At 63.7% G+C, this 53905-nt stretch carries 57 protein-coding genes, 1 tRNA gene and 2 pseudogenes (2 of these 60 running past the window's edge); 47 read left to right on the plus strand and 13 right to left on the minus strand.

The genetic code is table 11. The features are described from left to right. Positions 1-85: the beginning of a response regulator gene (locus VDQ28_RS07345; RefSeq protein ID WP_323035310.1), read on the minus strand. It extends 731 nt beyond the left edge of the window; 85 of the gene's 816 nt are visible here — the first part of the coding sequence; it begins with the start codon at positions 83-85; its stop codon lies beyond the left edge, outside the window. A gap of 118 nt (positions 86-203) precedes the next feature. On the opposite strand from VDQ28_RS07345, the gene VDQ28_RS07350 reads away from it, so the two are divergent. From VDQ28_RS07350 to VDQ28_RS07365, 4 genes are all read left to right on the plus strand, one after another. Beyond that, on the plus strand, positions 204-359 hold the full coding sequence (locus tag VDQ28_RS07350) for a NepR family anti-sigma factor (protein WP_323035311.1): 156 nt from the start codon (positions 204-206) through the stop codon (positions 357-359). Further along, positions 349-924: an RNA polymerase sigma factor gene (locus VDQ28_RS07355; RefSeq protein ID WP_323035312.1), complete on the plus strand. Its 576-nt coding sequence runs from the start codon at positions 349-351 to the stop codon at positions 922-924. The genes VDQ28_RS07350 and VDQ28_RS07355 overlap by 11 nt, the downstream gene beginning before the upstream one ends. Next, on the plus strand, positions 908-2482 hold the full coding sequence (locus VDQ28_RS07360) for a phospholipase D family protein (RefSeq protein ID WP_323035313.1): 1575 nt from the start codon (positions 908-910) through the stop codon (positions 2480-2482). The genes VDQ28_RS07355 and VDQ28_RS07360 overlap by 17 nt, the downstream gene beginning before the upstream one ends. 89 nt (positions 2483-2571) lie before the next feature. After that, positions 2572-2745, plus strand: a complete 174-nt coding sequence (locus VDQ28_RS07365; RefSeq protein WP_323035314.1) for a DUF1328 domain-containing protein — start codon at positions 2572-2574, stop codon at positions 2743-2745. Between the two features lie 67 nt (positions 2746-2812). Here VDQ28_RS07365 and VDQ28_RS07370 read toward each other — a convergent pair whose 3' ends face one another. Beyond that, positions 2813-4528: a sensor histidine kinase gene (locus tag VDQ28_RS07370; RefSeq protein ID WP_323035315.1), complete on the minus strand. Its 1716-nt coding sequence runs from the start codon at positions 4526-4528 to the stop codon at positions 2813-2815. Positions 4529-4694: 166 nt separating this feature from the next. Between VDQ28_RS07370 and VDQ28_RS07375 the strand changes: the two genes are divergently transcribed. Together VDQ28_RS07375 and VDQ28_RS07380 are read left to right on the plus strand one after the other, a co-directional pair. Beyond that, a complete protein-coding gene (locus VDQ28_RS07375; protein WP_323035316.1) occupies positions 4695-5756 on the plus strand; it encodes an AI-2E family transporter in 1062 nt (353 codons plus the stop codon). Positions 5757-5841: 85 nt separating this feature from the next. Continuing rightward, positions 5842-6045: an orotidine 5'-phosphate decarboxylase gene (locus VDQ28_RS07380; protein ID WP_323035317.1), complete on the plus strand. Its 204-nt coding sequence runs from the start codon at positions 5842-5844 to the stop codon at positions 6043-6045. A gap of 171 nt (positions 6046-6216) precedes the next feature. Here the strand turns inward: VDQ28_RS07380 and VDQ28_RS07385 are convergent, their stop codons facing one another. The 3 genes from VDQ28_RS07385 to VDQ28_RS07395 form a co-directional block, all read right to left on the minus strand. Continuing rightward, positions 6217-7899, minus strand: coding sequence for an aconitase family protein (locus VDQ28_RS07385; protein WP_323035318.1), 1683 nt, complete (start codon positions 7897-7899; stop codon positions 6217-6219). 75 nt (positions 7900-7974) lie between these two features. Beyond that, complete coding sequence (locus VDQ28_RS07390; protein ID WP_323035319.1) at positions 7975-9258, minus strand: MFS transporter; 1284 nt, start codon at positions 9256-9258, stop codon at positions 7975-7977. A gap of 17 nt (positions 9259-9275) precedes the next feature. Then, positions 9276-10097 (minus strand): IclR family transcriptional regulator, encoded by an 822-nt coding sequence (locus VDQ28_RS07395; RefSeq protein WP_323035320.1) that lies wholly within the window; start codon positions 10095-10097, stop codon positions 9276-9278. 210 nt (positions 10098-10307) lie between these two features. Between VDQ28_RS07395 and VDQ28_RS07400 the strand changes: the two genes are divergently transcribed. The 20 genes and pseudogenes from VDQ28_RS07400 (at position 10308) to VDQ28_RS07490 (ending at position 26653) form a co-directional block, all read left to right on the plus strand. Continuing rightward, positions 10308-10610, plus strand: coding sequence for a recombinase-like helix-turn-helix domain-containing protein (locus VDQ28_RS07400; RefSeq protein WP_323035321.1), 303 nt, complete (start codon positions 10308-10310; stop codon positions 10608-10610). Then, positions 10600-10902, plus strand: a pseudogene (locus tag VDQ28_RS22570) (ATP-binding cassette domain-containing protein); the annotation flags it as partial. The gene VDQ28_RS07400 and the pseudogene VDQ28_RS22570, both read left to right, overlap by 11 nt. After that, the gene (locus VDQ28_RS07405) at positions 10829-11371 is read left to right on the plus strand and encodes an ABC transporter ATP-binding protein (protein WP_323035322.1); all 543 of its coding nucleotides are present in this window, start codon (positions 10829-10831) and stop codon (positions 11369-11371) included. The pseudogene VDQ28_RS22570 and the gene VDQ28_RS07405, both read left to right, overlap by 74 nt. Before the next feature lie 22 nt (positions 11372-11393). Next, positions 11394-12368 (plus strand): ABC transporter substrate-binding protein, encoded by a 975-nt coding sequence (locus VDQ28_RS07410; protein WP_323035323.1) that lies wholly within the window; start codon positions 11394-11396, stop codon positions 12366-12368. Positions 12369-12455: 87 nt separating this feature from the next. Next, positions 12456-13223 carry an ABC transporter permease gene (locus tag VDQ28_RS07415; RefSeq protein WP_323035324.1) on the plus strand — a complete coding sequence of 256 codons (768 nt, stop codon included), beginning with the start codon at positions 12456-12458 and terminating at the stop codon, positions 13221-13223. Between the two features lie 65 nt (positions 13224-13288). Next, on the plus strand, positions 13289-13846 hold the full coding sequence (locus VDQ28_RS07420) for a cupin domain-containing protein (RefSeq protein WP_323035325.1): 558 nt from the start codon (positions 13289-13291) through the stop codon (positions 13844-13846). A 53-nt stretch (positions 13847-13899) separates the two neighbouring features. Further along, complete coding sequence (locus VDQ28_RS07425) at positions 13900-14940, plus strand: aromatic ring-hydroxylating dioxygenase subunit alpha (RefSeq protein ID WP_323035326.1); 1041 nt, start codon at positions 13900-13902, stop codon at positions 14938-14940. Beyond that, positions 14937-15677, plus strand: coding sequence for an SDR family oxidoreductase (locus VDQ28_RS07430; protein ID WP_323035327.1), 741 nt, complete (start codon positions 14937-14939; stop codon positions 15675-15677). The genes VDQ28_RS07425 and VDQ28_RS07430 overlap by 4 nt, the downstream gene beginning before the upstream one ends. Next, a complete protein-coding gene (locus VDQ28_RS07435; RefSeq protein ID WP_323035328.1) occupies positions 15674-16480 on the plus strand; it encodes an alpha/beta hydrolase in 807 nt (268 codons plus the stop codon). Before VDQ28_RS07430 ends, VDQ28_RS07435 begins: the two co-directional genes overlap by 4 nt. Further along, the gene (locus VDQ28_RS07440; RefSeq protein WP_323035329.1) at positions 16477-17394 is read left to right on the plus strand and encodes a VOC family protein; all 918 of its coding nucleotides are present in this window, start codon (positions 16477-16479) and stop codon (positions 17392-17394) included. The genes VDQ28_RS07435 and VDQ28_RS07440 overlap by 4 nt, the downstream gene beginning before the upstream one ends. Next, positions 17394-18182 carry an SDR family oxidoreductase gene (locus tag VDQ28_RS07445; protein WP_323035330.1) on the plus strand — a complete coding sequence of 263 codons (789 nt, stop codon included), beginning with the start codon at positions 17394-17396 and terminating at the stop codon, positions 18180-18182. The genes VDQ28_RS07440 and VDQ28_RS07445 overlap by 1 nt, the downstream gene beginning before the upstream one ends. Positions 18183-18200: 18 nt before the next feature. Then, positions 18201-19874 (plus strand): thiamine pyrophosphate-binding protein, encoded by a 1674-nt coding sequence (locus tag VDQ28_RS07450; RefSeq protein ID WP_323035331.1) that lies wholly within the window; start codon positions 18201-18203, stop codon positions 19872-19874. A gap of 4 nt (positions 19875-19878) precedes the next feature. After that, entirely contained in the window at positions 19879-20688 is an 810-nt protein-coding gene (locus VDQ28_RS07455) for an aspartate dehydrogenase (RefSeq protein WP_323035332.1), read from the plus strand. Continuing rightward, entirely contained in the window at positions 20685-22172 is a 1488-nt protein-coding gene (locus VDQ28_RS07460) for an aldehyde dehydrogenase (protein WP_323035333.1), read from the plus strand. Before VDQ28_RS07455 ends, VDQ28_RS07460 begins: the two co-directional genes overlap by 4 nt. Before the next feature lies 1 nt (position 22173). Further along, the gene (locus tag VDQ28_RS07465; protein ID WP_323035334.1) at positions 22174-23370 is read left to right on the plus strand and encodes an FAD-dependent oxidoreductase; all 1197 of its coding nucleotides are present in this window, start codon (positions 22174-22176) and stop codon (positions 23368-23370) included. Then, the gene (locus VDQ28_RS07470) at positions 23370-23816 is read left to right on the plus strand and encodes a flavodoxin domain-containing protein (protein ID WP_323035335.1); all 447 of its coding nucleotides are present in this window, start codon (positions 23370-23372) and stop codon (positions 23814-23816) included. Before VDQ28_RS07465 ends, VDQ28_RS07470 begins: the two co-directional genes overlap by 1 nt. Continuing rightward, complete coding sequence (locus tag VDQ28_RS07475) at positions 23813-24415, plus strand: pentapeptide repeat-containing protein (protein ID WP_323035336.1); 603 nt, start codon at positions 23813-23815, stop codon at positions 24413-24415. The genes VDQ28_RS07470 and VDQ28_RS07475 overlap by 4 nt, the downstream gene beginning before the upstream one ends. A 365-nt stretch (positions 24416-24780) precedes the next feature. Then, the gene (locus VDQ28_RS07480; RefSeq protein WP_323035337.1) at positions 24781-25485 is read left to right on the plus strand and encodes a hypothetical protein; all 705 of its coding nucleotides are present in this window, start codon (positions 24781-24783) and stop codon (positions 25483-25485) included. 171 nt (positions 25486-25656) lie between these two features. Continuing rightward, on the plus strand, positions 25657-26202 hold the full coding sequence (locus VDQ28_RS07485; protein ID WP_323035338.1) for a YaeQ family protein: 546 nt from the start codon (positions 25657-25659) through the stop codon (positions 26200-26202). 100 nt (positions 26203-26302) lie between these two features. Beyond that, entirely contained in the window at positions 26303-26653 is a 351-nt protein-coding gene (locus VDQ28_RS07490; RefSeq protein ID WP_323035339.1) for an arsenate reductase family protein, read from the plus strand. A 64-nt stretch (positions 26654-26717) separates the two neighbouring features. Here VDQ28_RS07490 and VDQ28_RS07495 read toward each other — a convergent pair whose 3' ends face one another. Beyond that, positions 26718-27473 (minus strand): GntR family transcriptional regulator, encoded by a 756-nt coding sequence (locus VDQ28_RS07495; RefSeq protein WP_323035340.1) that lies wholly within the window; start codon positions 27471-27473, stop codon positions 26718-26720. Positions 27474-27726: 253 nt separating this feature from the next. Between VDQ28_RS07495 and VDQ28_RS07500 the strand changes: the two genes are divergently transcribed. From VDQ28_RS07500 to VDQ28_RS07515, 4 genes are all read left to right on the plus strand, one after another. Continuing rightward, the gene (locus tag VDQ28_RS07500) at positions 27727-28983 is read left to right on the plus strand and encodes a M24 family metallopeptidase (RefSeq protein WP_323035341.1); all 1257 of its coding nucleotides are present in this window, start codon (positions 27727-27729) and stop codon (positions 28981-28983) included. A gap of 56 nt (positions 28984-29039) precedes the next feature. Continuing rightward, complete coding sequence (locus VDQ28_RS07505; protein ID WP_323035342.1) at positions 29040-30086, plus strand: ABC transporter substrate-binding protein; 1047 nt, start codon at positions 29040-29042, stop codon at positions 30084-30086. A gap of 67 nt (positions 30087-30153) precedes the next feature. Beyond that, positions 30154-31875, plus strand: coding sequence for an ABC transporter permease (locus VDQ28_RS07510; protein ID WP_323035343.1), 1722 nt, complete (start codon positions 30154-30156; stop codon positions 31873-31875). A gap of 15 nt (positions 31876-31890) precedes the next feature. Continuing rightward, positions 31891-32991, plus strand: coding sequence for an ABC transporter ATP-binding protein (locus VDQ28_RS07515; RefSeq protein WP_323035344.1), 1101 nt, complete (start codon positions 31891-31893; stop codon positions 32989-32991). Positions 32992-33540: 549 nt separating this feature from the next. Here VDQ28_RS07515 and VDQ28_RS07520 read toward each other — a convergent pair. Continuing rightward, positions 33541-33615 (minus strand) — tRNA-Phe (locus VDQ28_RS07520). A 141-nt stretch (positions 33616-33756) separates the two neighbouring features. Here VDQ28_RS07520 and VDQ28_RS07525 point away from each other — a divergent pair. The 7 genes from VDQ28_RS07525 to VDQ28_RS07555 all read left to right on the plus strand — a co-directional run bounded on the left by VDQ28_RS07525 (position 33757) and on the right by VDQ28_RS07555 (position 40139). After that, positions 33757-34674: a DMT family transporter gene (locus tag VDQ28_RS07525; RefSeq protein ID WP_323035345.1), complete on the plus strand. Its 918-nt coding sequence runs from the start codon at positions 33757-33759 to the stop codon at positions 34672-34674. A 228-nt stretch (positions 34675-34902) separates the two neighbouring features. Continuing rightward, entirely contained in the window at positions 34903-36297 is a 1395-nt protein-coding gene (gene cysG, locus VDQ28_RS07530; RefSeq protein ID WP_323035346.1) for a siroheme synthase CysG, read from the plus strand. Continuing rightward, positions 36297-36608, plus strand: a complete 312-nt coding sequence (locus VDQ28_RS07535) for a DUF2849 domain-containing protein (protein ID WP_323035347.1) — start codon at positions 36297-36299, stop codon at positions 36606-36608. Before cysG ends, VDQ28_RS07535 begins: the two co-directional genes overlap by 1 nt. A gap of 10 nt (positions 36609-36618) precedes the next feature. Next, positions 36619-38286 (plus strand): nitrite/sulfite reductase, encoded by a 1668-nt coding sequence (locus tag VDQ28_RS07540; RefSeq protein WP_323035348.1) that lies wholly within the window; start codon positions 36619-36621, stop codon positions 38284-38286. Next, entirely contained in the window at positions 38276-38983 is a 708-nt protein-coding gene (locus tag VDQ28_RS07545) for a phosphoadenylyl-sulfate reductase (protein WP_323035349.1), read from the plus strand. Before VDQ28_RS07540 ends, VDQ28_RS07545 begins: the two co-directional genes overlap by 11 nt. Beyond that, a complete protein-coding gene (locus tag VDQ28_RS07550; protein WP_323035350.1) occupies positions 38980-39357 on the plus strand; it encodes a DUF934 domain-containing protein in 378 nt (125 codons plus the stop codon). The genes VDQ28_RS07545 and VDQ28_RS07550 overlap by 4 nt, the downstream gene beginning before the upstream one ends. Then, the gene (locus VDQ28_RS07555) at positions 39354-40139 is read left to right on the plus strand and encodes a ferredoxin--NADP reductase (protein ID WP_323035351.1); all 786 of its coding nucleotides are present in this window, start codon (positions 39354-39356) and stop codon (positions 40137-40139) included. Before VDQ28_RS07550 ends, VDQ28_RS07555 begins: the two co-directional genes overlap by 4 nt. Positions 40140-40220: 81 nt before the next feature. Here the strand turns inward: VDQ28_RS07555 and VDQ28_RS07560 are convergent, their stop codons facing one another. Both VDQ28_RS07560 and VDQ28_RS07565 read right to left on the minus strand, forming a co-directional pair. Further along, the gene (locus VDQ28_RS07560; RefSeq protein WP_323035352.1) at positions 40221-41480 is read right to left on the minus strand and encodes an aminotransferase class V-fold PLP-dependent enzyme; all 1260 of its coding nucleotides are present in this window, start codon (positions 41478-41480) and stop codon (positions 40221-40223) included. Between the two features lie 132 nt (positions 41481-41612). After that, entirely contained in the window at positions 41613-43847 is a 2235-nt protein-coding gene (locus tag VDQ28_RS07565) for a hypothetical protein (RefSeq protein WP_323035353.1), read from the minus strand. Positions 43848-44033: 186 nt separating this feature from the next. On the opposite strand from VDQ28_RS07565, the gene VDQ28_RS07570 reads away from it, so the two are divergent. The 4 genes from VDQ28_RS07570 (at position 44034) to VDQ28_RS07585 (ending at position 47446) form a co-directional block, all read left to right on the plus strand. Beyond that, positions 44034-44657: a queuosine precursor transporter gene (locus VDQ28_RS07570; RefSeq protein ID WP_323035354.1), complete on the plus strand. Its 624-nt coding sequence runs from the start codon at positions 44034-44036 to the stop codon at positions 44655-44657. 259 nt (positions 44658-44916) lie between these two features. Continuing rightward, positions 44917-45342: an alternative ribosome rescue aminoacyl-tRNA hydrolase ArfB gene (arfB, locus tag VDQ28_RS07575; RefSeq protein ID WP_323035355.1), complete on the plus strand. Its 426-nt coding sequence runs from the start codon at positions 44917-44919 to the stop codon at positions 45340-45342. A gap of 90 nt (positions 45343-45432) precedes the next feature. Next, positions 45433-45888: an NUDIX hydrolase gene (locus tag VDQ28_RS07580; protein WP_323035356.1), complete on the plus strand. Its 456-nt coding sequence runs from the start codon at positions 45433-45435 to the stop codon at positions 45886-45888. 76 nt (positions 45889-45964) lie between these two features. Beyond that, positions 45965-47446 carry an inorganic phosphate transporter gene (locus VDQ28_RS07585; RefSeq protein WP_323035357.1) on the plus strand — a complete coding sequence of 494 codons (1482 nt, stop codon included), beginning with the start codon at positions 45965-45967 and terminating at the stop codon, positions 47444-47446. 105 nt (positions 47447-47551) lie between these two features. Here VDQ28_RS07585 and VDQ28_RS07590 read toward each other — a convergent pair whose 3' ends face one another. The 4 genes and pseudogenes from VDQ28_RS07590 to VDQ28_RS07605 form a co-directional block, all read right to left on the minus strand. After that, complete coding sequence (locus VDQ28_RS07590; protein ID WP_323035358.1) at positions 47552-48205, minus strand: 5-formyltetrahydrofolate cyclo-ligase; 654 nt, start codon at positions 48203-48205, stop codon at positions 47552-47554. A 102-nt stretch (positions 48206-48307) separates the two neighbouring features. Next, positions 48308-49210, minus strand: coding sequence for a rhodanese-related sulfurtransferase (locus VDQ28_RS07595; protein WP_323035359.1), 903 nt, complete (start codon positions 49208-49210; stop codon positions 48308-48310). Positions 49211-49246: 36 nt separating this feature from the next. Further along, positions 49247-49414 (minus strand): hypothetical protein, encoded by a 168-nt coding sequence (locus VDQ28_RS07600; RefSeq protein ID WP_323035360.1) that lies wholly within the window; start codon positions 49412-49414, stop codon positions 49247-49249. Positions 49415-49592: 178 nt separating this feature from the next. Beyond that, a pseudogene (locus VDQ28_RS07605) lies at positions 49593-50060 on the minus strand (rhomboid family intramembrane serine protease); the annotation flags it as partial. 299 nt (positions 50061-50359) lie between these two features. Between VDQ28_RS07605 and ffh the strand changes: the two are divergent. From ffh to rimM, 6 genes are all read left to right on the plus strand, one after another. Next, entirely contained in the window at positions 50360-51865 is a 1506-nt protein-coding gene (gene ffh / locus VDQ28_RS07610; RefSeq protein WP_323035362.1) for a signal recognition particle protein, read from the plus strand. Next, positions 51862-52431, plus strand: coding sequence for a GNAT family N-acetyltransferase (locus VDQ28_RS07615; RefSeq protein WP_323035363.1), 570 nt, complete (start codon positions 51862-51864; stop codon positions 52429-52431). The genes ffh and VDQ28_RS07615 overlap by 4 nt, the downstream gene beginning before the upstream one ends. 25 nt (positions 52432-52456) lie before the next feature. Continuing rightward, complete coding sequence (locus VDQ28_RS07620) at positions 52457-52756, plus strand: chorismate mutase (protein ID WP_323035364.1); 300 nt, start codon at positions 52457-52459, stop codon at positions 52754-52756. A gap of 59 nt (positions 52757-52815) precedes the next feature. Further along, positions 52816-53175: a 30S ribosomal protein S16 gene (gene rpsP, locus VDQ28_RS07625; protein ID WP_323035365.1), complete on the plus strand. Its 360-nt coding sequence runs from the start codon at positions 52816-52818 to the stop codon at positions 53173-53175. 127 nt (positions 53176-53302) lie between these two features. Beyond that, a complete protein-coding gene (locus VDQ28_RS07630; RefSeq protein ID WP_323035366.1) occupies positions 53303-53458 on the plus strand; it encodes a hypothetical protein in 156 nt (51 codons plus the stop codon). A 37-nt stretch (positions 53459-53495) separates the two neighbouring features. Further along, on the plus strand, positions 53496-53905 hold the 5' portion of the coding sequence (gene rimM / locus VDQ28_RS07635) for a ribosome maturation factor RimM (protein ID WP_323035367.1). It continues 94 nt past the right edge of the window; 410 of the gene's 504 nt are visible here — the first part of the coding sequence; its start codon is at positions 53496-53498; its stop codon lies off the right edge, out of view.

Below are 53905 nucleotides of genomic sequence, written 5' to 3' on the forward strand. Positions count from 1 at the left end.
TCAGCGCCCGGGCGTAGCGACGCAAAAACGGCAGAAGATCAGCGACGACGCGCGCAAGCGGTTGATCCGTAGCAGTGTGTGTCATGTGAAGTCCTTCTGATTTCTTTGGAACCAAACCGCCATTGCCGAGTTTGGTTCCATTATGCGTGTATATTTTTTCCAGTACACGCGATTTATGGCCAAGCTTGGAGAGCAGACAGCGCATGAATACCAATAAAGAGCAGGAGACGCCGCACAAGGGGCTGATCCGGGAACAGTTGCGGCGTTCCTTCGAGGACAAGGCGTCCGAAGAACTGCCCGCAGACCTGATGGCCCTGATCGAGAAATTGAAGGAGCAAGATAGCCGGAATGGGAAATGATATCGCCGCGCAGATAGATCCGCGTGACGAATTGGTCACACATCTGGGTGTCTTGCGGGCCTTTGCCCTCAGCCTGTGTCGCAATGGCACGCTTGCCGATGACCTGGTGCAAGAAACCGTCATGAAAGCGTGGAAATCCATCGACTCGTTCGAGGTCGGCAGCAACATGCGAGCGTGGTTGTTCAAGATCCTGCGGAACACCTATTACACAAGCTATGCCAAGGCCCGCCGCGAGGTGGCGGATGTGGATGGCGTCATGGGCGAGAATGTGGCCGTGAAGCCCGATCACGATGGACGCCTGGCCTATGCGGATTTCCTCAAAGCCTTCGAGCAACTGCCGGACGATCAGCGTGAGGCCTTGACCTTGGTCGGCGCGTCGGGGTTTGCCTATCACGAGGCCGCCGAAATGTGCGGCGTGGCCACCGGCACGATCAAAAGCCGCGTCAACCGGGCGCGCCAGCGGTTGATTGAACTTCTGGATCTTTCGCCTGACGATTCACTGGAATTGACAGATCGGGGGACGATGGCGGTTGTCGTCGCAGGGCAAAGTGTCCGGCGGGGCTGACCCGGGCGAGGCTGCACAATCGGGCGGTGATCGGTTGGAAATACTGCTCACCGCGCATCAGGCCTATCCGCGTCTGGAGGCGTTGTTCCTGAGCGCGCAGCGTGACATCCGGCTGGGGTTTCGCCTGTTCGATCCGCGCACAAAGCTGCTGTCCGAAGCGGCGCGCGCGGTCGGCGAGACCTGGGTGGATCTGTTGCTGCATACCGTGAACCGGGGAATCCCCATTGACATGACGGTGTCGGATTTTGACCCGGTCATGGCGTTCGAGATGCACCGGCGGGCGTGGAAATTTGTCTCCATTGCCGTGGCGCTGAACGAAATCTCGGAACCCGGCGCGGCGCGGCTGACCGTGCGTTGTGTGCTGCATCCGGCCAGTGGCGGCCTCGTGCCCCGGTTGATGTTTGCGCCGAAAACACGCGCCAAGCTGCGGCAGATCGCCGATGCCATGAACAAAGCGCCGGACCCGCAGGACCAGTTGTGCCATGCACCCCGGCTGCACGCGGTGCTGAAATACGATGGCACGCGGGTAAGGATGCGGCGGCGCGCCTTGCCCCGGCTCAACCCCGTCACGCTGCATCACAAGATGGCGGTGATTGACGCGGCGGTGACCTATCTCGGCGGGTTGGACCTGAACAACCGTCGCATTGATGACACCGACCATGATCAGGCAGCGCAGCAAACCTGGCATGACCTGCAACTCATTTCGCACGACCCGAAGGTTGCCGCCGACGCCACGGATTTCCTGCAACGGCTCCCCGATATCATTGACCGCAAAGGGCATTTGCGCAGAGCATCCTCGGCGTTTCGCACCACGGTTTCCAGACGGCGCGCGCGCAATGTGATCCATCTTGCGCCCGAGTCCGTCGATGAATCGCTGCTGCATGACCACCTCGCGCAGATCGCCGCGGCGCGACAGTTCATATACCTCGAAACCCAGTATTTCCGGGATCGGCGCCTTGTGTCGGCCTTGCGCAAGGCGGCGCGACGAAACCCGCGCTTGCGGCTGGTTGTGTTGCTGCCCGGCGCGCCGGACGATGTTGCGTTTCACAAGACGCCGGAGTTGGACGGGCGGTTTGGCGAGTATCTGCAAGCCCGCGCCATTCGCCGGGTGCGCCGCCGGTTCGGCGCGCGGTTTCTGGCGGTCAGCCCGGTGCAGCCGCGCGAACCCGAGCGCCGCGACACCAGCGCGCCTCGGGCGACATTGGCTGGCGCGCCGATTGTCTATGTGCATTCCAAGGTCGCGATTTTTGATGATCGGGCGGCGATTGTGTCCTCGGCCAATCTCAACGGTCGCAGCATGCGCTGGGACGCTGAGGCCGGTCTCTTGCTGACCGAACCCGCGCAGGTTTCAGACCTCACCCGGGCCGTTTTTGGCACCTGGTTGGCCACGGAGTCGGCGTTTGATCCTGAGACGGTTTTCGATCTGTGGGCAGAGCGCGCCCGCACCAATGCGCACTGCGCACCCGAGCAGCGCAAGGGGTTTATCGTGCCCTATGATGTTGAGCCCGCCTCGAAGATCGGCGTGCCAATTCCCGGCGCACCCACGGACATGGTCTGAGCCAATTGTGAAAACAAAGGAACCAATTTCAGCGATCCCGGTTCTCTTTGCATATCGACCTGAATGAAAATAGCGAAAGGATACACATCATGCTTGGCTGGGCTCTGACGTTTCTCGTGGTTGCCTTGATTGCCGCCGCACTGGGTTTTGGCGGCATTGCAGGCGCCTCGGCAGGGATTGCGCAAACGCTGTTTGTGATCTTCCTGATCTTGTTCGTCGTGATGATGGTTGTGCGCGTCGTGCGCGGCAAGCCACCCGTCTGACATGCGGCACAAATCCCGAAAAAGGCCTCGCATCACGCGGGGCCTTTTTTCTGTGTCGCGGCGCTTCTTACGGGTCTGGCCCCAGCGCATCGACCGGAAAGCTCAAGGTCACGGTGTACAACCCGTTCTCGGTGTTGACGGTGAAATCCCCCGAGAGTTGCAGCGCAAAGGCCTCCATCAATTCAGACCCCAAACCGGATGAGTGTTCGATATCAGGCGCGGCATCATGGGACGGCCGCGAGTTTTCGATGACCACGACGGCGGTGTCGTCTCCACCCGCTTCCATCGCCATCGACACCCGGACATTCGGCACAAATCCAGCCGCGCTGCCGATATATTTCAGCGCATTCGTCATGGCTTCGGTCACAAACAGGGACAGCGGAACGGCTTGATCCGGGTTCAGCCGGATGGGTGCAAAATCGGTTTCAACCTTGATATCCGCCGAACGCGTGGCGGCCATTTTGACGATCTGGCGCACGATGGTTTCCAGTTGTTCATCCATCCGGATGTCGGCCTGCCCTGTGGTCAGGTAGAGTTTGCGATGAATGTTCGCCAGACTGTTCACCCGGTCGTGCAGCCCGCTCATCAACTGCCGCACCTCTTTCGATGTCGATTGGCGCATCTGCATGCTCATGATCGACGCGATCAATTGCAGGTTGTTTTTCACCCTATGGTGAACTTCGCGCAGCAAGATCTCTTTCTGGCGCAGCGAATCCTCGATCTCGGCCTCATCGCGCAGGATCGTGTCGGTCAAGCTGAAGAACGTGTCGGCGACGTCGCGCAATTCGCGCGGGGCGTTCGAGAAATCTTCATCGCGCGGCGTGCGGCGGGTCTTGGCGAACCCCTGCATGGCACTGCGCAGCCGCATGATATGGCGGGTTACAAATATGGTGGCGGCAAACCACGCAACCGCCAGACTGGCCAACCACATCAGCGCCGGGACGAAGGCGGGGTTGTACAGGTAGAAAACGCGACGGGTCACGGTGCCCTGCGACCATGTCGCCAGCGCATAGAGCTCACCGCTGACCACAGGCACCAGCGCGTATTGGCGTTCATTTCCATCCGCGCCCAGAGCACTGAAGCTCGACGGTTGATCGGTGAAATCCTCTGCGGTCAACAGGGGCAACAGCCGCTCGGCGTCTTCCAGACTTCCCGGGGCGGTCAGGATCGTCCCCGAGGGCGTGAGGGTCAGAAAGGTCGCGTCGCCGGCGGTATGCTCGCGCTGCTCCAACTGATTGTGCGGCACCGAAACCGCCGTATACCCCATCAAATCGCCATCCCAGTCGAACACCGGATACGAGGCGTAGATCACCGAGGTGCCCGAAGCCGGTGCGTTCGCGTTGACATGCAGCAGCGGGCGCGGGTTGGCGTTTTGTGCCGCCAGTTCCGCCGAGACGCCAAAGCTGAACGGCGCGGGCGCGCTGGAGCAGGGCACGTCGCCGTTAGGGTAATAGAACCCGGCAAATGAAAAGACCGTATCCTCCACCTTGTCGTGCATCAGCTGATTGCACAGCTCAAGATTGTTCAACACGATCGGGACCGAGCGACTGAGCGTCTGCGCCACCGCCTTGGCCCCTTCAATGACGATGATCTCGCGCTGGACGGCGCGCAGCGTCTCGCCCACCAGCGCGGCGCGTGACCGTTCAGCGGCCTCGTTCAGCACGCTTTGCGAACGCACGATCGAGACGATCATCAGCGGCAGCAAGGCCACGCCAAAAACGATCGCCAAGCGCAAGCTCAGGCGATCAAACCCTTTGCGCGGCAACTTGAGTAGGCGCTTCATGACAGTTTTCCCTTCGGCGTCTCGCAAGGGATATAACCGCAAAACAGCCCCGATAGCCAAGGTCGCAATGTCAAATACCAGTTTATCGGAACGAATGGCATGGGTGTGGGTTACTCTGTTGCCGGGCTGAGTCCATCATGGGCCAGCCAACCGGGGAAATCATGCCATGGATGACTTGCGAACAATCAAACACCTCTTGTTTTTCTTGGCCGCGCTCATGGCGTTTGCTGTTCTTTATGTAGCGCGCGATCTGTTCTTGCCCATCATGATCGGCCTGATCATTGCACTGACCCTCAGCCCGGTGGTGCGCAGCATGGCGCGCATCGGCATTCCCGAGCCGGTCTCGGCCGTTCTGCTGATCGTCGGGGCCGGGGCTGCCTTTGGGTTTGGCAGCTATCTGCTCAGTGGTCCGCTGTCAGAGTTGCTGGGCCAAGCACCCGCGATGGGTTTCGAGTTGCGGCGGAAATTGCAGGGGTTGATCGCCTCGCTTCAGCAGCTTTCGGACGCCAGCGATCAAGTCGAGGAGATGGCGAGCGGCGGTGACAGCACACCGCAAGTTTCGGTCCAGCAGCCCGGATTGCTGGCCTTCGCGGCGGGCAGCGTCGCCAATTTCACGGGGCTGGTGGGGGTTGGTCTGGTTCTGGCCATGTTCATCCTGGCCTCGGGCGATCTGTTCTATGTCAAGCTGGTGCAATCCTTTCCGAATTTTTCGGACAAGCGCCGCGCCGTGAACACCGCGCGCGACGTCGAGCGCCAGATTTCGCATTATTTCCTGACGATCATGGTGATCAACGCCGGTCTGGGCCTGTGCATCGGCGTTGCCATGTATCTCACCGGACTGCCGAACCCGGTTCTTTGGGGGTTCATCGGGTTTGCGTTGAATTTCATGCCCTTTGTCGGCGCGATTGCCGGCGCGTTGCTGGTCGCGGGCTTTGGTATCCTCAGTTTTGACACGCTGGGCGCCGGGCTTGTTCCGGCGGCGATCTATTTTTCGCTGACCCTCGTCGAGGGGCAGGCGATCACGCCAACCGTTTTGGGCCGACGGCTGGAGATGAACACGGTTTCCGTGTTCCTGACGGTCATCGTCTGGAGCTGGCTCTGGAGCATTCCCGGCGCGCTGATGGCGGTGCCGTTTCTCGTTTTGCTGAAAGTTGTTTGCGACAATGTGCCGGGCCTGAAAGTACTTGGCAACTTTTTGGGGCTCAGAGTGACAAACGGGGCGGCCTGAACAAAGGCAATCCCAAAGGGGAACCAATCCGCGATTCGCCGGTTCTGTTGGTGACACATGATACAAAACGCATCGAGGTGGAGACATGGAGATCAAGACACTCAAATATGACGCCGCCGCAGGTGCCTTTGAGGCGCGCGTGGATATTGAGCGTGACGGCCGAACCTTTCGCTATCCGTGTCTTGTGCGCGGGCCGCAGACGATGGACCCACGCATGGTGCGTGAAAGCGTCCTGTTTCAGGTCGGCAAGATGTCGGGCCTGACGTCCAATTCGGCGGTTGGCCTCTGATCGGCGCGTGACGTTGACAATACCCGGATGTGAGAGAGACGACGCCTGTCCCTCGTCAGTTTTCATCTCTCATCATCCGATCCCTGACCCGGTGCTTCGGCATCGGGTCTTTTTTGCGCCCACTGTCCGCAACCAGCGCGCCGCGCAGTAGGAGGCACCATTGAGTGCGGCTCAGGGTTCCCGCAACCATGCTGGCAACGCACGCTGCGCGGTGCCGGTTTCAGCCGCGTCGGCGCATTGTGCAAGGCTTCCAAACCGAACCCGACGGCCCGACAAACCCGGTGCGTAATGCGCGTATTTTCCCGAATTCGTCATCAGGGTCTCGGCCTCGGGCGGGAAAACGGGTTCGGTGATCGAGCACCAGCACAGATCCGACACAAAGCGAACGCCAGCCCCTTCAAGCTGCGCCACCAGCCCCTCGGATTGCGCCGCGGCTCTGGATTCCCGGCCCATCGTGATGATCACCGGCGTGCGCGGATGGCGCAGCCGACCCTTCATCAGACCCGCAAACACCCGTGTTTCGGCAAGCGAGAAATGCGGGCTGCCCAAGGCCACAAGATCAATCTTGTCAGAGCCGGTGTTGAACTCTTGCCACGCCCGCACCAGATCCGCGCGCGTCAACGTCAGGCGTTTCGCGTCCGGGGCAGGGGCAAGGCCGCCTTCGGGCGTGACGCCTGCGACGTGCAGCATCGGGGCTGCGGAGGTGGTGCCAAACGCGGCGCAGAGCGCGCGCAGGTCATCGGGGCTTGGGGCCGACGCGTCAAGCCCGGTCAAAAGCGGGATGCAATCGGGGGCCATCTGCCCGGCGAGCCAGCCCAGCATCGGCCACAGCGCCTCGTCATGGGTTGGCGGCAGGTCCACGTCGATCACCAACTGCGCCACGCGGTTCTGCGGCCGATAGACGCCCGACAAGGGCGCGCGTCCGGTGAGCGCGATAAAGAGATCCAGAAAATCCGGGTGTTTTTCACTGCGCGCGCCCAACACGCTGTTGGCATAGACAACCGCATTCGATTCCGACCAGCCGATGGCCTCGCCCAGCGTCGGCGCGTCCTCGGCCTGATACGGCGCGCAGGTGAAATTGGGCGTGGCCCCCATCTGCACATAGGCATCCGCCAACTGGCTTGCCGGGGTGCCAAAGACGGGCGGCACGCCTTGGCGCTGCCAATTCTCGCGGTCGACCGAGATCGCGTTCATCGTCGTCGGAATGCGGACCCTGGCCCCCATCGCCTGCATTTTCTGTGCGAAAACAAGGTTGGCCGGCCCGGCATAGATGCAGCCGTCGATATGCGCGCGCGTGACATCAATGAGCTTTTCCGCCCCTTGCACCGCCGCCATCGTGCACAGCATCTCGAACGCCAATTTAACCGCCGGACCCTGCGCGCCGCGCAGATCGCGGGTGTCCTGGTCGGAAAGCTGAAGCGCTTCGGCCGTCACCGCGTTGAGCCCGAGCGACAGGCCCTCTGCGGTGAGCCGTCGGTCATCAAGCCGCGCGGATGCTTTCGAGGCGAGCCGATCATAATCTGCGACGGGCAGCCGCAAGACGGCGACGGGGCAGCCGAACATGCGCGTCGCGATCAAGGCCCCGAGCGTCAGGATATCCTCATGCTTGTGAAAGACCAGCGCGGCCGGGGCCTTGCCGTTCATCGCCAGTTCCAACAGCACGCCGCTGCCGGAACAGGACCCGCGACTGGTCGGCATCATCACGATTTTTCCAGCCAGCGACTGGCCCTGCAGCGGGTGATGCGCGTCGATCACGACCCCGGTTTTCGCATCGACTCCGCCCCAGAAACTGAGCCCCTCAGGGCTGACCACAAGGGGGCCTTCAGCAGGCGCGGAGACGATCAGACGTGGCATGGTGCGGTGTTCCCTGGGTGTTCAAATGTCGTGGCGCAAACCCGGATCAAGTGTTGTGCGCAAAGCGAAACGCGATCAGGCGGCGTAATCCTCCAACCCGCGCGTGACCCAAGCCGCCGCAAGGGACATCGCCGCGAAGATCAGCAGCGTCACATTGGCCCCCGCCAGCGAGGCCAGCGCGCCAAAAAGGCCCGACCCCAGCAGCAGAACGCCGATTACGGTATTGGAAACCGCCGTATAGGCTGCGCGCCGATCCTTGGGGGCCATGTCGATCAGATAGATCGACCGCCCCTGCCGCACGCCATGATAGGCGATCATCAGCACAAACAGCACCAGCGGCAGCGCCCAGATCGTGCCCGAGGCGCCGATGACATCCAGCATCACCGCCGCCAGCAAGGCCGCCGCCCCCGAGAGGCCGGACAGCATCAGCACCTTGCGGCTGGACCTGTCTGCCATGCGGCCCCAGATCCATGAACTCACCAACGATGCGATGGACGACGCCAGGACCAGCGCGCCCAGACGGTCGAACGTGCCTTGGCCTGCCTGTGCGCCCAACAGCACGATATAGGGCGGGGCCAGCGCGGTGGCCGTCAGCAGGCCGCGCGCGGCGATAAAGCGGCGCAACTGCGGATCCTCGCGCAGCAATTTCAACTGCCCCAAGGTCGCCGCGCCCGGCTTTCCCGGCGCGGGTTCTTCGTGCAACCTTGAAAAAAGGAACCCGGCCGCCAGCCACAACATCGCCGCCAGGGCAATCGCCACAACCACCAGGCTCGCGCGCTCTACCAGCCCGGACATCAACACCAGCGCAAAGATCACAACCGCGCCCGCACCCAGCGAACTGGCCAGCCCGGTTGCCGCCCCCCGGCGTGAACTGCCCACCGTCTTGCCCAGAATATCGCTGTAGCTGACCGAACAGATCGACCGGGACACCGCCAGCACCGCCAGCAGCGCGCAGATCACCGCGCCAGCCATCGCGCCGGTCATCGTCAGCGCGGCCAGAACGATCCCCGCCGCGGCGACACCCTGCCCGAGACTGCCCGCAACCCAGGCCCATTTTCGCCGTGCCATCGCCTGCACGCGGGGCGCGGTGAACAATTGCGGCAACAGCGCGCCAGCCTCGCGGATTGGCACCAGCAGGCCGATGAACACCGAGGACGCGCCCAGATGGGACAGCAGCCAGGACAGCACCAGTTTCGGGTCGATCAATCCGTCGGCGACCTTGCTCATCGACAGCGATGCGGCATGGCGCAGAAAATTCGCGGGCTCATGGCGCGCTTGTGCGTCAGACAAGCCCCCCGTGCCGCTGGTATCATCCACCAGGGCCTCGAACATCGTTTCTGCAAAGCTGGTCGTGGTCATCAGGTCACCCGTCTGTTTCAGGCGCCGGAATACCCCAGCGCTGCCGAGATTTCTGCCGCGGCCGCTTTCACGGCGATCTCGATGCGCGCGGCCTGTGGTGTGTCGAGCGTGAAATTGGCCTCGGGTCCGGTCACGTTGACGGCGGCGATGGTGCGCCCTTGGTGATCGAAGATCGGTGCCGCGCAAGACCCGATGCCGCGCTCGAAATTCCCGGCGCTCCAGGCAAACCCTTGCGCCCGGTCCGTGGCGATCTGCGCGCGCAATGTGTCCAGTGTCGTCGAGGTCTTTTCCGTGGCCTTGGCCAGCGGCACATCGGCATAAAGCCGCTCCAACGCGTCGGGCAATTGATACCCCAGCAGAACGCGTCCGACGGTGGTGGCGTGGGCGGGCAGGCGCGACCCCTCGCGCACATTCGAGACCAGATGCGAGTTTGGCGTTTCGCGCAACAAATAGATGATTTCGCGCCCGTCCAGCACACCAAGATGCGACGACAGGCCAAGCTCGTGTGTCAGCCGCGCCATGACGGGCCGCGCCACGCGCACCACGTCGCGCGACTTCAACGCATCGGCGGCGAGCACGATCATCCCCGGCCCCAACTGCCAACTCAGGCCATCATCGTCGGATTCGATCATGCGCTCGGCTTCAAGTGTATGCAAAAGCCGGATCAGGGTGGTGCGGTTGATGCTTAGATCGCGCGCCGTTGCCGATGCGTTGCGACAGCGCCCGCCCGAGGCGATATGGCGCAACAGCGTGAAGGCCCGGTGGACGGGTGGCACTGAATAGGTGTTTCCGCCTTCGGAATCGGGTGTATCGGTCGCCGGCACAGCAGAATCCTTCATATTTGAACACTTCTTCTTACGATTGTCTTCGCCGCTCTGCAATCTTTGCGCCACAGAAAAGCCGTGCAATGGTGCGCAACGGGTCAGGCATTGCTCTAAGATTCTTCTTGACCGAATCTTTCATCTCGTCAATACTGAACGTGTTGTTTATATTTGAACAGCCCTCACCGTGCCGACCCACGCCCCTTCCGACCCGAACAGGAGCCAGTCATGGATGCTTTCAAGGATCGCCTGTCACAGCGCGCGCGCGACACAACGCGTCCGGCGTTGGCCCATCAATCTTTGGGCCGCCCGTTGACAGATGCCGAAAACGCGCTTGCCGCCGCAATGATGGACATCATGGGAACCGGGCAGCACGACTTTGCCAAGATTGCCGCGGAATTGGCGGCGCGGGGTGTCGTGGCGCCGATTTCCGGTCGTACGGATTGGGACGTGGATCTGTTCGCATCGGAACTGAGCGCGATCAACGCGGATCTCGATGCGGCCTATGCGGAACATGGCTATGGCGCTTGAGTTTCGCCACGTTACCAAGACCTTTGGCACGGATGGCGAAAAAGTCGTAACCGCGGTCGAAGACATCACCTTCAAGGTCAACAAAGGCGAGTTTGTCTCGGTCGTCGGCCCGTCGGGCTGCGGCAAAAGCACGATTCTGAGCATGACCGCGGGGTTGTATCAGCCCACCTCGGGCGAAGTACTGGTGTCCGGCGAATTGGTCACAAAGCCCAACCCGCATGTCGGGTTCATGTTGCAAAAAGACTTGCTGCTGCCGTGGCGTACAATCCTCAAGAACGTGGAATTCGGGCTGGAGTTCGCGCGGCGTCGGCAAGGCCGAGCGCCGGGATCGGGCGATGGCGGAACTGGAGCGCTGTCATCTGGCCGGGTTCGAAAACCAGTACCCGTATCAATTGTCCGGCGGGATGCGTCAGCGCGCAGCTCTGGCGCGGACCTTGGCGATCGACCCGGATATCATCTTGCTCGACGAGCCTTTCTCGGCCCTGGATGCGCAGACCAAGTTGTTGATCCAAAACAGCTTTGCCGAGACGATCCAAGCCGCCGGGATCACCACCTTGCTGATTACCCATGATCTGTCTGAAGCCGTCATCATGTCGGACCGGGTGCTCGTTTTGTCAGAGCGCCCGGGTACGGTGGTGCGCGAGATGCCGATTACCCTGCCCGACCGGGCGCATCCGCTGAAGCGGCGCCAGATGAACGAAGTGCACCAGCACGCTGCCGAAATCTTTGCTCTACTCAAGCTCGATCAACGGGCAGCTTAAGCGAAACCAAAGGGAGAACACTATGAACAAGAGATTGCTTGGCTTTGTGGCCGCCGCCGGACTGACGCTTTCGGGCTTGATGGCCCAGGCGCAGACCGCCGTAACCTATCTGTTTCCGGCACCTGATTTCCTGCCCGCCTTTGCGCCGTTCCAATTGGCGCTGGGCAAAGGCTATTATGCCGAGGCCGGGCTTGATGTGACCTTCCGCGTCGGCAATGGCGGTGCTGATGTGGCGACGCAGGTTGCCGTGGGCAACGCCGACATGGGCGGCGGCATGGGCGATACGGCGCTGATCGTGCGCGCCAACGGCCTGGACATTCGCGGCGTGGCGCTGCTGGGAGGCCAGGGGATCACGCAAATCGCATGGCGCAGTGACCGTGGCATCAACGGCGTTGCCGATCTGCGCGGCCGGTCCATCGGCGTGATCGGCTTTCAGGACACCACCTATTACAACCTGCTGGCGGTTCTGTCGTCCGCGGATCTGGGTCGGTCCGACGTTGACATTCAGGCGCTTGGGCCTGGCGGGATCATCCAGAACATGATCGGCGGTTCCATCGACGCAATGGCCGGTGTCCCCGAGTGGATCGCCGCCATCGAGGCGGCAGGCATTCCGCTGACCGTGACCCCCGCCCGCAACTTCTTTGCCTCGCAAGCGCAGGCGATCATCGCGTCGGATACCTTCATCGCGGAACACCCCGAGGTCGTGCGCGGTTTTGTGACCGCGACGCTGCGGGCGATCCACGAGATCATCGCTGACCCGGCCACCGCCGCACAAGAGTATGTCGGCTTTGTACCGCGCCACGCCGAGGACGTCGCGCAGATCGAGCAGATCATGCGCATGTATGTCACCAACGTCTACGCGCAGGATGGTGATCGCCCGATTGGGGCCTTCGATCCCGAGCAGCTGCAAATCGCCGAGGATTTCTATGTTGCGAACGAATTGGTGACGGCGGCGGTCCCGGTCGCGGACGCCTACACCAACGACTTCATCGAATAACGCCAAACCTCTCTCCGGTCGCTGCCTCGCGCCCCTGTCGCGGTGGCGGCCGGACCTCACTTGCCAAATTCCCAGATCGGAACCCCGATGCGCTCCCTTCAAACCCATACTATTGCCGGTTTCGTGATCCTGGCGGTCGTTCTGGCGATCTGGCAGATTCTGCCGCCCGCGATGGGTGTGCCCAAGTACATCATCCCGACGCCCTCCGACATGCTGGACGAGATTGGCCGCATGTATCGCCGCGAGAACCTGATCGCCAATACCGCCTCGACCGCGTTGTACACGGTTCTCGGTTTTGCCATCGGCTCGGCGCTGGGCGCGGCAATCGGCTATATGCTGGGCCTGTCGGCGTTCTGGGAGAAGGTGCTCTCGCCCTATATCCTGGCGCTGCAAATCGCGCCCAAGGTTGCCTTTGCGCCGCTGTTCATCATGTGGTTCGGCTATAACGCCATTCCGAAACTGCTGGTCACGGTGTTGATCGTGTTCTTCCCGGTGCTGGTCAACGTGCTGGCGGCCATGAAAACGGTGGACCGCGATATGGTCAATCTGGCGCGGGCCTATTCGATGAACCGCTGGCAGATTTTCCTCAAGGTCGAATTTCCCTCGACCCTGCCGAACCTGATGGCAGGTTTGCGCATTGCCTCGACGTTGGCCGTGATCGGCGTGACGGTGGGCGAGTTGGTCGGCGGCAATACCGGGCTTGGGTTCCTGATTTCCTACGGCGGTGGACAGGCGAATGCCGCGATGGTGTTCAACGCGATTGTCCTGCTGACCGTGATCGGCATCGTCCTGTATTCCGTATTGGCCTGGGCCGAAACGCGCCTGCTGCACTATATCCCGAAAAAAGATCAATAAGCGACACGCCTGGGGCCTGCCCCGTTCCCACAACCGTTCCTGCCAGAGTTACCAAGGAGACGGCCATGAGCACGACATCGAAAACCTTCCCGACCATCGAGCCCGCGGACGTCCAAATCCCGGCCGGAAAATCGTTGGGTGAATGGGTCGAAAGCCGCGTTGCACGCTACGAGACCCGGACACTGGATTGGGACGCGCTGAAATTTCAGGCCGATTACGACCCGAAATATCGCCGCGCGCAGATGCGCTACATCGGCACCGGCGCTACGGGTGTCGTGGATGACGAGAACGTCGTCCCGGCGGAAAATTTCACCTTCTCGACGATGGTTCTGCCTGCCGGCTGCGAGGGCCCCTCGCATATCCATCGCGACGCCGAAGAGGTGTTCTTCATTCTCAAGGGCCACAAGATCCGGCTGTTCATCGAACATCAGGGCGAAAAGGTCGAAACCGTCCTGACCGCGCGCGACCTGATCTCGGTGCCGCCGGGGGTTTATCGTGGTCTGCGCAACGAAGGCATCGAGGAGGCCCTGATGGTGGTGATGATCGGCAATCCAAAGCCGGTAACGCCCACCTATCCGCCAGAGCACCCGGTTTCAAAGATCCCGCGTCCCGGCAAGGCATAACGGCAGTCAACCCTCAACCGCGTCCCTTAGACCACCGCAGAGGAGCCCAGATCATGACGGCAATCGACAAAAAGGCCCTGATTGAAGAGCGTGTGAACACCGGCCTGTTGGGCCAGTGGTATCCCGTCGCGAAATCGGTCGAAATCAAGTCCACACGGCCCCACGGCGTAATGCTGATGGGTCAGAAACTGGTGCTTTGGCGGGGTGCCGATGGCGCGCTGAAATGCATCGAGGACTTCTGCCCGCACCGGGGCGCGCCTCTGTCTTTGGGCGAGATCCACGAGGGCAATGTCGGCTGCCGCTATCATGGCGTGATCGTCGATGGAGAGGGCGTGGTGGTGCGCGTCCCGGCGATGCCGGAATGCGCGCTCGAGGGGCGCAAGGCGGTGAAATCCTATCATGTGACCGAGCATTCGGACGCGGTGTTCGTCTATGTCCCCTCGGTCACACAGCCCGAGCCGCCCGAACTGGTGATGCCGACGGAACTGGTCAGCGACGAATGGACCGGGTTGCTGTGCACCGCCGTCTGGGAGTCAAATTATCGCTATGCGATCGACAACCTCGCCGACCCGATGCACGGCTGCTATCTGCACTCCGAAAGCTTCACCCTGGCCTATGGCTCCAAGCAGGACCTGATGCGGCTGGACAAGACCGAGCACGGGTTCCACATCACCCGCGTCGGGCAGGTGGGCGACAACTTCGACTGGTCGGAATTCGTCGTTCATCCGGGCACGATGTATTGCTTCCTCGACATTCCCTATCCGCCCGCCGCGGGGCCGGGGGGCAATATGCGCATCATCGGCTATGCAACGCCGATCGACGCCACCACCACCAAGGTGTTCTTCTGGCGGATGCGCAAGGTCGAGGGCGTGGCCCGCGACGCGTGGCGCTTCCTGTATCGCGCCGTGCTGGAGAACAACCACTGGAACGTGCTGGAGCAGGATCGCGTCATGCTTGAGGGCATGCCCGATGATGCCCGCAAGCGCGAGATGCTGTACCAGCACGACATCGGCGTCAGCCGGATCCGCCAGATCCTGACCCGCGCGGCCAAGGAACAGATCGAGGCCGAACTGGCGCAGGTGGCTGCGGAATGATGCTGGCCGGTCGCACCATCCTGATCACCGGCGCGGCGCGCGGTCTGGGGCGCGCAATCGCCCTGACCTGCGCCGAGCAGGGCGCGCGGCTGGTGCTGGCGGATATCGACTCGGACGGTGTGCAGGCGACCGCCGTCGACCTTGGCGCGCGCGCCGTCACGGTTGATCTGGGCGACCCGGAGAGCATCACGGCGCTGGGTGACAGCCTTGCCGCGACGGGCGAGCCGTTGCACGGTCTGGTCAATTGCGCGGCGCTGGCCACCAATGTCGGCGGCATGGGATTCGAGGATATCGAGCTTGATCTGTGGGACCGCGTGCAGCGCATCAACGTGCGTGGCACTTGGTTGATGACCCGCGCCTGTGCGCCGATGCTGCGGGCCAGTGGCTCGGGGCGTGTGGTCAATGTGGCTTCTGACACCGCGCTTTGGGGTGCGCCGCGTCTGTTGTCTTACACCGCCTCAAAAGGGGCGGTGATGGCGATGACCCGCAGTCTGGCGCGCGAATTGGGGCCGGACCGCGTGGGCGTGACCTGCATTGCCCCCGGTATCCTGACCACCGAAAGCACCGAATATGTGCCCGAGACCCGGCATCGCCTGTATGGTGACGGTCGCGCCGTCCCGGGGCCGCAAGCGGCCGAGGATGTGACCGGCACGGTGGCGTTTCTGGTCTCCGAGGCGGCGTTGACGCTGACCGGGCAGGTGTTGCCGGTCAACAACGGCTTCGTTTTCGTCACATGAGCGCGCAGGACCATATCACCGCCGGTATCGGCTGGCGTGAGCACCCCGGCGACGGCCCCGTTCTGGTGGCGCTGCACGGGATCGGCTCGGAGGCGCGCGCCTTTGATGCCGTGGCGGCCCACTTGCCCGGCTGGCGCGTGATCGCGTGGGAGGCGCCCGGCTATGGTCCCTCGACGCCGTTGCCGATGGACTGGCCGGTTGCCGCCGATTACGCCACCGCGTTGCGAGGGTTGCTCAAGGCGCTGGACCTGCCGCGCGTGCATCTGATGGGGCATTCGCTGGGCACCTTGATCGGCGCGGCCTTTGCTGGCCGGTATCCCGATTGTTTGCACAGCCTGACGCTGGCCTCGTGCGCGCAGGGCGGCGGCGTACACCCTGGCGCTGATCTGCCCTCTGGCCCCGCCGCGCGGATTGACGACCTGACCCGCCTTGGCCCGACGGTCTTCGCCAGCACCCGCGCGCCGCGTCTGATCTTTGAGCCCGCGCAAAACGCTGATCTGGTCGCGGCGGTCGCCTCTGGCATGGCCAAGGTGCAGATGCCCGGCTATGGCCAGGCGGTGCGGATGCTGGCCGCCGGTGATCTGGCGGCCGATTGTGCCGCCGTTGCTGTGCCGACCGCGGTGATCGTCGGCGCCGAAGATATCGTCACCCCGCCCGCACAATCGCGCCGCGCCCATGACTCCCTGCCCGAACCCATCCGTGGTGCGCTGACGCTGGTGCCTGCCACCGGTCATGCGTTGCACCAACAAGCCCCGGCGGCATTGGCCGCTGCAATCCGCACTCATCAAGGAGTCTCACCATGACCCACCCCGTCCGAGTCGGGGCCCTGCGTGGCCTTGTCATGCGCGCCCCCGGCATCACCGCCACCAAGGGTTTTTATGTGAACAACTGGGGCCTGAGCATCGCCCATGAGGCCGATGGCGTGGTCTACCTTCGCGGCACCGGCCCCGAGGCCTTTCTGTACGGTCTCAAGGATGCGCCGGTTTACGGCATTGAATATGTGCATTTCGCCATGCCCGACCGCGCCGCGACGGATGCACTGCACGCGCATCTGGTCGCGCTGGGCGAGGCGGTTCTGGGTGACCCGGCAGAGTTTGACGATTTCGTCGGTGGCTACGGGTTCGAGGTGCTCGATCCTGACAACCGCCGCCTGCGTTTCCGCGCCGAAGGCCTGACGCAGGAGCCGGTCGAGGAATGGGCCAAGCCCCGCAAGGTCAGCCATGTGGTGCTGAACACCGCCGATATGGAGGGGTTGCAGGCGTGGTATTGCAACGCGCTGGGCTTCAAGGTGTCGGATTACAGCGCCGATCAGATGGTGTTCCTGCGCTGCGCCTCGGATCACCACTCCATTGCGCTGGTGCGCGGGCATTACCCGTCGGTCAACCATGTCGCCTTCGAATTGCCGTCGATCAATGAATTCATGCGCTCGATTGGCCGCATGAAACAGACCGGCATCGCGCCGACCTGGGGTCCGGGACGGCACGGACCGGGCGACAACCCGTTCGCCTATTTCGTCTCGCCATCCGGCTATGTCATCGAGTTCACCTCGGAATTGCAGCAGATCGACGAGGCCAGCCACGTTGCACAGGTCTGGCCGCGCGACGTGCCCGAAAAGATGGATCAGTGGATGACCGCAGGCGCGCCGACCGCCGCGCAGCGCGCGGTGATGCAGGGGCGCCCTGATCCCGGATTTGCGGAACTGCGAGGAGCGAAATAATGGGTTTGCCGTATGAAGGACAGGTCGCGGTGGTCACCGGCGGCTCCTCGGGTGTCGGGCTGGCTTGCGTGCGCCTGTTGCTGGAACAGGGCGCAAAGGTCGCGTTCTGCGCGCGCGGCGAGGGCCGCCTGAACGATGTGGCCGCCGTCTTGGCGCGCGATTTCGGTGCGGACCGGATCCTGTGGCGGGCGTTTTCCGTGCTCGACGCGTCCGAGGTGAACGCCTTCGCCGCCGAGGTTCAGACCCGCTTTGGTCGCTGCGACCTGTTGGTGAACAACGCCGGACAGGGCCGGGTCAGCACCTTCGAGACCACCACCGACGAGGATTGGCGCGCCGAATACGATCTGAAGCTGTTCAGCCAGATCAACCCGACGCGCGCGTTTCTGCCGATGCTGAAAGCCGCCAAAGGGGCGATTGTCGCGGTGAACTCGCTGCTGGCCTATCAGCCCGAACCGCACATGGTTTGCACCGCCTCGGCACGCGCCGGTGTGCAGAACCTGTTGAAATCCCTCAGCATTGAATTCGCACCCGATGTGCGGGTGAATTCGGTTCTGCTGGGTCTGATCGGCTCTGGCCAATGGACCCGGCGGTTTGCCGCGCGCGAGGATCAATCCATCAGCCGCGAGGACTGGTACGCCAATCTGGCGCGCAACAAGGGCATCCCCTTGGGGCGGCTGGGCGATGCGGCCGAGGCCGCGGCCGCCATCGTTTTCCTCGGCTCTCGGGCCGCCAGCTATATTACCGGCGCGCAGCTCGACGTGTCGGGCGGACTCTCGCGCCACATTTGAAGAACAAGGACTGCCGCCATGCAAGATCAATCCATTGCTCAAACCGAAACCGTCGGTGAATTCATCGCCCGCTATCTGGCCGACATCGGTGTGACCACGCTGTTCGGGGTGATCTCGATTCACAATATGCCGATCCTCGATGCGATCGCCCGGCAGGGGCGCATTCGCTTCGTGCCGGCGCGTGGCGAGGCCGGGGCGATGAACATGGCGGATGCCTGGGCGCGGGCCTCGGGCAAGATGGGCGTCGTGATGACCTCGACCGGCACCGCGGCCGGGAACGCGGCGGGCGCCCAGGTCGAGGCGCTGACCGCGGGCACGCCCTTGTTGCACATCACCTCGACGGTGGACCTCGATTTTGCCGACCGTGACCGCGCGCCGATCCATGATGTGCCGCGCCAGCCGGATATGCTGCGCGGCATCTCCAAGGCCTATTTCCGCATGTGGAGCGCCGATTCCGCGATTGGCAGCCTGACCGCCGCCGTTTCCGCCGCCATCAGCGCGCCCTCGGGCCCTGTGTCGCTGGAAATCCCGGTGGATGTGCAGCGCAGCACAATGGCGGGTGCCCCGCGCATCCTGACGCCTGAACCCCAGCGCCCGCGTGCCTCGGAGGCCGCGATCGAGGCCCTGGCCGAGATGGTTCTGGCCGCCAAACGCCCGATGCTGTGGCTGGGCGGCGGTGCTCAGGGCGCGCAGGCCGAGGCAGCGGCGCTGGTGCAGCGCGGTTTTGCCGTGGTCACCTCGACCCATGGCCGCGCCATTGTCTCAGAGGACAACCCGGCCAATCTGGGGGCCTTCAACATGACACCCGAGGCGCAATCGCTTTATGCCGCGTCCGATTGCATGATCGTCGTCGGCTCACGCCTGCGCGGCAATGAGACGCTGAACAACACGATGGCGCTGCCCTCGCCGCTGGCGCAGATTGACGCCGATGCCTCGCAGGGGGGGCGCAACTATCCGGTGGATCTGTTCGTGCATGGTGACAGCGCCGATACGCTGCGCCGCCTGCTGGATTTGCTGCCGCAAACGCTGTCGGTTGATCCGCAGCAGAAATTCGACATCGCCGCCGCCCGCGCCACCGGCGAGGGGCGCTTGCGCGCGCAGATGGGGCCGTATCAGGTGGTCGCGGATACGCTGCTGGCGCGGATCACGCCGGGCCGCCATGCCTGGGTGCGGGATGTGACGATCTCCAACTCCACCTTCGGCAACCGCTATGTGAATTTTGCCGAACCCCGCCACGGCGTTCATGCGTTGGGCGGCGGCATCGGGCAGGGCGTGGCGATGGGCATCGGCGCGGCGCTGGCCAGCGATGGGCCAAAGGCGATCACCCTGTTGGGCGATGGCGGCACGCAGCTGGGCATCGCGGAAATGATCACCGCCGTGCAGGAAAACGCACCGCTGGTCTTTGTGCTGATGAACGATCAGGCCTATGGCGTGATCCGCAACATTCAGGATGCGCAATACGACGGGCGGCACCATTATTCCGCGCTGCAAACCCCCGATTTTGCAAAGCATTGCGCCTCGATCGGCTTGCCGCACACGCGGATTTCCGATGTTGACGCCTTCGCCGCGGCGCTGGATGCCGCCCTTGCCGCGCCCGGTCCGCAATTGATCGAGGTGGACATGATCGCAATCGGCCCGTTTGCCGAAACCTTCTCAGGCCCGCCCGCCGGCGCGGCTGGCAACAAGGTTTGAGCCGATGCATCTGGGGTTGATCGGATACGGCAACATCACCCGCACCTTGATTGACGTCTTGGCGCGTGAAAATGCGGCGCTGACACGGTTGACGGTGCTGGTGCGTCCCGGGCGCGAGGCCGCAACACATCAGGCGCTGGCCGGGCATTCCGCGCCGGTGCAGGTGGTCAGCGACGGGGCGGCGCTGGTTGCGGCCTCGCCCGACCTGGTGGTGGAATGCGCCGGGCATTCGGCGGTGCAGGCCGATGTCACGGCCTGTTTGCGCGCCGGAATCGAGACGGTGATCGTGTCGATTGGCGCGCTGGCCGATGAGGCGCTGCATGAACAGGTGCTGGCGGCGGCTCGTGACGGGAGAACCCGGGTTGTTCTGCCCGCCGGTGCGATTGGCGGCGTCGATCTGCTCTCGGCGCTCAGACCCAGCGGCATCACCGAGGTCACCTATACCTCGCGCAAACCGCCCTTGGCGTGGCGCGGCACCCCGGCGGAAACGCTGCTGGATTTGCCCTCATTGACCGACGCGACGGTGTTTTTCTCGGGCAACGCGCGCGACGCGGCGCTGCAATACCCGAAAAACGCCAATGTCGCGGCGACTCTGGCCTTGGCCGGGATCGGGTTCGAGGGGACGCAGGTGCAGATGATCGCCGACCCGCAGGTGACCCAGAATATCCATGAATACAGCGTGCGTGCTGGCGCGACGGATTACACGATGCGCATTCAGGGCAACCCGTCGCCCGACAACCCCAAAACCTCGGTCGCGACGGTCTATTCCGCCGCGCGCGAGGTGCTGAACCGACTGCGTGAGGTGGCGATATGACCTATGATTTACCCGACGGCCAATTGTTCATTGGTGGCGCGTGGGAGACAGGCTCAGGCGCCGAGATCACCTCGATCTATCCCGCGGATGGATCGGTCAACCGCGTGTTTCGCGGTGCCAGCCGTGCCGATGGGGAGCGCGCGATTGCCCGCGCGCTGGCGGCCCAGGCCGACCCCGCCTGGCGTGGCCTGAAACCGCATGAGCGCGCGCGCATCCTGCACCGCATCGCCGACGGGATCGAGGCCAACGCCGCGCGGATCGCCTATATCCAGACCCGCGACACCGGCAAATCGCTGCGCGAAACCTCGGCGCTGGTGGCCAGTGCGGCGGGGACGTTCCGCTATGTTGCCGCCGCCCTCGAAACGCTGGACGACACGATGACCGTGCCGCGCGGCGATTATCTGACGCTGTCGGTGCACGAGCCCTTGGGCCTGGTCGCCGCGATCACGCCGTGGAACTCGCCCATCGCCTCGGACGCGCAAAAGGTCGCACCGGCGCTGGCGGCGGGCAACGCCGTGCTGCTGAAACCGGCCAGTTGGTCGCCTCTGGTGTCGCTGGAACTGGCCCGCATCATCGAGGAAGCCGGGCTGCCCAAAGGCCTGTTCTCGGTGCTGCCGGGCGCGGGGCGCGAGGTGGGCAACCTGCTGGTCGAGCACACATCCATCGCCAAGGTCAGCTTTACCGGCGGCACCAGCACCGGCCGCACCCTTGCGCGGCAAGCGGCGGAAAAGCTGATGCCGGTCTCGTTGGAACTGGGCGGCAAATCACCAACCATCGTGTTCGAGGATGCCGACCAGACCCTGGCGATTGCCGGCATCCTGTTCGGCATTTTCTCATCCTCGGGGCAAAGCTGCATCGCCGGGTCGCGGTTGTTCGTGCAGCGTTCGATTTATGACAGCTTCGTCGCGCGTCTTGTCGAGGCGACCAAAGCCCTGCGCGTGGGTGATCCGTTCGACCCCGAAACGCAGGTCGCGCCGCTGATCCATGCCGACCACCGCGCGAGCGTGTCGGCCATGGTCGAGGCGGCGGTGGCCGACGGTGCCACGCTGCTCTGCGGCGGCAAGGCCCCCACCGGCGGGATCTATGACGCGGGCACATATTACATGCCGACGATTCTGGCAGATGTGACCAACGACGCGCTGATCTGCCGCGAAGAGGTGTTCGGCCCGGTGCTGGTGGTGATGCCCTTTGACGACGAAGCGGATGTCATCGCGCAGTCGAATGACAACGTCTACGGCTTGGCGTGCGGCATCTGGACCCGTGATTTCCCGCGCGCTTACCGTATGGCGCGGGCGATCACCTCGGGCACGGCCTGGATCAACACCTACAAGCAATTTTCGATCTCGACGCCCTTTGGCGGCGAAAAAGACGCCGGTATCGGGCGCGAGAAGGGCCGCGAGGGCATTCGCGCCTATATGGCGCAAAAGGCCTTGTATGTGGATCTGACCGGCCGCCCGCATCCGTGGGCCCGCATGGAGGACTAGGATGCACACCGTCGCCATCATCGGGGCAGGCCCTTCAGGCTGCTACGTCGCACAGGCCTTGAGCAAGGCCCTGCCCGACGCGCGGATTGATATCCTCGACCGGCTGCCGGTGCCTTATGGCTTGATCCGCTATGGTGTGGCCCCCGATCACCAAGGCACCAAGGCCGTGATCCGCCAGTTCGAGCGTCTGTTCGAGCGGCAAGGCGTGGCCTTTTTTGGCAACGTCACCTTGGGGCGCGACATATCGCTGGACGAGCTGCGCGACACGCATGATGTGGTGGTTCTGGCGACCGGATTGCATGACGATCGGCGGCTGGACATTCCCGGCGATGGCTTGCCGGGGGTGCTCGGGTCCGGGGCCGTGACGCGCGGCTGGAACGATTATCCCGACGCGGAACGCCCGGGTATTGGCCCGCGCGTGGTGGTGATCGGCAATGGCAATGTCGCGGTTGACCTTGTGCGCATTCTCGCCAAAACCCCCGATGAATTCGAAGGGTCCGATCTTGCGCCTGAAACGGGCGCGGCCCTCGTCGCCGCCGGGATCACGCGGATCGACGTGGTGGGTCGTTCGCCCGCCGAGGTGGCAAAATTTGACCCGGTGATGATCCGCGAATTGGGGCGGCTGGCGCATGCGCGCATCCATGTGCAGGGGTTGACCGGCGAAGGCAAGCTGATCGAGGCGCTGGGTGCCATCAACGGCCATGCCCCCGATGGCGCCACGCGTGAGATCGTCTTTCATTTTGGCTGGACGCCCGACCAGATCGAAGGCCGCAGCGCGGTCGAGGCCGTGCGGTTCCGCGCCACCGGCGGCGACGCGTCGCTGGTCCTGCCCTGCGACACGGTTCTGACCGCCATCGGCTTTGACGGCGAGGTGGCGCAAGCCGACGCTGACGGCAAGATCGCGCCCGGCCTTTATGCTGCCGGCTGGTTTCGCCGGGGCCCGCGCGGCACGATCCCCGAAAACCGCGCCGATGCGCAGGCGGTTGCGGCGCGTATTGCCGCCGATCTGGTGCAAACCAGCGGCGGCAAGCCGGGGCGCGACGCCCTGAGCGCGCGTCTGCCCGCGGCCATCGGCTATGACGGCTGGAAACGCATCGACACCGCCGAATGCGCCGCGTGCCAACCCGGGCGCAGCCGTCGCAAGATTGCAACGACCGCGCGCATGATCGCCCTTGCCCGCCAGACGGAGGAAACCTGATGCAGATCGCCATCCTGTACGGAACCGAAACCGGCAACGCCGAGATGCTGGCCGAGGATATCGCCGCGCATCTGTCAGACCATGACGCCAGCGTCACCAATCTGGCCGATTTCGACCCGTCAGATTTTGACACCGGCACGTTTTATGTGGTGGTGACCTCGACCTATGGCGACGGCGAGTTGCCCGCCTCGGCCCAGCCCTTTGCCGAAAAGATGGCGGCGCAAAAGCCCGACCTGAGCGGTGTCCGGTTTGCCATTTTTGGCATGGGCGACAGCGAATACCCGGAAACCTTCAATTACGGCGGCAAACGGCTGGAAGAGTTGCTGACCGGGGCCGGGGGCACGTTGGTTGGCGAACGCGTGACGCATGATGCCTCGGGCAACGACATGGCCGATGACCTGGCCTTGCCCTGGGTCGAGGGCGTATTGGCCGAAGGGGTCTCATGATGGACAGCGCCGACATCCGCGCGCAGCTTTCCCGGCCCTGGAAACACGGCGAGGCCGTCGATCTGCGCGGCCTTCGCGTGACCGAACGGCTGGACCTGTCAGGTCTTGCCCTGCGCGGCGTTGATTTCACCGATGCGGTGTTCGAGGCGGGCGTGACGGCAAAGGACGCGCGTTTTGACGGTCTGGCATGGTTCAAAGGCGCCGTATTTGGCGCGACCAGCGATTTTTCGGGCGCGATGTTCGTCAATGATGCGCGTTTCGACGCCGCCGTGTTCGACGCCGCCGCCGATTTTTCCGGGGCTGAGTTTCGCGGCATTGCCGGGTTCTCGAACGCGCGGTTTCCCAAGGGTGCCGATTTTCGCGCGCTGACCTGCTACGGCAACGCCGATTTTGCGGATGTGCGCGCCCAGGGGGATGTGTCGTTCGCGGGTTCTGAATTTCTCGGCGGGTTCTGGGCCAACCGGACCGCTCTGCCGGCGGGCAGCGATTTCACCGATACCGAAGTGCACGGCCGCCTGTGGCTTCGCGGCGCGACACGCGATCACATCAAACTGAGCGCGCAGGATTTCGGGCTGTCGTTCGGCTATACTTGGACCTGAGACAAGCAGGCCGATCTGCGCTCACCCCTGCGCCGGATGGGCCGCCCCCTGCCGTCCGGCCATGACCAAAGCGCGCAGGGTGCGTGTTGATGGTCTTGCCACCACGAAGGGCCAGACCCCCGGCGGCCGTTTGCGGCGCAACCACAGTCGGCCTGACGAACCCGGCCACATGACGGCGCGACACTGCGCAAAATGCCAGTCATCTGCCGCCGCGATTTGTTGAACTTCCGCCGCCTTTGTCCAGAGTTCCCCTTGCCGAATGCGCCAAGCGCCACATCCTTATGTGTGCGCCGGGCCGTGCGCATCGCAGGACGCAGGCGATGACCCGGGGTCTTGACGCTGTTTTTGTTGCAAAAGGACATGAGATGAAACCCAAAATACCGGCAACCCTGGTTTTGATCGCCACGTTGGCCTTTGTCCTGTCACCCTTGCTGTCGACCGGGTTCAGCGGGTTCACCGCCAACCAATTTCCGGTCCCGCAAGTCAATCCGCCCGTGCAGCCTGCCGGATATGCGTTCTCGATCTGGGGTGTGATCTATTTATGGCTTGTCGTCAGCGCGGGTTTCGGGCTGTGGCGCGCCGCGGGGCACCCGGACTGGCAGACCATGCGGATGCCGCTGCTACTCAGCCTGTTCATCGGCAGTTTCTGGATCGCCGCCGCAAATTCATCGCCCATCCTGGCGACGGGCATGATCGTGGTGATGGCGGTGGCGGCGATTGTGGCGATGCTGCGCGCGGGCGAGGCCGACCCATGGCTGCTGGCGCGCCCCATTGCGCTGTATGCCGGATGGCTCACCGCCGCGACGGGCGTCGCATTCGGCGTCGCGCTGGGCGGCTACGCAATCCTGCAGGCGCAAACTGCCGCGCTGATCTGTCTCGTGGCGGTCCTGGCGGTTGCCTTGGTCGTGCAGGCGATGCGACCGCGCGAATGGGGCTATCCGCTTGCCATCATCTGGGCGCTCGTCGGTGTGATTGTCACCAACCTCGCAACGGCGAATGTTCCGGTGATTGCGCTGGCGCTCTTTGGCATCGCGGCGCTGGTGTTTCGCGCCGTTCAAGCGCAAAGGTAAATGCCTGCCCCAACCGGGTTTTCCCCGCTGTACTTTGGCCTGAGACGGCGCAACCATCCCGCGCGGTGCGGTCGCGCAGGCTGGCATCGCGCAATCGGCGTCTTTGTATCTGCTTTCCAATGGCCTCCAGACCGGGTAGGCATCGCAATCTTTGGGGATTTGGGGCAGATCATGGCGCAGAAAGCCACCATTTATAAAGTCGAGCTCTCGATTTCCGACATGGATCGTCATTACTATGAGACGCACAAGCTGACGGTGGCCAAGCATCCCTCGGAGACGGATGAACGGCTGATGGTGCGCCTTGTCGCGTTTGCGCTCAATGCCCATGAGCATCTGGAAATGACCAAGGGCCTTTCAACCGATGACGAGCCCGACATTTGGCAGAAAAGCCTGAGCGGAGAGCTTGATGTCTGGGTCGCCCTGGGCCTTCCAAGCGAGAAGGTGATGCGTCAATCCTGTGGCAAGGCCGCCAAGGTGGTTGTCTATCCCTATGGGGGCCGCACCGCCGAGGTGTGGTGGGACAAGATCAAGAACAGCGCCTCGCGCTTTGACAATCTTCAGGTGACACGCATTTCCGAGACCGACACAAGCGCGCTGGCAACACTGGCAAGCCGCGCGATGAAGCTGCAGATCAACATTCAGGATGGCGATGTGATGGTCAGTGTTGATGATCAGATCGTCCATGTGACGCCTGTAAGATGGAAGGGCACGGCGTAGCCTGCGGTCAACCAAACCCGCGTTCATGCGCGCCGCAGACGGGTTGCGCTTGAGGCCCAGATGCAGGACGTTGCATGCCAACACCACGGGAGATTGCGACATGATGATCTACGGATTGAACACCTGTGCGATTTGCCAAAGGGCGCGCAAGGCGTTGGAGGCAGCGGGGCGGACCGTCGTCTTTCGGGACGTCCGCGCCGATCCTTTGAGCGAGGCCGAGTTGGCGGAGTTGATTGCAGAGTTTGGCGACCGATTGGTGGATCGCAGCTCCAATGACTATCGGGGGCTCAGTGACTGGCTGAAAAACTCCGAGGCCGAGGCGCAAATCGCCGCCCAGCCCAAGGTGATGGCGCGTCCGATCCTGCGCGATCACGATGCGTTTTATCTGGGCTGGGACGATGCAACCCAAGAGGCGCTGCGTCTTGGCCAGCTGCCGAAAAACCCGGCCTGAGGCAGGGGTTTGCCCAGAGGGCTGACACGCCGTTGCGCGGTCGCGGCTGCTGCCAGCCCCAAGATCACCGGCCCGGTTGCAGGGCGCGCGGGAAATCGAGTTCGGAAACACCCGGAGCGGTCAGGATCTCGTTCAACATGAGGCTGCGCATTTTCCGAACGGAGGCAAGCGAAGCCGCTTCGGCGGCGTCACCGTCGCCACGGGCCAAGGCGTCGATCAAATGGGTAAAGTCGCGCCGGTAGTCAACCGGCACCCCCGGCACCCGCAACCGGGCAAACAGCGCGCGATCAAGCCGCTCGGTGATCTGGAGCGTGAGGGCAATGGCATACCGGTTGCCCGACGCAACCCGCACCTGACCCAGCAGTTCGCTGCCGGCCTGAACCATGCGGACGATCTCTGTTTTGGAGGTCGGCGCGACGGGCGGATTCGCGGCTGCGGCCAGCCGGCGCAACACGTCCAATCGGTCGTTGACCCGCCCCGCGCTGAGTCGTGCCAATTTGGGTGACACCGACTCGACCAGATCATACAGCGCAACAATATCGCCGACCGTGATCGGCGCGACACGATAGCCGCGCTGCGGTAGCGAGGCGACCCAGTCGCTCTCGATCAACCGTTCAAGCGCCGACCGCACCGGCATCAGGCTGATCTGATAGCGCTCGTGAAGCCACTGCGCCGTGACGGTTGATCCGGGGGCGATTTCACAGGCGATTATGTCTGACTTGATCAAGGCATAGGCTTGATCGACCAGCGTTCCCTTGCCGCGCTGGGCCTCGTGTCCGTCGGATGAGCGTTCAGAATCGCGTGTGGAAATCACATCCATTGGGCATCCCGTCAAATCTTTTCTTGGCCTGCAAACCGGCTCCGAATCGTGCGGTAGCAGGCGCTGACGATAGGGTTCGCCAACATCATAGGCCAGAGGCCTTGACTGCTGCCGGGGTGAAAGAAGGCCGCAGTATCGCGCAGATACGCCCATTCTTGCCAGCATTAAATGTCAACACGCCAAATATATTTGTTATTGACATCTTAACTGCGGATCATAGGCTGCATGTATGATCACAGTCAAAGGGGATACCATGCAGATTGAAAGGCCGGACAGGCAACCCGGGATGCTGGATGCCGAGAAATCCTATCGCTGGGATCGAACCCGCGCGCTGATGGATGCGATGGGTCTCGACGCGCTGCTGATTTTTGGCGCCGACCGCAGCGACCGCTATGACGCCGGTCAGTATCTTACCTACGACCGCCGCTATCAGCATCTCATCTTCCCGCGTCACGGTGATCCGGTCATGGTCGCGTTTGCCGCGCAGGTGGCGACGCAGAATATGGTCGCCCGCGAGCGTGGCAGTGACAGCTGGGTGCGCGATATCCGCACGGGCTCGGTGCCGGACCTCGCGCCCGGCATTCTGGCCGAGATGGGGATCACCAAGGGGCGGCTGGGCATTGTCGGGTCCGGTTGGGGCGGGCCGTTCTATCGTGGGGGCTGGGTTCCCAAGCCCACATGGGAAGCGGTCGAAGCGGCGCTTCCCGGCTATGAAATGGTCAGCATCACGCAAGAGCTGGGGATGCTCATGGCGGTGCGCAGCCCCTTTGATATCGAGAACATCGCCCATGCCGCAAAGGCTGGCGACGCGGCGATCAACGCCATGATGGCGGCCACTCGCCCCGGCGTCACGGAAACCGAGATCTACGCGGCCGGGATGCATGCGCAGATGAAACTGGGTATGCGTGTCACCTGGATGCTCTTTCAGACCGGGCTGGAGAATCCGTCCTGGGGTGAGCCGACGTGGTATATCCGCGGCCATCCGCCCCGGGTGATCGAGGCGGATGATATGGTCGGCGCGGAGCTCTTTCCCAATTTTGCCGAAATGAACACCCATGTGAACATGAGTTATACGATTGGGCGCGTGCCCGATTTGACGCGCCATTGCGCCGAGATCGCCCGCGAAAGCTATGAGATCGGGCTGGCCAAGATCCGGCCGGGCGCCAGTTTCCGCGAGATCTACGAGGCCATGGAGGCGCCGACAGATCGGGCGGGCGCCTGGCATCTTACGCCGCAGGTCGCCTCGTTGAATCCCCTGTTCGGCGGTGGCCCCTCCGGGTCCGGAATTCGCGCCGCGCTGCCGGATTGGGCGGCGGCCTATCCCCACGCAGACCACGGCGAGCTCATGCCGTTCGACTTCGAGCTGAAAGAGGGCATGACATTCTCCTTGCAACCAGATGCCCGGTTTGGCCGACACTGGGCGATCATCGGCGGGGTCGTGAGCGTGACCAAGGATGGCGCGCGCGAATTGAACACGGTGTCGCCCCATCAGCGGCACGTCGAGATATGAGATCAGCAGAAACCACGGGTTCGGCGACGGGCCAGCAACCAAAGAGAGGAACGCATATGTCGATTTTTCCAAATCTGGCGAGACTTGGCGCGGCGGCGCTGGCGGCAACGCTTTTGAGCCCGTCGGCGCAGGCGCAAGGGTTGCCCGAGGGCCTGTCCGCGTTGCTCGACGCCGCCCGCACCGAAGGGCAGGTGTCGATTTTCGTGAGCACGGACGCACGGACCGCCGAGGATGAGGCCGCGATTCGGCAGGCGATCCTGACGGAAACCGGTGTCGATCTGACGGTCCGCCTGGTCAGCGGCGCGCCGGATCCGGTCTATTTCCAGCAGGTCATCCAGGAGTTGGGCGCCGGCGTCACGCCCAGCGTTGACCTGATCGTCTCGGTGCCCAGCCTCCTTGTGGGGATCCGCGACGCAGGCGGCATTGCGTCGACCGATTGGCTGGCCCTTGGCGCGCCGTCAGAGGAGGTCGCAGCACCGGTGCACGGGCTTTTCACCGCCGAATTTGCCCGGCCGGTCATCTACAACACGACCCTGTTGACCGAAGATGAGGTGCCGCATTCGTTGGAGGATCTGCTCACGCCTGAATGGGCGGGCCGGATCGTCACCGCAAGCCTGCCGGATGTGTTCTCGCCCTGGGCCATCGCCTTGGGTCACGACGGTGTGCTCGAGATGGTTGAAACCCTTTACACGGATCTGAACGTTGGTATCGCACCCGCGCCGACGGCGATCCGCACGCTGGTTGAAAGTGGTCAGTACCCGATCGGATTTGGCATCCGTCCGTCACATGCGCAGCTGACCAGCGGATCGCCCGTGGCCTATGCCCCCATCAAGGCCCCTGCGGTTCCGCGCTATGCGGCCATTGTCTCGGGCACCGGGCACGAGAACGCGGCAACGGTTGTCGCCTGGGTCTTGTCACAGACCGAGAGCGGCCAGACTGTCGCGGCGCGCGTGCTGGATTGGCCCCGCCGCACGGTTCCGGGCACCGATCTATATGACTTTTCGCAACAAGTCGGTGGCCTGTATTCCGCGTCGGCCGATTGGTGGCTGGGTGATTTCTTTGCCACCAATCAAGCGGTCGCCGAATTGCTGCGCGACCTGTAAACCCGTAACCGACTCCGGCGCATCAGACAGGTGCGCCGGCGCAAGACGACAGTGATGGAAATGATACATGCAAAACAGCGTCCGTCCAACGCAGGCCAAGCTGGCACTGCGGCGGCGTCGGCCTGATCTGCTGGGCCTGCTGGTCACGGCACTGACCCTGATCGCCGCCTTGGCGCTGATTGCCCCGACACTCGCCCTGGTGCTCAAGAGCCTGATTTCCGATGCGTCGGGCGCGCTCGGTTTGGACAACTACCATCGCGTCCTCGAGGCGCGGCGCCTTCCGTCGGTCATCTGGAACACGGTTGTCCTGGGGGTGGGCAGCGTGGCCGTGATGTTCGTTATCGCCACGCCTCTGGCCTGGCTCTATGCAAGGACCGATTTTCATTGGCGCGGCGCGATCATGATCGGCGCCACATGCCAACTTGCCACACCCGGATTCCTGGTGGCGCTGGGTTACCTGTTCTTGCTCAATCCCTCGAACGGCTTGATCAATCAGTGGTGGCGCGCGTTGACCGGTGGCACCGACCCCTTGATGAATGTCTACTCGATGACGGCAATCGTGTTGCTTCAGGGCCTGTCGATGGTCGGCCCCGCGTTTTATTTCCTCGCACCCGCCCTGTCGCATGTCGATGGCGCGCTGGAAGAGGCCGCCAGCGCGCATGGTTTGGGGAAATGGAAAACCTTTGTCTTCATCCTGCTGCCGATAACGCTGCCGACATTGCTCAGCACGGCGTTGTTCTTTCTGGTGATCGCCGTCGAGACCTTTGATTTCGCCGGAATGTTGGGAATGCCGGCACGGATTTCGGTCGTCGCGACCTGGATCTACCAGTTCACACAGGCGAGTTTCGCCGCGCCCGAATATGGCGCGGCCTCTGCCATCGGGGTGATGACGGCCATCGTGCTGCTGGCGCTTATGGTTGTGCAAGGGCTTGTCTTTCGGCGCAGTTTCGCAATCGCCACGCTGGGCGGGAAATCGCGTTCTGCGTCGGTGATCCTCAGCCGAGGTGCCCAAAGGGCCGCCAAACTGATGTTTTGCACCTTTCTGGCGCTGGGCTTTGCGGTGCCCTTTGCCATGCTGGTGTGGACCGCGCTGCTCCCCGTTCAGCAACCTCCGTCCTGGGCTGCGCTTCAAAGCATCTCACTCGACGGGTTTGGCCCCCAATTCTGGGCCGAGTTGCGCAACATCGGGGGCGCGACCCTGGTGCTTGCGCTGGTCGTGCCGACCCTGGTGGTCAGCCTGACTTCGGCAATGGCGTGGACCGCAACCTTGAACCGCAAGGCGGCCCGGATCATCGAAGTGGCGGTTGTCAGTTGCCTGGCGGTGCCGTCCATCGTCATTGCCATCATGTTTCTGGTCGGCGCTCTCAGCCTCCATGCGTACCTGCCGATCTATGGCTCCATCGTGGTGCTGATCCTGGCGATTGGCACGCGCTATCTGGCGACCGCGTTCAGGATCACGCAAAACGCCTTCGCGCAGGTTGATCCAGAACTTATCCAAGCGGCCCGCACGCTGGGCGTTCCGTCGGGTATCACGCTTACGGGCATCATGGTGCCGATGTTGCGCGCGTCGCTGATTTTCGCGTGGTTCTGGGTTGCTTTGCTGACGCTGCGCGAGTTGCCGATCACCCTGGTTCTGAGCACCTATGATCTGCAAACCCTGGCGTCGCGCATCTTCCTCTACAACAGTTCCGGCGAAACCCAGCAGGCCGCCGCGCTCTCATTGGCGCTGTTTGCCATCGTCGCCGTGTTTCTGGTGGGGTTTTTCCGCTTTGTTCGCTTCACCCGCTAGACCGAGAAGACAGCCATGACCGACATCGTCAGCCTGACGGGTATCCACAAGATCTATCGGTCCCAGTCCGGGGCAGAGACGCATGTTCTGCGGGGCATCACTTTGAGCATTGCCGAGGGGCAGAATGTCGTGCTTCTGGGGCCGTCGGGGTGCGGCAAGACAACATCCTTGCGCATTATCGCCGGTCTTGAAACCCCGACACAGGGACGTGTCGAGTTGGCAGGCGCGGTGGTTTCCGCATCAAACCCGCCGATCTGGGTTGGCCCCGAGGATCGGCCCATCGGCATTGTCTTTCAATCTTACGCGCTTTGGCCGCATATGACGGTGTCCGAGAATGTCGCCTTCGCGTTGCGCCATGGGCGGCTCAAGCTGCGCCGCGCCGAGGCCAGGGCGCGCACCGTCGAAGTCCTCGACATGATGCAGATCGGCCATTTGGCCAGCCGCCGTGTGACGCAACTGTCGGGCGGGCAGCAACAACGCGTGGCCTTGGCCCGCGCCGTGGCGCAGCGGCCCAAGGTGTTGTTGATGGACGAACCCTTGTCGAACCTTGATCCGCAATTGCGCGCCGATGTCCGAGGCGAAATCCGCACGATGACCAGACAAATGGGCATCACATCGCTTATCGTCACCCATGACCGCGACGATGCCTTGGCGCTGGCGGATGAGGTTTGCGTCATGGCGGATGGCGTCATCATGCAAAACGCCTCGCCGACCGAGGTGTTGCACAATCCGGCGTCGTTGTTTGTGGCGCGCATGTTCGGAGATGCCAACGCGCTGGAGGCCGAGGTTGTCGCGGTCGGCGACGGCACCCTCACCCTCGCGCTTTCAGACAGTCAGATTATCGTGCCCCATCGCGGGCAGTTTGTGCCGGGCAGCCGTGTCACATTGGCCGCGCATTCCAATCGTCAGACCTTTGCCGAAACCGGCCTGCCGGGCGAGATCCTGGAGAGCCATTACGAAGCCGACCGGGTGCGCTCTCGCGTGGCGATCGGTGGTGACCGGGCCGTGATCTATCACAGTGGTGCACCCTTGCCGCCGGGCAGCCAGGTCCATGTTTCCACACCTGACGCGGCGTGGATGGTGTTCGCCCGTGGCAACGACCCGGCATCGTCCTGACGTGACGTCATGCCCCGCCCCGAGGTCGCCGGGCGCGCGGTCATTCTGTCGCGGACGGGATGCGCCGCCAACGTGCCAAACACCGATGCGTTTCACGCGGGTCGGCACTCGCGGCGTTGCCCGTTCCGCGCCCCGCGTGAATTGCCTGACCCGGGATGAGGCGTCCGCGCGGCGCGAGGCGTGGACGGACAAGTGGGCAGCCGTTCCCCGATGGACGGGAAACATGCCGACATAGGTCCAGCGCCTGATGTCGGCGATTGACACGGGGTATCGTGTCGCGAGTTGCTCTACGGTCCGGAATGGCGTGTCGAATTGGAGTGCCCGCGCATTGTTTTCTCGGCGTTGATCGCTCGAATCACGAGCATTGGCCGCGCGATACGCACCCATCTTGAAACGCGCCGTAGACAATCGCGAAGTGTCCCCACGGTTTTTCCACGCGTGACGCGCCCGGCAGCACCGGAATGTTGCCGGGGTGCAGCCCTGAAGGCTGGGCGTCGCACAGCCGCCAAAGGCGTCTGAAACAGTCTTTTGAAAAGTCACCAAGTGAAATGGTGCCCAGGGGCGGATTTGAACCACCGACACGCGGATTTTCAATCCGCTGCTCTACCCCTGAGCTACCCGGGCACGGGAGAAAGTCAAACTTTCAGGTGGGCGTTATTTAGGCGAGCATCGGCGCGGTGTCCAGAGGGAAATTGACCTCTCTGGGTGCTTGTTGCGGCGGGATGAACCTGCGACCATGGCCTGAACCAATCGTGTAGGCCGACCATGCGCCCGATCCGCGGAATTCTGTACAAAATCATCTCGGTGGTGATGTTCATCACAATGGCAAGCCTGATCAAGGCCTTGTCCGGCGAGGTGCCGCCCGGGCAGATCGTGTTCTTTCGCTCGTTACTTGCCCTGCCGGTCCTCGTCATATGGTTGGCTTGGCGTTCGGAATTGCGGACCGGGTTCAAGGCCAGCAAGCCGCTGGGCCATTTCTGGCGCGGATTGGTGGGGACGATGGCCATGGGGATGGGCTTTGCCGCGCTCGCCTTTCTGCCTTTGCCCGAGGTCACCGCCATCGGCTATGCCGCACCCTTGTTGGTGGTGATCTTCGCGTCGATGTTCCTCGGCGAGGAGGTCCGCGCCTTTCGCCTGACCTCGGTGTTTGTCGGATTGGTCGGGGTCTTGATCGTTTTGTCCCCGCGTCTGTCGGTGGGCAGTTCGGTCAGCCAAATTCAGGCGCTCGGCGCGATGCTGGCCCTGTCAGGGGCGGTTTTCGCGGCGCTGGCGCAGGTCACGGTGCGCAAACTCGTGGCGACCGAGACAACCTCGGCAATCGTTTTCTGGTTCTCCCTGACGGCGGCGGGCCTGTCTTTGCTGACCATTCCGTTCGGCTGGGTGATGCCCTCCCTGTGGCAAGCGGCGATCCTGATCCTGACCGGGTTGCTGGGCGGGGTGGGCCAGATTTTCCTGACCTCCAGCTACCGCGAGGCCGATGCCTCACTGGTCGCGCCCTTCGATTATGCGTCGATCATGTTCGCGCTGGCGATCGGCTATTGGGGCTTTGGCGAGGTTCCGACCATGACCATGTTGCTGGGCGCGGCCATCGTCATCGCGGCCGGGATTCTGATCATCTGGCGCGAGCGGCAACTAGGCCTGGAGCGTGCGCGCCAACGCCGCGTCATGACGCCGCAAGGCTAGCGCCGGTCCCGAATCGGCCTGACTTGCGGGCGCGGGCCTCGCACCATCAGGGCAAACGTTCCGCCGCTTGGGTCGCCATGCGAACGCCCGCACGTTCAGCGCCAGTTCTCGGGATGGATCGTCCGGTTTGCGCCATATGAAAGGACAATATTCCCTTTCATCGCGGGTATATTGCGCGATTTGGAATAATATTCCACATTGCCGTCACTCAGTGAGAAGGGCGGCGCGATGCAACATTTCCCGATATTCCTCGATCTTCAGGGCCAGACCGTCGCCATCGCCGGCAATGGCGAATTTGCGCTGGCCAAGCTGCGGCTGCTGCTGAAAACGCAGGCCCGGCTGACCGTTTACGCCCCCGCCCCCGAGGCCGATCTGCGCGCCCTGATCGCCGCGCACGCCGTCACCCTGATCCAGCGCGCCGCCACTGCCGACGATCTGACCGGCGTGGCGCTGGCCTATGCCGCCCATGGCGAGGCGCAGGCCGACGCCCAATTCGCCGCCCGCGCGCGCAGCGTCGGCGTGTTGGTCAATGTCGTCGACAATCTCGAAGCCAGCGCCTTTATCACCCCCGCCATTGTTGACCGCGACCCCGTCACCATCGCCATCGGCACCGAGGGCGCGGCCCCGGTTCTGGCCCGGGCGATCAAGACCGACCTCGAGGAAAAGCTCCCGCAAGGTCTCGGCCCTCTGGCCCGCGCCGGAAAGCTGTTCCGCCCTCACGCCGAGGCCCTCCCGCAAGGCCGCCGTCGTCGTGACTTCTGGGCGGATTACTATTTCGAAACCGGCCCGCAGGTTCTGGCCGAAGTGGGCGAGGAACTGTTGGAGCACGCCCTGCACGACATTCTGCGCCGCCATCTTGAGGCGGGCGAGCCGCAGGGCCGCGTCGATCTGGTGGGCGCGGGGCCGGGCGACCCGGAACTGATGACCCAGCGCGCCCGCCGCCTGCTGGACCGCGCCGATGTGGTGATCCATGACCGCCTCGTCCCCGCCGCGATCCTTGAGCTGGCGCGGCGCGAGGCCCAGTTCATCCCGGTCGGCAAAGAGGGCTTCGGCCCCTCGACCCCGCAGGACCAGATCAACGCCGCGATGATCCGGCACGCCCGGAACGGCGCGCATGTCCTGCGCCTCAAGGGCGGCGATGCCAGTGTCTTTGGCCGTCTTGATGAGGAAGCCGAGGCGCTGACCGAGGCCGGCATTGATTGGGCCGTGACCCCCGGCATCACCGCCGCCTCTGCCGCCGCCGCCGTGATTGGCCGCAGCCTGACGCAGCGCGGGCGCAACTCGGACCTACGCCTTCTGACCGCGCATGACATCAACGGATTTGCCGATCACGATTGGCGCAGCCTTGCCCGCAACGGCTCGGTCGCGGCGATCTACATGGGCAAGCGCGCCGCCCGTTTCCTGCAAGGCCGCCTGCTGATGCATGGCGCGGACGGGGCCACGCCGGTGACGCTGGTCGAAAACGCCAGCCGCCCGGATCAGCGCATCCTCGCCACCCGGCTGGATCGCCTGACCGCTGACCTCGCCGCCGCCGCGCCCAGCGGCCCGGTTCTGACCCTGTTCGGCCTTGCCCCGGCAAAAGCCGCCGAAACCCTCCCCACCTTGCTCGAGGAAATGGCCTGATGTCCCGCAAACCCTATGCCGTTGTCGTCACCGCCAATGCTCTGCTGGATGGCGATGTGGTCTATCTGACCGCCGCCCACACCTGGAGCCGCCATCTGGAACAGGCGCTGGTCCTGACTGACAAGACCGACGCCGAAATCGCGCTTGCTCATGCCGACACCCAAACCGCCGAGGTGGTGGGCTGTTACCTGGCTGACGTGCGCCAGAGTGCCTCTGGCCCGCAGCCCGTCCATTTCCGCGAGGATTTCCGCCGCCGCGGCCCCTCGAATTACGCGCACGGCAAGCAGGCAACCGCCTCGAACGCCGCCTGAGGAACACCCCATGTACGTCTATGACAGCTTCGACCATGACTTCCTGACCGAGCGTAACCGCCAGTTTCGCGCGCAGGTCCAGCGCCGCATCGACGGCTCGCTGACCGAGGATGAATTTCGCCCGCTGCGCCTGATGAACGGCCTTTATCTGCAATTGCACGCCTATATGCTGCGCGTGGCGATCCCTTATGGCACGCTGAACCCACAGCAAATGCGCAAACTGGCCGAAATCGCCGACCGCTTTGACAAGGGCTACGGCCATTTCACCACCCGGCAGAACATCCAGTACAACTGGCCCCGGCTGGCGGATGTGCCGGATATTCTCGATGAACTGGCCAAGGCCGGACTGCACGCGATCCAGACCTCGGGCAACACCATTCGCAACGTGACCTCGGACCATTTCGCCGGGGCCGCCGCGGATGAAATCGCCGATCCGCGCCCGGTTGCCGAGTTGATCCGCCAATGGTCCACCGACCACCCCGAATTCCAGTTCCTGCCGCGCAAGTTCAAGGTGGCGGTGACCGGCTCTGAAACCGACCGCGCCGTGACCAAGGCCCATGATATCGGGTTGCGCATGGTGCGCCAGAACGGCCAGCCGGGGTTCGAAGTGATCGTTGGCGGTGGCCTTGGCCGCACGCCGATGATCGGCAAGGTGCTGCGCGATTTCCTGCCCGTGGCCGACCTGCTGCCGTATCTTGAGGCCATTGTCGGCACCTACAACCTCTTGGGACGGCGCGACAATAAATTCAAAGCCCGCATCAAGATCACCGTGCATGAGAACGGCATCGACACGATTCGCAACCATGTCGAGGCCCGGTTCCAAACCATCGCGCCGCAGTTCGACACCGCTGCGACGCTGGCGCAACTGGCCCGTATCGAGGCGATGTTCAAAGCCCCTGACCTGCGCGCCGCCTGCGATCTGGCCTATCAGGCCGCCTATCGCACCGACCCGGTGTTTCGCGCCTGGGCCGATACCAACCTGCATCCGCACCGCGACCCCAACCACGCGATCGTCACCCTCAGCCTCAAGGCGCATGGCGAGACGCCGGGCGATGCGACCAGCGATCAGATGCGCCTGATTGCCGACCTTGCCGAGGCGTATGGCCACGGCGAAATCCGCATCAGCCATGAGCAGAACGTGATCCTGCCGCATGTCGCCCGCGCCGATCTGCCCGCGCTGCACAAGGCGCTGCGCGTGCAAGGGCTGGCGACGGCGAATGTCGGGCTGATCTCGGATATCATCGCCTGCCCGGGCATGGATTATTGCGCGCTGGCCACCGCGCGTTCGATCCCCGTGGCGCAGGAAATCGCCACGCATTTCGACGCGCTCAAGCTGGAGCATGACATCGGCCCGCTGAAGATCAAGATTTCCGGCTGCATCAACGCCTGCGGGCATCACCACGTCGGGCATATCGGCATTCTCGGCCTCGACCGCGCGGGCGTGGAAAACTACCAGATCACGCTGGGCGGTGACGGCTCCGAGGATGCGCATCTGGGTGACCGCACCGGGCCGGGCTTTGCCTATGATCAGATCGTCCCGGCCATCGAGCGCATCATCCGCGCCTATCTGGCGCTGCGCGACAGCCCGGCGGAGAGCTTCCTGTCGGCCTATCGCCGCCTTGGCCTGACCCCGTTCAAGGCCGCGCTGTATGAGCAGGAGCCGGTCGATGCCGAATGATCTTTCGTCCCTGAACGCGCGCTTTTCGGGCGACACCCAGGCCGCGCTGCGCTTTTCCTTGTCGGGCGCGCTGGGCCGGGTGGCGCTGGTTTCCAGCTTCGGCGCGGATTCGGTGGTGCTGCTGCATCTCGTGTCCACCATCGCGCCGCAAACCCCGGTCCTGTTCCTCGACACGCTGATGCTGTTCCCCGAAACGCTGGCCTATCAACGCGCCGTCGCCGAGCGGCTGAACCTGAGCGATCTGCGCATTATCAACCCCGACCGCGAGGCGCTGTTTGCCGGGGATCCTGACGCCACCCTGCACCACGCCGACCCCGATGCCTGCTGCGATCTGCGCAAGACACAGCCGCTGACCAAAGCGCTGCACGGCTTCGAGAGCTGGATTTCAGGCCGCAAACGCGCGCAAGGCGGCGCGCGTTCGGGGTTGGAGATGTTCGAGCGCGATCCCTCGGGGGCGGTGAAAATCAACCCTTTGGCCGGATGGGACGCGCAAAGCATCGGCGCCTACATGACCCAACACGACCTGCCCCGGCACCCGCTGGTGGCGCGCGGTTTCCCCTCGATTGGCTGCGCGCCCTGCACCGGGCCGGTCGCGGCAGGCGAGGATCCGCGCGCCGGGCGCTGGCGCGGAAAAGACAAAACCGAATGCGGCATCCATTTCGAGAATGGCCGCGTGATCAGAAGGAAAGCGTCATGAGTGTGATCGTCACCGATTCCGGGTTTGGCCCGGATGATTTTGCGCAAGACTGGTTCGATCTCGCCTCGGACGTCGATCTGTCGGCACTCGAGGGGCAATTGCAGGGCGTCACCGCGATCCGTATTGCCTTCCCGTCGTTTGCCGATGGCCGGGGCTTCACCTTGGCCGCGCATCTGCGGCGGCTGGGTTTTGCCGGGCGTTTGCGGGCGCAGGGTCATGTTGTTGCGGATCAATACACAATGGCCCGGCGCGCGGGCTTTGACGAGGTCGAGATTGATCAGACCCTCGCCGCCCGCCAGCCCGAGGCGCAATGGCTGGCGCGCGGCGATTGGCAGGGATTCGATTACCGCAAACGCCTGAGGGCAGCCGCATGAACCAGCAACTGCGCCCCGATCTGCAAACCATCACCGCCGTGACGCATTGGACGGATCGGCTGTTCTCGTTCCGCGTGACGCGGCCAGCCAGCCTGCGGTTCCGCTCTGGCCAGTTCGTGATGATCGGCCTGCCCAATGCCGAGGGCAAACCCGTGCTGCGCGCCTATTCCATCGCCTCTCCGGCGTGGGATGATGAACTGGAGTTCTATTCGATCAAGGTGCCCGACGGGCCGCTGACCAGCCGCTTGCAGCATGTCCAGCCGGGTGACCCGATCATCCTGCGGCCCAAACCGGTGGGAACCTTGGTGCATGACGCGCTCTTGCCCGGCAAACGGCTGTGGTTCCTGGCGACGGGCACCGGGTTCGCGCCCTTTGCCAGCCTGCTGCGCGAGCCGGAAACCTGGGAGCGCTATGAGCAGGTGGTGATGATGCACACCTGCCGCGATGTCGCCGAATTGGCCTATGGCCGCCGCATGATCGAGGGGCTGTCCGACGATCCCTTGATTGGCGAGATGATCGCCGGAAAGCTGCGTTACTACCCCACGACAACCCGCCAGCCGTCGCCCCGTATGGGGCGGATCACCGACACTCTGGCGCGCGGGAAGGCCTTGGCCGATCTTGACCTGACCGGCCCGCTGACGGCCGAGACAGATCGCGCGATGGTCTGCGGCTCGCTGGCGTTCAACAAGGATGTGGCCGCGCTGCTAGAGGGGTTCGGGCTGCGCGAGGGGGCGAATTCCGCACCCGGTCATTTTGCGGTGGAAAAGGCCTTTGTCGATTAGCGAGGGTGCGTGCAAGCACACACCCTACCAATGTCCTGTAGGGTGTGTGCTTGCACGCACCGTACCCCAGAGACCCTGCCTTTACCCGGCCGCGATCGCCTCTTCCATTGCCGCCAGCAGGCGCGCGATCTCGCCCGTCGTGTTGTAATGACAAAACGAGATCCGCACGCAATCGGGCAGCCCCAAAGGCCGCAGCACGTTGCCGCTGAAATGGTCGGCCTTGCGGATATGCACCCGAATGCCGCGTTCGCCCAGAAACTCCACCAGTTTCAGCGTATCCCAGCCTTCCAGCCGCATCGACACCACGCCCTCGCGCCCCTCGACGGCATCCCCGGCGATCAGCGTGACGCCCGGCATTTCGGCCAGCCCGCGCGCGTTGCCGGTGCCCTGCAGCACGGCTTTGACCAGCCGATGTTCGTGATCCGCAATCGCCCGGCCCGCCGCCTCCAGCCGGTCGCGGCGGTCTGAACTGTCGGAAAACTGCGTGCCCAGCCAGTCGAAATAGGCGACCACATCCGAGAAGGTCGCATAGGCCCCGGTGTCGCGCGTGCCCAGCTCCCAATTGGTGGCCGGGCCGCCGATGATATGCTCCTTCGGCCCTGCGCTCAGCCGATCCGAGGCCCAGCCGACCCCATATCCGTGCCGCGAGAACACCTTGTAGGGTGACAGCGCATAGCCGTCGATGCCGTAGGCGGTCACATCGACCGGGCCGTGACTGGCGTGCTGGATACCGTCGACAATGATCAGCGCCTCGGGTGCGACGGCGCGAATTGCCGCGGCAATCGCCGGGACATCCACCGCCATGCCGGTCACCGGCGAGGTGTGGATGATCGACGCTACACGGATATCCGGGCGCAGCATCGCCTTGTAGGCCTCAAGGCTGACCGTGCCGGTCGCGTCGTCGTGCTGCACTTCCAGCAACGCGCGCCCCGTCACCCCGGCCCAATGCTGCATCGCCGATCCCATCGCCGGATGCTCCAGCGATGAGCGCAGCATGACCCCGCCCTCGGGTGCCGCAACCGTCGCCGTGCGCACCAGCCGGAACAGAACCTCGCTGCCGCTTTCGCCGACAAACACCTGCCCGGTCGGCGCGTTCAGGAACAGCCGCATATCGGCCTTGCCCTTGTCGATTGCCGCGTTCAGCGCGCGCGAGGCGGCGTTGGGGCGGCCCTGATTGTCCGGCAGGCTGGCATAAAACGCCGAGGTCTGAACCACTGATTTCAGGTGCAGCGCGCCGCCTGCGTTTTCAAAGAAGATGCGCGGCCCGTCAAAGGGGCAGGTGTCGACATGCGCGAAACGGTCGCGGATGGCGTTCATCAGGCCGGGTTTCTCGGTGATCATGACTGTGTCCTCGGTGTCGAAGGGCTTTGCCAAGGGGTGCAACGCCCGCGCGGCTTTGGCAAGGGGTACGGACCGGACAAAACCGCGCGGCCCCGATGACAGGGTGCCGCGCGGTGTCGGTTCAAACCTGCCCTAGCCGCGTTTGCCTGGCGCAGGGGCAGGGGCAGGGGCAGGCGCAGGGGCTTGCGGCATCGCATAGCCACGCAGCGCCTCATGCGCCAGGCGCGCGTGCATCCCCTGTGGGTAGGCTTTCAGATAGGTCCACATTGCGGCGGGCGTGTCTTGCGCCTCGGCCTCGGCCCAGGCCAGCATTTCCGGTGTGGGCGGCGGCGGGGTCAAGGCCGCCAAACGGTCGCGCGCCTCGCCGGCATGAGCACCCTGTGGGTGGTCGCGCAAATAGGCCTCCATCGACTGCACGGTATCGGCAGCGCGTGCGGCCTCCCAGGCGGCGATTTCGGGATCCACCGAGACACTGGGCGGTGTGCCCGGCTTCACGGTGCGCGCGACGGGCGGTTCCGGCGTTGCCGGTGCAGCGGCGCCGGTCACCGTGATTGTCGCCAGGATATCCGCCAGTGTCGCCGGACAAGGCACGCTGCGCTCTGGCATCGACACCCGCACCGGTGCCATCATCCCCTCCCAGCCGCCCGCCTGATCAAATCTCTCTTGCGTTGTCAGAACCCCGATCAGCAGCGGCCCGCGATCACCGGGCGCACACAGGTGCGAGACCACAACACGCGCCGGTGACACTTGCCCGTCGGGCATCGGACCTTGCGAGGGGCTACGGTCGGACCCACCATCGAAAATCCACACCGGCACGCCATCGACGGTGCTCTGGGTGATGGCGGTGATCCGAGGCAACCGGCGGTTTATCGCATCCGCAAGGGCGGGCCGGATATCGGGCAAACCCTCGACCGCGTAAAGCGTGTGGCTGCGGTCAGGATCGGACTCGTCGGCGATATCGAGCAACATCAACGCGCCGCGATCCTCGAGATTGGCCACCCTCTGACCGGGCAGAAGGGCAATCCGCACCGTATCCGCCAACAATGATTCCACGCGAACGCCATCATACATCGGCGCATCGGCCAGCGCCAAGCCGGCCATGGTTTGCTGCTCATAGGCGATGGCGTCGGCTTCGGTCAGGCCAAAGGTGTTGATCGCGATCCAGGGGTTCAAGCCCGTCGCCGTGGGCCGCGAATTGATCAGATAGGTCAGCCGCCGTTCGGCGGTGATGCCTTCGTCGGTTTCCATCTCGCGGCCACGAAATACGGATAGAACCGTGTCACCCAGTTGCACGGTTTCATCGGTCAGTGCCACGTCGGCTCCCCCCAGACGCGACAGGGTTGCCGCGAATTCCGGGCTGTTGGTCGGATCGGTGGACACCTCGGCGCGCTGTGCCTGCGTGAAGACCCGCAGCACCGTATCGGCGCCAATCGAGGTGTCCTCATCGGTGTTGGTCAGCCAATATTCGCGCTGCCGGGCCGTGTCGCGGTCGCGGCGCACACGCATCCCCTCGGGGGCCAGCAACTGGATGCCAAAGCGTTCATAAGGCACCCAATTCGCCGCAGCGGCAACCTCTGGCGCGGGCTCTGGCCGGTCGATGTCGCCCAGCGGCAGCGCCATGATCGCCGCGCCAATCGCATCGGCGCAGGGTGCCGCGTCATCGGGCAGGGTCAGCGCCACGGTCGACAGGATCGCCGCCAGCACATCGGGTGCGGCGCGCATCCGCGTGGAAACCACGCCAAACAGCGCCGGGCCTCCGTCTGGCAGGCAGCTTTGCGTCACCATGATCTGCGCGTGCGATCCGTCATCCTGCGGGCGCGACCCATCCGGCCTGCGCGACGACAGGCCCGAGATCACCCAGACCGGTGTCTCCTGATGCATCCCCTCGGTGACCGCCTCGATCGAATTGAACCGATCCGTAATGGCGGTGGTGATCGCCTCGATATCGGCACCCGGATGCGCAACCACCACGGCGGTATGCGCCAGATCCGGAAACTCGGGATGCGCCAGCGTCGCCCAGGTCTGCACGTCATCCCCCGACAGGTCGCTGACCTGAATATCAGCGGGCAGCGTCAGGCCGAGGCGACCCTCAAGGACCGTAAAGACCGCAGGAAAGACCGCAGGCGCGTCCGCCACTTCGGCCACGGCATCGCCTTGGGCCTGATCGGGCTGCGCCTCGGTTGCCGCGGCGTCCGATTCCAGCGGGAGCACATCGGGCGCGGCCTCTACCTCTACCTCGACTTCGGCGTCGGGCGGAGTTTCCTGCGCGAATCCCGGCACCGGGACGAACCCGGCAAGCGACAGGGCGAACAGGGCAATCGGACCGGATTTCGACAGCGGTTTGAACTTGGTTGAAAATGCAGGCATGAAAATCTTCCTTTGGCAGGGCCGATTACAAGTGCATTCACGATAACACCGCTGCGTCATTTTCCCAGAGTTGATTACGGCCTGCGTGTTCAACACCTCTTGCACGAACCGCGCCGCAGCAGTACGGGGGCGCGTCGCCACGGGGGCGACCAAGTTTCCGAACACCTTGTCAAAACGGATGGAACCATGACCAGATTTCACCTTCCCGGCATTCTTGCCATGGCCGCGATTGTCGTCGCCTCGAACATTCTTGTGCAATTCCTGCTGGGCAACTGGCTGACCTGGGGCGCGCTGACCTATCCGTTCGCGTTTCTCGTCACCGATGTGATGAACCGCGTCTATGGCCCGGCGGCGGCGCGGCGCGTGGTCTGGGCAGGGTTCGCGGTTGGCGTCACCTGCTCGCTGATCGGCACGCAAATCCTGTTTCAGGGCGACGGGTACACCTATCCCGCTGTTACGCTGCGCATCGCGCTGGGCTCGGGGCTGGCGTTTTTGTGCGCGCAAATGCTTGATGTCGCGCTGTTCGACCGGCTGCGCGGCGGTGTCTGGTGGAAAGCACCGCTGATCTCGACGCTGGTCAGTTCTTCGCTGGATACGGCGCTGTTCTTCACGATTGCCTTCTCTGCGGCGCTGACAATCCTTGAGCCGGGCAACGATACACGCTGGGCAACCGAGGCCCTGCCGCTGCTGGGGTTCGGGCCGATGGCGCCGCTTTGGGTCTCGCTTGCGGTCGCCGACTGGCTGGTGAAACTGGCCCTGAGTTTGGTTGCGCTGGCACCGTTTCGCGCAATCGTCAGAAAACTGACCTGAAACACCGGGCAAATAGTTTTTGACAAATATCAGAATTGTGGCACCATCACCTTAGAGTTCAACCAGTTGAAAGGAGGTGATCCAGTGTCTAGAGTGATATTGGAGAAAGGTGTCGGAACAGTCGGAGGGAACGCCAGTTGACGGCAGCCCGTTGGGTGCGCGCCCTTTTTGATTGAGCTCGGTTCTAACCGGCTCCATCTCCTGAAGCTCGAGAGGGCCGCTCGTACATCGGGCGGCCCTTCGATATTGGACCTTGAAAATGCTCTGGATCAACGACGACATCACCATCCAAGACTGGGAACTGGCCGAATCCTTCACCCGCTCGTCGGGGCCGGGCGGCCAAAACGTCAACAAGGTCTCGACGGCGGTCGAATTGCGGTTCGAGGCAGCGCGCAGCCCGGCGTTGACTCCGGCGGTGAAATCCCGGCTCAAACGGCTGGCCGGGCGGCGCTGGAGCGCCGATGGCGCGCTGGTGTTGCGCGTCGAGGAGACGCGCAGTCAGGCGCGCAACCGCGAGATTGCGCGCGAACGGCTGGCTGATCTGATCAAGCAGGCGCTTGTCGCCCCGCGTCGCCGGATCGCGACGAAACCGACCTATTCCAGTCAAAGGCGGCGGATTGATGCCAAGACCAAGCGCGGCTCGATCAAGTCCTTGCGCGGTCGAGTTGACGAAAGCGGCGAATAAGTGCATGATTTAACCGGAATTTCGGAAAAATAGGACAACAACAACAATGACCCCGACAATCGGGGCAGTCTTTGAGGATGTGCATTTCATATGAAACAAGCAGCAGTGGCGACTTTCAAAAACTATATCCAACCGGTTTTTCGTCGGCCTGAATTCGTTCAGGCGGGTGCCTTGTGCGTGAAGCCCGGGTCCTCGGGCCCCGAGGTCTTGCTGATCTCGAACGCGAAAGGAAAGCGGTGGATCGTGCCCAAGGGCTGGCCGATGGACGGGCGCACCCTTGCCGAGGCCGCGGAGCAGGAAGCCTGGGAGGAGGCCGGTGTGCGCGGCACGCTCCACCCCAAATCCGAGGGTGATTTCGTTTATAGCAAGATGGTCAAGGACGGCATCCCGGTGTCGTGCCGCTGTCTGCTGTACCGGATTGACGTCGAGGATCTGGCCGATGACTGGCCCGAAAAAACGCGCCGCACGCGGGCCTGGTTCACCCCGGCCGATGCGGTAAAGCGTGTTTCAGAACCCTCACTCCGGGCTCTCTTGCAAAAAGTCTGAGCATTCCTGTTGTGATCGAAGGGCATTCCGAGTAGGTGGCGCGTGACAAAACCGTGATGCCAGCCTGGAGAATTCGATGCGCTCGACCATCGACGAAACTGCCAAAGCCATCAAGACACTCGACAAGGACCTCAAACGCATAAGCCTGCTGGAACAGGCCACGGCCTTTACCTCGCGGCCATTGGTCGCGCCGGGCGTCGCCTTGCTGTTCATGGTGATGGCCGGGCTTGCGGCGGCAACCTTGATGGGGGCCACGGCGGGGACATGGGTCGTGGTTCTGGCGGCGGTGGTCGGGGCCTATATGGCACTGAACATCGGCGCCAACGATGTGGCCAACAACATGGGCCCCGCGGTCGGCGCCGAGGCCGTCACGCTGGGCGGCGCGCTGGTGATCGCCGCGGTGTTCGAAACCGCGGGTGCGTTGCTGGCCGGGGGCGATGTGGTCAGCACCGTCTCGCGCGGCATCGTCTCGCCCGAGAGCGTTGCGGAACCGCAGATCTTTGTCTGGGCGATGATGGCGGCGTTGCTGTCGGGGGCGCTGTGGATCAACCTGGCGACATGGCTCGGCGCGCCCGTCTCGACGACGCATTCGATTGTCGGCGGTGTGATGGGCGCCGGCATCGCGGCGGCGGGGTTCGCGGCGGTGAACTGGCCGGTGATGGGCGCGATTGCGGCAAGCTGGGTGATCTCGCCGGTTCTGGGCGGGCTTATCGCGGCGCTGTTCCTGGCGGTGATCAACAACAGGATCATTGAACGCGACGACAAGATCGCTGCGGCGCGCACCTGGGTTCCGGTGATGATCGGTATCATGGGCGGTGTGTTCGCCACCTATATGGCAATGAAAGGCCTCAAGAAGCTGGTCCATCTGTCCTTGAGTGACTCGGTGCTGATTGGCCTGGCGATCGCCATTCCCTTGGTGTTCCTCATGCGGCCGATCATCCGTCGGCAGTCGGAGGGGCTGGAGAACCGCAGCAAATCGCTCAAAGTGCTGTTTTCGATCCCGCTGGTGCTGTCGGCGGCGTTGCTCTCGTTTGCGCATGGCGCGAATGATGTGGCGAATGCGGTCGGCCCGCTGGCCGCCATCGTGCACGCGGTTCAGGATGGTGCCTCGGGTGATCGTGTGGAGATCCCCTATTGGGTGATGGTCGTCGGGGCGGTCGGCCTGTCGTTTGGTCTGGTGCTGTTCGGCCCCAAGCTGATCAAGGTTGTCGGCTCGGAAATCACCCGCCTCAACGCGATGCGCGCGTGGTGCGTGGCGCTGTCAGCGGCGGTGGTGGTGATCTTTGCCTCGTGGCTGGGGCTACCGGTCAGCTCGACGCATATCGCCATTGGCGGCATCTTTGGCGTGGGCTTCTATCGCGAGTGGTATCACGAGAAGATCCTGAAAGAGAACCGCGACATGTCGGCGCTTCCGGTCGAGGAGCGAACGCGGCGCAAGGTGGTCCGTCGCTCGCATCTGATGACCATCATGATGGCCTGGGTGATCACGGTGCCGGCGACGGCGGCGCTGTCGGCTGCGCTGTTCTACGCGGCGACCTTACTGGCCGGACTTCGGTAGGAAGAACACTGGTAGGGTGTGTGCTTGCACGCACCTTCCGTCACGCTGGCCACGGTGCGTGCAAGCACGCACCCAACGGGGCCACGGTGCGTGCAAGCACGCACCCTACGGCAAACGGCGAATCAGCCGCCCGGCGCTTGATCCGGTTACGATCATGTCCATCGGGATATCATGCGGCTGCGGGTGGATCGTCGGGATCGCCGCGCCTGGATGCCCGACGCCGATCACCATCGGGCGCGGGGTCAGCGCCGCCAGGGTCCGGTCAAAGAACCCGCCGCCATAGCCCAGCCGGTAGCAGGCCGGATCGAACCCGACCAGCGGCGACAGCACCACCGTGGGCGTGATTTCCGGCGTGTTCGCCGGGTTGGGGATGTTCCACACGCCGCGCTCCATCTCGCAACCGGGCCACCATTCACGAAACATCAGCGGCTGCGCCTTGGCGACCACCAGCGGCAAGGCAATGCGCGCGCCCTTCTCATGCGCGCCCTGCATCCAGCCGCGCAGGTCCAATTCCCCGCGAAACGGCCAATAGAGGCTGATGATCACCCCCGGCCTTGGGTCAATCACACGATTCAGGACGTCGGCGACCTCGGCGGCGACGCTCTGGCGTTCTGCCACGGGCACTGCCAGGCGTGCCTCGATCAATGCCGCCCGCGCCGTTTTGCGCCAGGCGCTGACCTCTGCCGCGGTCAGGGCGGGTTCGGCGCCAAGCTCATGGGCAAAGCAGGGGGACGAAGAATAGCCGGGTTCATCGGTCATGGAGGCCTCGTGTTTTGGTCATCCTGCGCCGATCTGCGCTCCGGCACTGCGGCGAATCCGACCTCTTGCCGGGCATTTTCGCCCAATCCGGCCGCGCCGCCGCTAGCGCCCCAGATGTAACGCGCCGCGTTTCTCGGCCAACGCGATCTGACGTTGCCGCTCGCGGAACCTTTCGCGGCGCGGCGCGTCGAACTCCTCGACGCAGTGGTGGCACTGCACGCCATCCTCGAATTCCGGGCGTTTGGTGTCGGCAACGTCCAGCGGGCGGCGGCAGGCGTGGCACATCAGGTGCCCGGTCGGCTGCAACCCGTGTCCCACCGCAACGCGCTGGTCGAACACGAAACAGCCGCCATGCCACAGACTGTCCTCGGCGGGCACTTCTTCAAGATATTTCAGAATGCCGCCCTTGAGGTGGAACACCTCGTCAACACCCTGCGACAGCAGATAATTCGTCGATTTCTCGCAGCGAATGCCGCCGGTGCAGAACATCGCGATGCGCTTGTTGTGAAAGCGGTCCTTGTTGGCTTGCCACCAGGCCGGAAACTCGCCAAAGCTGGTGGTGTGGGGGTCGATCGCGCCTTTGAAACTGCCGATCGCCACCTCGTAATCATTGCGCGTGTCGATCACCGCAACATCGGGCTGGGCGATCAGATCGTTCCACTCCTGCGCCGCGACATAATGGCCAACCTTCGCGCGCGGGTCCACATCGGGCTGCCCCATGGTGACAATCTCGCGCTTCAGCCGCACTTTCATACGGCCGAACGGCATTTCGGAATGCTCGGCCTCTTTCCACTCCAGATCGGCGCAACCGGGCAGGGCGCGGATATGCGCCAGAACGGCCTCGATCCCGGCGCGCGGCCCGGCGATGGTGCCGTTGATCCCCTCAGGGGCCAGCAGCAACGAGCCCTTGACGCCCTGCGCACGGCACAAGGCCGCCAGCGGCCCCTTGATCGCGGCGGGATCGGGGAAACGGGTGAAATGATAGAGCGCTGCAACGGTGATCATGCGGTCTTGTCGCGGATTCTCGCGCCGGTTTCAAGATCAGCCGAACACCCATTCAACGCCCATCGTGATGAGGATGAAGAACAGCAGCGCCTTGACCCAAAAGGCGACCTTGGACCCCAAAGGCCGTGAGTCATGGCCCAGATCAATCGCGAACCGCCCCAGCCCCAGAAACCCGCCTTCGGGATAGGCGCTTGGCGGCTGCATCAAGGGCACATCGCGGCGCTTGAGCACGGTGATCAACGCCGCCCCCACCGCGAAGCCGCCGATATGGGCCCAGAACGCGATCACCACCTCCGAGGGCATGGCGGGTGACACGGCAGCAACAAGATCCAGCGCCACCGACAGGCCCACAACCACCCCCCGGCACCAGAACCGGCACGCGAAACGCCACCAGCACCAGCACCCGGGCGCGCGGGTGCAGCAGCAGATAGGCACCCATCACCCCGGCAATCGCCCCCGAAGCGCCGATAACCGGCACCATCGGACTGTTGGAAAACAACGCCTCGGCCCCCGCGCCGCCCATGCCGCACAGGAGAAAGAACAGCGCATACCGCCAATGGCCCATGCTGTCCTCGATATTGTCGCCAAACACCCACAGCGCCAGCATGTTCCCCGCCAGATGGATCGGTGTGCCATGCAGGAAGATATAGCTGACCATCGTGCCGAGGATCTCGGGCGCGCCGCCCGGCGCCTTGACGCCGCCGATCAGATGCAGATGCGCCGGCGTGAAGGCGAAATTATCCCAGGGGATGCGCAGGATGAAGACCAGCACGCAGGCGATCATCAAGCCCCAGTTCACATAGGCGAAACGGATGTGGCGGGCGGGGTTATGATCGGCAACAACCAACATGAGCGCGTTGCGCGTTCCTTTTCTCGAAGGGGCAGGGGGCTTTGCGCCCCCTCTTGTCCTGACGGACAATTCACCCCCGCAGAGTATTGATGGCAAGATGAAATGGGGCGGTTGGGCAGATTTCCTTGACTCTTTGCCTTGGGGCGCATAGCTGACCTGTGAATTCCCCGGATGCCCCAAGCGTCCGGTCCCATCGCTTGAGAGCGGGGATCGCCATCCGTCAGCGCGTTGCGCCCACGGGTGCCGTTCTCCGTTGCGCAAAGTGCCGTCGACAACACTACCGTCAGAAAGGTCGTGCCATGTTCGAGAATCTGTCCGAGCGCCTGGGTGGCGTGTTTGATCGTCTGACCAAGGCGGGTGCGCTGACTGCCGAGGATGTGACCGCGGCGCTGCGCGAAGTGCGCACCGCGTTGCTGGAGGCGGATGTCTCGCTGCCGGTGGCGCGTGATTTCATCAAGCGCGTGCAGGTCAAGGCGACCGGGGCGGCGGTCACGAAGTCGATCACGCCGGGTCAGCAGGTGGTCAAGATCGTCCATGACGAGCTGATTGCCACGCTGCGCGGCGACGAAGACCCCGGCAAGCTGAAGATCGACAATCCGCCCGCGCCGGTGTTGATGGTCGGTTTGCAGGGTTCGGGCAAGACCACGACCACCGCAAAGCTGGCCCGTCGCCTGAAAGAGCGCGAGCACAAGCGCGTGTTGATGGCGTCGCTGGACACCAACCGCCCCGCCGCGATGGAGCAATTGGCCATTCTGGGCACTCAGATTGGCGTCGACACCTTGCCAATCATCAAGGGCGAGAGCGCCGTGCAGATCGCCAAGCGCGCCAAGCAGCAGGCGACCTTGGGCGGCTATGACGTGTATCTGCTGGATACCGCGGGCCGTTTGCACATCGACGAAGTCTTGATGGACGAGGTTCAGGCCGTCCGCGATGCGGTCAACCCGCGTGAAACCCTGTTGGTGGTCGATGGTCTGACCGGGCAGGATGCGGTCAACGTCGCCACCGAATTCGAGAGCAAGGTCGGCATCACCGGCGTGGTTCTGACGCGGATGGATGGTGACGGACGCGGCGGTGCGGCGCTCAGTATGCGCGCGGTGACCGGCAAGCCGATCCGCTTTGTCGGCATGGGCGAGAAAACCGACGCGCTGGAAAGTTTCGAGGCCGAGCGGGTCGCGGGGCGCATTCTGGGCATGGGCGATATCGTCGCGCTGGTGGAAAAGGCACAGGTCACGCTGGAGGCGGAGCAGGCCGAGCGCATGATGAAGCGCTTCCAGAAAGGCCAGTTCAACATGAACGACCTGCGCCAGCAGCTGGATCAGATGCAGAAGATGGGCGGTATGCAGTCGGTCATGGGGATGATGCCGGGCATGGGCAAGATGTCCAAGCAAGCCGAGGCGGCGGGGCTGGATGACAAGATGCTCAAGCGTCAGGTGGCGCTGATCAACTCGATGACCAAGAAGGAACGCGCCAACCCGGCGCTTTTGCAGGCCAGCCGCAAGAAACGCATCGCGCAGGGTGCCGGGCTTGAGGTATCCGAACTGAACAAGCTTCTGAAAATGCATCGCCAGATGGCCGATGTGATGAAGAAGATGGGCAAGGGCGGCATGCTGAAACAGGCCATGAAGGGCATGTTCGGCAAGGGCGGTGCCGATCTGGACGCGATGAAGCAGCAACTGGCTGACCCCGAAGCGATGAAGGCCGCGCAAACCGCCATGCAGCGTGGCGCCGGGTTGCCGGGCATGCCGGGCATGGGCGGCGGCCTGCCGGGTGGTCTGTCTGGCCTGGGGTTGGGCAAGAAACGATGACCACGCTCGCCGAACGCTTTGAGGCATTGATCCCGCGTCTGGAAACAGACCGCCTGATCTTGCGCGGCTTTCGGCCCGATGATTTCGACCACTTCGCCGCTTACAGCGCCAGTGACCGCGCCAAAGGCACCGGCGGCCCGGTCGATCGCAACCTGGCCTGGCGCGGCTTTTGCCACATGACCGGGCATTGGGTGCATCGCGGCTACGGGTTTTTCGTGCTGGAAGAAAAGGCGACAGGCAACGCCCTTGGCACCTGTGGCCCCTATTTCCCCGAAGGCTGGCCCGAGCGTGAAATCGGCTGGACCCTGTGGCGCGCTGACGCTGAGGGGAAGGGTTATGCCTATGAGGCCGCCTTGGCGGCGCGCGGCTATGCCTATGACATCCTTGGCTGGGACACGGCGATCAGCATGACGCTGGATGGCAACACCCGGTCGGAGCTTCTGGCGCAACGCATGGGCTGCACCCGCGACGGTGGCTTTGTCCACGCCCAGTTCGGCCCGTCCACGATCTGGCGCCACCCGGCGCGCGCCGATCTGGGTGACGGCGGCATGGAGGCTTATGCATGACACACCAACCCCGGCGGAGGCCCGCATGACCGACGACGTAACAACCCGTGCCGAGCAGCTCTTGGCCGAACATCGCGCAAGCATCGACCGGATTGACGCGATCCTTGTCTATACGCTGGCCGAGCGCTTCAACCAGACCCAAGCGGTCGGCAAGTTGAAAGCCGAACACGCCTTGCCCCCCTCGGACCCGGCGCGCGAAGCGCGGCAGATCGAGCGGCTGGAATGGTTGGCCAAAGAGGCCGATCTCGACCCGGAATTTGCCAAGAAATTCCTGAACTTCATCATCTCGGAGGTGATCCGTCACCACGAGAAACTGCAAAGCTGACATTAGAATTGGCGACCCCGGTTTGGGGCGCCTGTAAGCCAAACCAAGGAGAAATCATCATGGCTACCAAAATCCGTCTGGCCCGTGGCGGCTCGAAAAAGCGTCCGTTCTACGCCATTGTCGTCACCGACAGCCGTATGCCGCGCGACGGCCGTTTTCTGGAGAAGGTGGGCACCTATAACCCGCTGTTGGCCAAGGACGCCGAAGATCGCGTGAAAATGGACCTCGAGCGCATTCAGGCATGGCTCGGCAAGGGCGCGCAGCCGACCGACCGCGTGATCCGTTTCCTCGAAGCGGCTGGCGTTCGTCCCAAGGCCGAGCGCAACAACGCCAAGAAAGGCACGCCCGGCAAAAAAGCTGTCGCCCGTGCCAAAGAGCGCGCAGACAAAGCAGCGGCGCCAGCCGAGTCGGCGGAATAAGATTGGATCTGGGGGGCGGCGTGCCCCCCTTTTCGCCTGGCCTCGGCCCAGGCTTGCGCGGCCGCTGACGTCAACGCGCTGAAACCGGGCCTTGCGCCGCAGTTTGGTGTCGAAATAGGGCGGTGTCATGTTTATCCTCATCTGTGTCTTGATCGCGGCGGTGATCCTTCTGACCGGGGGATTGCGGCTGACGGCGCGTGTGTTGGTCGCCGGCCTTCTGGGGGTTTTGGTCCTGCTTGCGGCGGTGTATGCGCTGGGGCTCTGGCAGTACCCGGTGGTATAGGGCGGGCCGGGGGTGATGACGGAAACAGGAGTGTTCTATGTCTGACCGCGTTTGCGTAGGGGCCATTGCCGGGGCGTTCGGTGTCCGCGGTGAGGTGCGGCTGAAAAGCTTCTGTGCCGAGGCCGAGGCGATCGGCCAGTATGGCCCGCTTTACTCCGAGGACGGCACCCGCTCCTTCACCATCTCGCTGGGCAAGCCGATTCCCAACGGGTTCTCGGCGCGTTTGGGCGGCGTGAGCGACCGCGATCAGGCCGAGGCTCTGCGCGGCCTGCGCCTCTATGCCGACCGCAGCAAGCTGCCCGCCTTGCCCGACGATGAATATTACCACGCCGACCTGATCGGCCTGACCGTGCTGGATACCGGCGGCGCCGAATTGGGCCGGGTCAGTTCCGTGCAGAACCACGGCGCGGGCGACCTGCTGGAAATCCAGCGTCCCGGCAAGGGCAG

The sequence above is a fragment of the Pararhodobacter sp. genome, from assembly GCF_034676545.1.
Lineage (GTDB): Bacteria > Pseudomonadota > Alphaproteobacteria > Rhodobacterales > Rhodobacteraceae > Pararhodobacter.

What these genes read in the sequence shown, in the direction of transcription:
- VDQ28_RS07485 (WP_323035338.1), top strand. Translation starts at nt 25,657, where the DNA reads ATGGCGCAGAAAGCCACCATTTATAAAGTCGAGCTCTCGATTTCCGAC.
- VDQ28_RS07440 (WP_323035329.1), top strand. Translation starts at nt 16,477, where the DNA reads ATGACCCACCCCGTCCGAGTCGGGGCCCTGCGTGGCCTTGTCATGCGC.
- VDQ28_RS07560 (WP_323035352.1), bottom strand. Translation starts at nt 41,480, where the DNA reads ATGATCACCGAGAAACCCGGCCTGATGAACGCCATCCGCGACCGTTTC.
- VDQ28_RS07580 (WP_323035356.1), top strand. Translation starts at nt 45,433, where the DNA reads ATGAAACAAGCAGCAGTGGCGACTTTCAAAAACTATATCCAACCGGTT.
- VDQ28_RS07380 (WP_323035317.1), top strand. Translation starts at nt 5,842, where the DNA reads ATGGAGATCAAGACACTCAAATATGACGCCGCCGCAGGTGCCTTTGAG.
- VDQ28_RS07495 (WP_323035340.1), bottom strand. Translation starts at nt 27,473, where the DNA reads ATGGATGTGATTTCCACACGCGATTCTGAACGCTCATCCGACGGACAC.
- VDQ28_RS07475 (WP_323035336.1), top strand. Translation starts at nt 23,813, where the DNA reads ATGATGGACAGCGCCGACATCCGCGCGCAGCTTTCCCGGCCCTGGAAA.
- VDQ28_RS07390 (WP_323035319.1), bottom strand. Translation starts at nt 9,258, where the DNA reads ATGACCACGACCAGCTTTGCAGAAACGATGTTCGAGGCCCTGGTGGAT.
- VDQ28_RS07620 (WP_323035364.1), top strand. Translation starts at nt 52,457, where the DNA reads ATGACCGACGACGTAACAACCCGTGCCGAGCAGCTCTTGGCCGAACAT.
- VDQ28_RS07415 (WP_323035324.1), top strand. Translation starts at nt 12,456, where the DNA reads ATGCGCTCCCTTCAAACCCATACTATTGCCGGTTTCGTGATCCTGGCG.
- arfB (WP_323035355.1), top strand. Translation starts at nt 44,917, where the DNA reads ATGCTCTGGATCAACGACGACATCACCATCCAAGACTGGGAACTGGCC.
- VDQ28_RS07505 (WP_323035342.1), top strand. Translation starts at nt 29,040, where the DNA reads ATGTCGATTTTTCCAAATCTGGCGAGACTTGGCGCGGCGGCGCTGGCG.
- VDQ28_RS07570 (WP_323035354.1), top strand. Translation starts at nt 44,034, where the DNA reads ATGACCAGATTTCACCTTCCCGGCATTCTTGCCATGGCCGCGATTGTC.
- VDQ28_RS07430 (WP_323035327.1), top strand. Translation starts at nt 14,937, where the DNA reads ATGATGCTGGCCGGTCGCACCATCCTGATCACCGGCGCGGCGCGCGGT.
- VDQ28_RS07555 (WP_323035351.1), top strand. Translation starts at nt 39,354, where the DNA reads ATGAACCAGCAACTGCGCCCCGATCTGCAAACCATCACCGCCGTGACG.
- VDQ28_RS07405 (WP_323035322.1), top strand. Translation starts at nt 10,829, where the DNA reads ATGTCGGGTTCATGTTGCAAAAAGACTTGCTGCTGCCGTGGCGTACAA.
- VDQ28_RS07510 (WP_323035343.1), top strand. Translation starts at nt 30,154, where the DNA reads ATGCAAAACAGCGTCCGTCCAACGCAGGCCAAGCTGGCACTGCGGCGG.
- ffh (WP_323035362.1), top strand. Translation starts at nt 50,360, where the DNA reads ATGTTCGAGAATCTGTCCGAGCGCCTGGGTGGCGTGTTTGATCGTCTG.
- VDQ28_RS07465 (WP_323035334.1), top strand. Translation starts at nt 22,174, where the DNA reads ATGCACACCGTCGCCATCATCGGGGCAGGCCCTTCAGGCTGCTACGTC.
- VDQ28_RS07375 (WP_323035316.1), top strand. Translation starts at nt 4,695, where the DNA reads ATGGATGACTTGCGAACAATCAAACACCTCTTGTTTTTCTTGGCCGCG.
- VDQ28_RS07630 (WP_323035366.1), top strand. Translation starts at nt 53,303, where the DNA reads ATGTTTATCCTCATCTGTGTCTTGATCGCGGCGGTGATCCTTCTGACC.
- VDQ28_RS07490 (WP_323035339.1), top strand. Translation starts at nt 26,303, where the DNA reads ATGATGATCTACGGATTGAACACCTGTGCGATTTGCCAAAGGGCGCGC.
- VDQ28_RS07500 (WP_323035341.1), top strand. Translation starts at nt 27,727, where the DNA reads ATGCAGATTGAAAGGCCGGACAGGCAACCCGGGATGCTGGATGCCGAG.
- VDQ28_RS07535 (WP_323035347.1), top strand. Translation starts at nt 36,297, where the DNA reads ATGTCCCGCAAACCCTATGCCGTTGTCGTCACCGCCAATGCTCTGCTG.
- VDQ28_RS07395 (WP_323035320.1), bottom strand. Translation starts at nt 10,097, where the DNA reads ATGAAGGATTCTGCTGTGCCGGCGACCGATACACCCGATTCCGAAGGC.
- VDQ28_RS07450 (WP_323035331.1), top strand. Translation starts at nt 18,201, where the DNA reads ATGCAAGATCAATCCATTGCTCAAACCGAAACCGTCGGTGAATTCATC.
- VDQ28_RS07445 (WP_323035330.1), top strand. Translation starts at nt 17,394, where the DNA reads ATGGGTTTGCCGTATGAAGGACAGGTCGCGGTGGTCACCGGCGGCTCC.
- VDQ28_RS07590 (WP_323035358.1), bottom strand. Translation starts at nt 48,205, where the DNA reads ATGACCGATGAACCCGGCTATTCTTCGTCCCCCTGCTTTGCCCATGAG.
- VDQ28_RS07600 (WP_323035360.1), bottom strand. Translation starts at nt 49,414, where the DNA reads ATGCAGCCGCCAAGCGCCTATCCCGAAGGCGGGTTTCTGGGGCTGGGG.
- VDQ28_RS07595 (WP_323035359.1), bottom strand. Translation starts at nt 49,210, where the DNA reads ATGATCACCGTTGCAGCGCTCTATCATTTCACCCGTTTCCCCGATCCC.
- VDQ28_RS07540 (WP_323035348.1), top strand. Translation starts at nt 36,619, where the DNA reads ATGTACGTCTATGACAGCTTCGACCATGACTTCCTGACCGAGCGTAAC.
- VDQ28_RS07565 (WP_323035353.1), bottom strand. Translation starts at nt 43,847, where the DNA reads ATGCCTGCATTTTCAACCAAGTTCAAACCGCTGTCGAAATCCGGTCCG.
- rpsP (WP_323035365.1), top strand. Translation starts at nt 52,816, where the DNA reads ATGGCTACCAAAATCCGTCTGGCCCGTGGCGGCTCGAAAAAGCGTCCG.
- VDQ28_RS07460 (WP_323035333.1), top strand. Translation starts at nt 20,685, where the DNA reads ATGACCTATGATTTACCCGACGGCCAATTGTTCATTGGTGGCGCGTGG.
- VDQ28_RS07455 (WP_323035332.1), top strand. Translation starts at nt 19,879, where the DNA reads ATGCATCTGGGGTTGATCGGATACGGCAACATCACCCGCACCTTGATT.
- VDQ28_RS07585 (WP_323035357.1), top strand. Translation starts at nt 45,965, where the DNA reads ATGCGCTCGACCATCGACGAAACTGCCAAAGCCATCAAGACACTCGAC.
- VDQ28_RS07545 (WP_323035349.1), top strand. Translation starts at nt 38,276, where the DNA reads ATGCCGAATGATCTTTCGTCCCTGAACGCGCGCTTTTCGGGCGACACC.
- VDQ28_RS07400 (WP_323035321.1), top strand. Translation starts at nt 10,308, where the DNA reads ATGGATGCTTTCAAGGATCGCCTGTCACAGCGCGCGCGCGACACAACG.
- VDQ28_RS07615 (WP_323035363.1), top strand. Translation starts at nt 51,862, where the DNA reads ATGACCACGCTCGCCGAACGCTTTGAGGCATTGATCCCGCGTCTGGAA.
- VDQ28_RS07470 (WP_323035335.1), top strand. Translation starts at nt 23,370, where the DNA reads ATGCAGATCGCCATCCTGTACGGAACCGAAACCGGCAACGCCGAGATG.
- VDQ28_RS07365 (WP_323035314.1), top strand. Translation starts at nt 2,572, where the DNA reads ATGCTTGGCTGGGCTCTGACGTTTCTCGTGGTTGCCTTGATTGCCGCC.
- VDQ28_RS07425 (WP_323035326.1), top strand. Translation starts at nt 13,900, where the DNA reads ATGACGGCAATCGACAAAAAGGCCCTGATTGAAGAGCGTGTGAACACC.
- VDQ28_RS07420 (WP_323035325.1), top strand. Translation starts at nt 13,289, where the DNA reads ATGAGCACGACATCGAAAACCTTCCCGACCATCGAGCCCGCGGACGTC.
- VDQ28_RS07355 (WP_323035312.1), top strand. Translation starts at nt 349, where the DNA reads ATGGGAAATGATATCGCCGCGCAGATAGATCCGCGTGACGAATTGGTC.
- VDQ28_RS07550 (WP_323035350.1), top strand. Translation starts at nt 38,980, where the DNA reads ATGAGTGTGATCGTCACCGATTCCGGGTTTGGCCCGGATGATTTTGCG.
- VDQ28_RS07385 (WP_323035318.1), bottom strand. Translation starts at nt 7,899, where the DNA reads ATGCCACGTCTGATCGTCTCCGCGCCTGCTGAAGGCCCCCTTGTGGTC.
- VDQ28_RS07370 (WP_323035315.1), bottom strand. Translation starts at nt 4,528, where the DNA reads ATGAAGCGCCTACTCAAGTTGCCGCGCAAAGGGTTTGATCGCCTGAGC.
- VDQ28_RS07480 (WP_323035337.1), top strand. Translation starts at nt 24,781, where the DNA reads ATGAAACCCAAAATACCGGCAACCCTGGTTTTGATCGCCACGTTGGCC.
- VDQ28_RS07435 (WP_323035328.1), top strand. Translation starts at nt 15,674, where the DNA reads ATGAGCGCGCAGGACCATATCACCGCCGGTATCGGCTGGCGTGAGCAC.
- VDQ28_RS07525 (WP_323035345.1), top strand. Translation starts at nt 33,757, where the DNA reads ATGCGCCCGATCCGCGGAATTCTGTACAAAATCATCTCGGTGGTGATG.
- cysG (WP_323035346.1), top strand. Translation starts at nt 34,903, where the DNA reads ATGCAACATTTCCCGATATTCCTCGATCTTCAGGGCCAGACCGTCGCC.
- VDQ28_RS07410 (WP_323035323.1), top strand. Translation starts at nt 11,394, where the DNA reads ATGAACAAGAGATTGCTTGGCTTTGTGGCCGCCGCCGGACTGACGCTT.
- VDQ28_RS07515 (WP_323035344.1), top strand. Translation starts at nt 31,891, where the DNA reads ATGACCGACATCGTCAGCCTGACGGGTATCCACAAGATCTATCGGTCC.
- VDQ28_RS07350 (WP_323035311.1), top strand. Translation starts at nt 204, where the DNA reads ATGAATACCAATAAAGAGCAGGAGACGCCGCACAAGGGGCTGATCCGG.